General features: G+C 59.6%; 55 protein-coding genes and 1 pseudogene (1 of these 56 cut by a window edge). 28 read left to right on the forward strand and 28 right to left on the reverse strand.

All coding sequences use genetic code 11. The features are described from left to right. The coding region (locus HNQ95_RS27945) for a DUF2493 domain-containing protein (protein WP_182575706.1) at positions 1–356 on the forward strand (356 nt) is incomplete at its 5' end. A gap of 23 nt (positions 357–379) precedes the next feature. On the opposite strand, the gene HNQ95_RS27950 is transcribed toward HNQ95_RS27945, so the two are convergent. Then, positions 380–1,267: a hypothetical protein gene (locus HNQ95_RS27950; protein WP_182575707.1), complete on the reverse strand. Its 888-nt coding sequence runs from the start codon at positions 1,265–1,267 to the stop codon at positions 380–382. A gap of 709 nt (positions 1,268–1,976) precedes the next feature. Here HNQ95_RS27950 and HNQ95_RS27955 point away from each other — a divergent pair. Then, positions 1,977–2,303, forward strand: coding sequence for a DUF736 domain-containing protein (locus HNQ95_RS27955; protein ID WP_067965029.1), 327 nt, complete (start codon positions 1,977–1,979; stop codon positions 2,301–2,303). A gap of 111 nt (positions 2,304–2,414) precedes the next feature. On the opposite strand, the gene HNQ95_RS27960 is transcribed toward HNQ95_RS27955, so the two are convergent. The 4 genes from HNQ95_RS27960 to HNQ95_RS27975 all read right to left on the reverse strand — a co-directional run bounded on the left by HNQ95_RS27960 (position 2,415) and on the right by HNQ95_RS27975 (position 4,740). After that, on the reverse strand, positions 2,415–2,930 hold the full coding sequence (locus HNQ95_RS27960) for a GNAT family N-acetyltransferase (RefSeq protein ID WP_182575708.1): 516 nt from the start codon (positions 2,928–2,930) through the stop codon (positions 2,415–2,417). Then, positions 2,927–3,556, reverse strand: coding sequence for an acyl-homoserine-lactone synthase (locus HNQ95_RS27965; protein ID WP_182575709.1), 630 nt, complete (start codon positions 3,554–3,556; stop codon positions 2,927–2,929). Before HNQ95_RS27965 ends, HNQ95_RS27960 begins: the two co-directional genes overlap by 4 nt. Before the next feature lie 56 nt (positions 3,557–3,612). Beyond that, positions 3,613–4,341: a helix-turn-helix transcriptional regulator gene (locus HNQ95_RS27970; RefSeq protein WP_182575710.1), complete on the reverse strand. Its 729-nt coding sequence runs from the start codon at positions 4,339–4,341 to the stop codon at positions 3,613–3,615. Positions 4,342–4,509: 168 nt separating this feature from the next. Beyond that, positions 4,510–4,740, reverse strand: a complete 231-nt coding sequence (locus HNQ95_RS27975) for a helix-turn-helix domain-containing protein (RefSeq protein ID WP_182575711.1) — start codon at positions 4,738–4,740, stop codon at positions 4,510–4,512. Between the two features lie 231 nt (positions 4,741–4,971). On the opposite strand from HNQ95_RS27975, the gene HNQ95_RS27980 reads away from it, so the two are divergent. Continuing rightward, positions 4,972–6,243, forward strand: coding sequence for a threonine synthase (locus HNQ95_RS27980; protein ID WP_182575712.1), 1,272 nt, complete (start codon positions 4,972–4,974; stop codon positions 6,241–6,243). A 140-nt stretch (positions 6,244–6,383) separates the two neighbouring features. Here HNQ95_RS27980 and HNQ95_RS27985 read toward each other — a convergent pair whose 3' ends face one another. From HNQ95_RS27985 to HNQ95_RS27995, 3 genes are all read right to left on the reverse strand, one after another. After that, positions 6,384–6,617, reverse strand: coding sequence for a helix-turn-helix domain-containing protein (locus HNQ95_RS27985; RefSeq protein WP_182575713.1), 234 nt, complete (start codon positions 6,615–6,617; stop codon positions 6,384–6,386). A gap of 238 nt (positions 6,618–6,855) precedes the next feature. After that, positions 6,856–7,890, reverse strand: coding sequence for a PLP-dependent cysteine synthase family protein (locus HNQ95_RS27990; protein ID WP_182575714.1), 1,035 nt, complete (start codon positions 7,888–7,890; stop codon positions 6,856–6,858). Further along, the gene (locus tag HNQ95_RS27995; protein WP_182575715.1) at positions 7,880–8,821 is read right to left on the reverse strand and encodes a GHMP family kinase ATP-binding protein; all 942 of its coding nucleotides are present in this window, start codon (positions 8,819–8,821) and stop codon (positions 7,880–7,882) included. Before HNQ95_RS27995 ends, HNQ95_RS27990 begins: the two co-directional genes overlap by 11 nt. Before the next feature lie 1,348 nt (positions 8,822–10,169). Between HNQ95_RS27995 and HNQ95_RS28005 the strand changes: the two genes are divergently transcribed. Further along, positions 10,170–10,862 (forward strand): PAS domain-containing protein, encoded by a 693-nt coding sequence (locus HNQ95_RS28005; protein ID WP_182575716.1) that lies wholly within the window; start codon positions 10,170–10,172, stop codon positions 10,860–10,862. 406 nt (positions 10,863–11,268) lie between these two features. On the opposite strand, the gene HNQ95_RS28010 is transcribed toward HNQ95_RS28005, so the two are convergent. Beyond that, positions 11,269–11,919: a BON domain-containing protein gene (locus tag HNQ95_RS28010; protein WP_182575717.1), complete on the reverse strand. Its 651-nt coding sequence runs from the start codon at positions 11,917–11,919 to the stop codon at positions 11,269–11,271. An 82-nt stretch (positions 11,920–12,001) separates the two neighbouring features. Further along, positions 12,002–12,445, reverse strand: coding sequence for a CBS domain-containing protein (locus tag HNQ95_RS28015; RefSeq protein WP_182575718.1), 444 nt, complete (start codon positions 12,443–12,445; stop codon positions 12,002–12,004). A gap of 273 nt (positions 12,446–12,718) precedes the next feature. Here HNQ95_RS28015 and HNQ95_RS28020 point away from each other — a divergent pair, with 273 nt between their 5' ends. The 4 genes from HNQ95_RS28020 to HNQ95_RS28035 all read left to right on the forward strand — a co-directional run bounded on the left by HNQ95_RS28020 (position 12,719) and on the right by HNQ95_RS28035 (position 18,991). Further along, positions 12,719–13,906, forward strand: coding sequence for a DUF8173 domain-containing protein (locus HNQ95_RS28020; protein ID WP_182585843.1), 1,188 nt, complete (start codon positions 12,719–12,721; stop codon positions 13,904–13,906). 33 nt (positions 13,907–13,939) lie between these two features. Further along, a complete protein-coding gene (locus HNQ95_RS28025; RefSeq protein WP_182575720.1) occupies positions 13,940–14,638 on the forward strand; it encodes a VIT1/CCC1 transporter family protein in 699 nt (232 codons plus the stop codon). A 720-nt stretch (positions 14,639–15,358) separates the two neighbouring features. Beyond that, a complete protein-coding gene (locus tag HNQ95_RS28030) occupies positions 15,359–15,802 on the forward strand; it encodes a Ros/MucR family transcriptional regulator (RefSeq protein WP_154386815.1) in 444 nt (147 codons plus the stop codon). Between the two features lie 621 nt (positions 15,803–16,423). Continuing rightward, positions 16,424–18,991, forward strand: a complete 2,568-nt coding sequence (locus HNQ95_RS28035) for a cation-translocating P-type ATPase (protein ID WP_182575752.1) — start codon at positions 16,424–16,426, stop codon at positions 18,989–18,991. A 190-nt stretch (positions 18,992–19,181) separates the two neighbouring features. Here the strand turns inward: HNQ95_RS28035 and HNQ95_RS28040 are convergent, their stop codons facing one another. After that, positions 19,182–19,646 carry a CHRD domain-containing protein gene (locus tag HNQ95_RS28040; protein WP_154386830.1) on the reverse strand — a complete coding sequence of 155 codons (465 nt, stop codon included), beginning with the start codon at positions 19,644–19,646 and terminating at the stop codon, positions 19,182–19,184. 148 nt (positions 19,647–19,794) lie between these two features. Between HNQ95_RS28040 and HNQ95_RS34290 the strand changes: the two genes are divergently transcribed. Continuing rightward, positions 19,795–19,929 carry a sunset domain-containing protein gene (locus tag HNQ95_RS34290; protein WP_446680312.1) on the forward strand — a complete coding sequence of 45 codons (135 nt, stop codon included), beginning with the start codon at positions 19,795–19,797 and terminating at the stop codon, positions 19,927–19,929. Between the two features lie 333 nt (positions 19,930–20,262). Here HNQ95_RS34290 and HNQ95_RS28045 read toward each other — a convergent pair whose 3' ends face one another. Next, entirely contained in the window at positions 20,263–20,535 is a 273-nt protein-coding gene (locus tag HNQ95_RS28045) for a DUF6522 family protein (protein ID WP_154386816.1), read from the reverse strand. Positions 20,536–20,678: 143 nt separating this feature from the next. Between HNQ95_RS28045 and HNQ95_RS28050 the strand changes: the two genes are divergently transcribed. The 3 genes and pseudogenes from HNQ95_RS28050 to HNQ95_RS28060 form a co-directional block, all read left to right on the forward strand. Further along, a complete protein-coding gene (locus HNQ95_RS28050) occupies positions 20,679–21,143 on the forward strand; it encodes a group III truncated hemoglobin (protein ID WP_154386817.1) in 465 nt (154 codons plus the stop codon). A gap of 46 nt (positions 21,144–21,189) precedes the next feature. Further along, complete coding sequence (locus HNQ95_RS28055; RefSeq protein ID WP_154386818.1) at positions 21,190–21,621, forward strand: RrF2 family transcriptional regulator; 432 nt, start codon at positions 21,190–21,192, stop codon at positions 21,619–21,621. A 217-nt stretch (positions 21,622–21,838) separates the two neighbouring features. Beyond that, a pseudogene (locus HNQ95_RS28060) lies at positions 21,839–22,240 on the forward strand (IS91 family transposase); the annotation flags it as partial. A 348-nt stretch (positions 22,241–22,588) separates the two neighbouring features. Here the strand turns inward: HNQ95_RS28060 and HNQ95_RS28065 are convergent. Both HNQ95_RS28065 and HNQ95_RS28070 read right to left on the reverse strand, forming a co-directional pair. Next, complete coding sequence (locus HNQ95_RS28065; protein ID WP_182575721.1) at positions 22,589–24,238, reverse strand: ABC transporter substrate-binding protein; 1,650 nt, start codon at positions 24,236–24,238, stop codon at positions 22,589–22,591. A 58-nt stretch (positions 24,239–24,296) separates the two neighbouring features. Then, positions 24,297–25,085, reverse strand: a complete 789-nt coding sequence (locus HNQ95_RS28070; RefSeq protein ID WP_182575722.1) for a HalD/BesD family halogenase — start codon at positions 25,083–25,085, stop codon at positions 24,297–24,299. A gap of 102 nt (positions 25,086–25,187) precedes the next feature. Between HNQ95_RS28070 and HNQ95_RS28075 the strand changes: the two genes are divergently transcribed. The 3 genes from HNQ95_RS28075 (at position 25,188) to HNQ95_RS28085 (ending at position 28,197) form a co-directional block, all read left to right on the forward strand. Beyond that, the gene (locus tag HNQ95_RS28075) at positions 25,188–26,105 is read left to right on the forward strand and encodes a LysR substrate-binding domain-containing protein (RefSeq protein ID WP_154387619.1); all 918 of its coding nucleotides are present in this window, start codon (positions 25,188–25,190) and stop codon (positions 26,103–26,105) included. Positions 26,106–26,301: 196 nt separating this feature from the next. Then, positions 26,302–26,544, forward strand: a complete 243-nt coding sequence (locus HNQ95_RS28080) for a hypothetical protein (protein WP_182575723.1) — start codon at positions 26,302–26,304, stop codon at positions 26,542–26,544. Positions 26,545–26,709: 165 nt separating this feature from the next. Next, positions 26,710–28,197, forward strand: a complete 1,488-nt coding sequence (locus HNQ95_RS28085) for a gamma-glutamylcyclotransferase family protein (protein ID WP_154387578.1) — start codon at positions 26,710–26,712, stop codon at positions 28,195–28,197. A gap of 394 nt (positions 28,198–28,591) precedes the next feature. Here HNQ95_RS28085 and HNQ95_RS28090 read toward each other — a convergent pair whose 3' ends face one another. From HNQ95_RS28090 to HNQ95_RS28130, 9 genes are all read right to left on the reverse strand, one after another. Beyond that, entirely contained in the window at positions 28,592–28,993 is a 402-nt protein-coding gene (locus HNQ95_RS28090) for a RidA family protein (protein WP_154387577.1), read from the reverse strand. 99 nt (positions 28,994–29,092) lie between these two features. Then, the gene (locus HNQ95_RS28095) at positions 29,093–30,127 is read right to left on the reverse strand and encodes a trans-3-hydroxy-L-proline dehydratase (RefSeq protein WP_154387580.1); all 1,035 of its coding nucleotides are present in this window, start codon (positions 30,125–30,127) and stop codon (positions 29,093–29,095) included. Next, positions 30,127–31,158, reverse strand: coding sequence for a bifunctional Delta(1)-pyrroline-2-carboxylate/Delta(1)-piperideine-2-carboxylate reductase (gene lhpI / locus HNQ95_RS28100; protein WP_312871033.1), 1,032 nt, complete (start codon positions 31,156–31,158; stop codon positions 30,127–30,129). The genes HNQ95_RS28095 and lhpI overlap by 1 nt, the downstream gene beginning before the upstream one ends. Before the next feature lie 39 nt (positions 31,159–31,197). Continuing rightward, a complete protein-coding gene (locus HNQ95_RS28105; RefSeq protein ID WP_182575724.1) occupies positions 31,198–32,013 on the reverse strand; it encodes an amino acid ABC transporter ATP-binding protein in 816 nt (271 codons plus the stop codon). Positions 32,014–32,027: 14 nt separating this feature from the next. After that, the gene (gene ehuD, locus HNQ95_RS28110; RefSeq protein WP_210283869.1) at positions 32,028–32,702 is read right to left on the reverse strand and encodes an ectoine/hydroxyectoine ABC transporter permease subunit EhuD; all 675 of its coding nucleotides are present in this window, start codon (positions 32,700–32,702) and stop codon (positions 32,028–32,030) included. After that, positions 32,675–33,340, reverse strand: coding sequence for an amino acid ABC transporter permease (locus HNQ95_RS28115; protein WP_182575725.1), 666 nt, complete (start codon positions 33,338–33,340; stop codon positions 32,675–32,677). The genes ehuD and HNQ95_RS28115 overlap by 28 nt, the downstream gene beginning before the upstream one ends. 17 nt (positions 33,341–33,357) lie before the next feature. After that, entirely contained in the window at positions 33,358–34,245 is an 888-nt protein-coding gene (gene ehuB / locus HNQ95_RS28120; RefSeq protein ID WP_182575726.1) for an ectoine/hydroxyectoine ABC transporter substrate-binding protein EhuB, read from the reverse strand. Positions 34,246–34,274: 29 nt separating this feature from the next. Then, positions 34,275–35,216, reverse strand: coding sequence for an ectoine/hydroxyectoine ABC transporter substrate-binding protein EhuB (ehuB, locus tag HNQ95_RS28125; protein WP_182575727.1), 942 nt, complete (start codon positions 35,214–35,216; stop codon positions 34,275–34,277). Beyond that, positions 35,182–35,565 carry a RidA family protein gene (locus HNQ95_RS28130; RefSeq protein WP_182575728.1) on the reverse strand — a complete coding sequence of 128 codons (384 nt, stop codon included), beginning with the start codon at positions 35,563–35,565 and terminating at the stop codon, positions 35,182–35,184. The genes ehuB (HNQ95_RS28125) and HNQ95_RS28130 overlap by 35 nt, the downstream gene beginning before the upstream one ends. 123 nt (positions 35,566–35,688) lie before the next feature. Between HNQ95_RS28130 and HNQ95_RS28135 the strand changes: the two genes are divergently transcribed. Then, positions 35,689–36,339, forward strand: a complete 651-nt coding sequence (locus HNQ95_RS28135; RefSeq protein ID WP_182575729.1) for a GntR family transcriptional regulator — start codon at positions 35,689–35,691, stop codon at positions 36,337–36,339. Between the two features lie 27 nt (positions 36,340–36,366). Here the strand turns inward: HNQ95_RS28135 and HNQ95_RS28140 are convergent, their stop codons facing one another. The 4 genes from HNQ95_RS28140 to ehuB (HNQ95_RS28155) all read right to left on the reverse strand — a co-directional run bounded on the left by HNQ95_RS28140 (position 36,367) and on the right by ehuB (HNQ95_RS28155) (position 40,012). Then, positions 36,367–37,119: an SDR family oxidoreductase gene (locus HNQ95_RS28140; protein WP_182575730.1), complete on the reverse strand. Its 753-nt coding sequence runs from the start codon at positions 37,117–37,119 to the stop codon at positions 36,367–36,369. A gap of 2 nt (positions 37,120–37,121) precedes the next feature. Then, on the reverse strand, positions 37,122–38,321 hold the full coding sequence (locus tag HNQ95_RS28145; protein ID WP_182575731.1) for a peptidase dimerization domain-containing protein: 1,200 nt from the start codon (positions 38,319–38,321) through the stop codon (positions 37,122–37,124). A gap of 144 nt (positions 38,322–38,465) precedes the next feature. Continuing rightward, a complete protein-coding gene (locus HNQ95_RS28150; RefSeq protein WP_182575732.1) occupies positions 38,466–39,146 on the reverse strand; it encodes a GntR family transcriptional regulator in 681 nt (226 codons plus the stop codon). 32 nt (positions 39,147–39,178) lie between these two features. Further along, a complete protein-coding gene (gene ehuB / locus HNQ95_RS28155) occupies positions 39,179–40,012 on the reverse strand; it encodes an ectoine/hydroxyectoine ABC transporter substrate-binding protein EhuB (RefSeq protein ID WP_182575733.1) in 834 nt (277 codons plus the stop codon). 387 nt (positions 40,013–40,399) lie between these two features. Here ehuB (HNQ95_RS28155) and HNQ95_RS28160 point away from each other — a divergent pair, with 387 nt between their 5' ends. The 3 genes from HNQ95_RS28160 (at position 40,400) to HNQ95_RS34015 (ending at position 43,075) form a co-directional block, all read left to right on the forward strand. Beyond that, positions 40,400–41,131, forward strand: a complete 732-nt coding sequence (locus HNQ95_RS28160; protein WP_182575734.1) for a hypothetical protein — start codon at positions 40,400–40,402, stop codon at positions 41,129–41,131. 317 nt (positions 41,132–41,448) lie between these two features. Next, positions 41,449–42,768: a hypothetical protein gene (locus tag HNQ95_RS28165; RefSeq protein ID WP_182575735.1), complete on the forward strand. Its 1,320-nt coding sequence runs from the start codon at positions 41,449–41,451 to the stop codon at positions 42,766–42,768. 184 nt (positions 42,769–42,952) lie between these two features. Then, positions 42,953–43,075 (forward strand): hypothetical protein, encoded by a 123-nt coding sequence (locus HNQ95_RS34015; RefSeq protein ID WP_281381315.1) that lies wholly within the window; start codon positions 42,953–42,955, stop codon positions 43,073–43,075. Positions 43,076–43,219: 144 nt separating this feature from the next. Here HNQ95_RS34015 and HNQ95_RS28170 read toward each other — a convergent pair whose 3' ends face one another. Next, a complete protein-coding gene (locus tag HNQ95_RS28170; protein ID WP_210289174.1) occupies positions 43,220–48,541 on the reverse strand; it encodes an ATP-binding protein in 5,322 nt (1,773 codons plus the stop codon). Positions 48,542–48,838: 297 nt separating this feature from the next. Between HNQ95_RS28170 and HNQ95_RS28175 the strand changes: the two genes are divergently transcribed. The 9 genes from HNQ95_RS28175 to HNQ95_RS28215 form a co-directional block, all read left to right on the forward strand. After that, entirely contained in the window at positions 48,839–49,288 is a 450-nt protein-coding gene (locus HNQ95_RS28175; RefSeq protein WP_182575737.1) for a Ros/MucR family transcriptional regulator, read from the forward strand. 787 nt (positions 49,289–50,075) lie between these two features. Next, positions 50,076–50,726 (forward strand): hypothetical protein, encoded by a 651-nt coding sequence (locus HNQ95_RS28180; RefSeq protein ID WP_182575738.1) that lies wholly within the window; start codon positions 50,076–50,078, stop codon positions 50,724–50,726. A gap of 108 nt (positions 50,727–50,834) precedes the next feature. Continuing rightward, a complete protein-coding gene (locus HNQ95_RS28185) occupies positions 50,835–51,722 on the forward strand; it encodes a transporter substrate-binding domain-containing protein (RefSeq protein WP_182575739.1) in 888 nt (295 codons plus the stop codon). Continuing rightward, entirely contained in the window at positions 51,719–52,378 is a 660-nt protein-coding gene (locus HNQ95_RS28190; protein ID WP_182575740.1) for an amino acid ABC transporter permease, read from the forward strand. Before HNQ95_RS28185 ends, HNQ95_RS28190 begins: the two co-directional genes overlap by 4 nt. Next, on the forward strand, positions 52,368–53,027 hold the full coding sequence (locus tag HNQ95_RS28195) for an amino acid ABC transporter permease (protein ID WP_182575741.1): 660 nt from the start codon (positions 52,368–52,370) through the stop codon (positions 53,025–53,027). The genes HNQ95_RS28190 and HNQ95_RS28195 overlap by 11 nt, the downstream gene beginning before the upstream one ends. An 89-nt stretch (positions 53,028–53,116) precedes the next feature. Next, positions 53,117–53,866 carry an amino acid ABC transporter ATP-binding protein gene (locus tag HNQ95_RS28200; RefSeq protein WP_182575742.1) on the forward strand — a complete coding sequence of 250 codons (750 nt, stop codon included), beginning with the start codon at positions 53,117–53,119 and terminating at the stop codon, positions 53,864–53,866. A gap of 1 nt (position 53,867) precedes the next feature. After that, the gene (locus tag HNQ95_RS28205; RefSeq protein WP_182575743.1) at positions 53,868–54,893 is read left to right on the forward strand and encodes a succinylglutamate desuccinylase/aspartoacylase family protein; all 1,026 of its coding nucleotides are present in this window, start codon (positions 53,868–53,870) and stop codon (positions 54,891–54,893) included. 181 nt (positions 54,894–55,074) lie between these two features. Continuing rightward, positions 55,075–55,287 (forward strand): transcriptional regulator domain-containing protein, encoded by a 213-nt coding sequence (locus HNQ95_RS28210; RefSeq protein ID WP_182575744.1) that lies wholly within the window; start codon positions 55,075–55,077, stop codon positions 55,285–55,287. A gap of 40 nt (positions 55,288–55,327) precedes the next feature. Further along, on the forward strand, positions 55,328–55,561 hold the 5' end (the start) of the coding sequence (locus HNQ95_RS28215; RefSeq protein ID WP_310329972.1) for a DUF2285 domain-containing protein. Its footprint extends 288 nt past the window's final position; the window shows 234 of its 522 coding nt (coding positions 1–234); it begins with the start codon at positions 55,328–55,330; the stop codon falls past the right edge of the window.

Genomic DNA, 55,561 nt, shown 5'->3' on the forward strand with positions numbered 1-55,561 from the left:
CCGGACCCAAAATTGCCTTCACTGGCGGGGTCGACTTCAACGACCACCGCTTGATCTGGGCCAAGCTTGACCAGGTCCATGCCAAACACCCTGACATGGTGCTATTGCACGGCGGCAGCCCTAAAGGCGCCGAGCTCATTGCCGCCAAATGGGCAAGCCATCGCAAGGTTCCGCAGATCGCCTTCAAGCCCGACTGGACCAAACATGCCAAGGCCGCGCCGTTTAGACGCAACGACGCAATGCTCGAGCCGATGCCGATCGGCGTGATCTGGTTCCCCGGCACGGGAATTCAGGACAATCTCGCTGACAAGGCGCGCAAGCTCGGCATCCCGGTCATGAGATCCGGCGGCACATGAGCCGCCGGGTCTTGGCTTCCCGGCTACAAGACAAGTCCCATCTTTTTAGCCGCTTGCGTGGCCAGCTTCTTGGCGCCGCCATCATTTGGATGAATCTCATCATGCCAAAGTCGGCCGATGGTGTTGCGGAAATCCACGACCAGCGCGCGCCCTCCACTGCCTTTGGCGACGCTTAGTAGCGCATCGTAGAAGCGGTCAACGAGGACTTTGACTATTTCGCGGGGCAAACGAGTGCCGGTGTCAAACCCCAACTGTTCAAACCTTCGCCCCAGATACTGCCCCCCAGGTTTTGGGATGGAGTAATCGTATCCATGCATGACAAGCTTGGTACGCTTCGGCGCACTCCACGTTATCGTCTCGCGAAGAACGGTGCGATAATCGCGGGCTACTCCTCGGAGAAAGTAATCGAACTCATCCTTCACATACGTCTTGGCGTCCTTTGAGCCGTCTCCTTCGTTAAACGGGCGCACAAAATTCTTCATGGCGTCACCGCCGAAGAAGTCGACACCGCCACCCGAAAAGACAAAGAAATCGAACGTTCCCGCGCTCAACGGCTGCTTGTACTGCTTAGCCCCAAACGTCTCGCGGAACGTGTCTCCAGGCCAGCCAATATTGTTCACATAGTACTTTTTGGCGATCACATCGACGAAAGTGTCAGGCTGCCCTGGGATATCTGTGAATATGTTCACCCATGAATCTCCCTCAGCCAAGATCTTCTTCTTGGTCGAATACGCGCGATCAGGTTTTTCGCTGAACGCCCGTTCGAAAATGGCTTGATCAGAGGCGTCTTGATGCTCTTTTCTAACATCCTTCTTGCGTCGGATGGTCAACATGAATGCGCGATCTGGATCTGGAACTACCTCGATCCCTGATGCGATTATCTTCGCACGCTCTTCGTCGTAAGCAGCCATTGTGTATCCCCCAAATTGTGAAATTCACGGCAAGTATATTGTCTCCAAATATTTGAGATGTGAAGCACCCACCAGGAGCCAGACTGCACGTTGCTGAGCAGCATCACCGGTTCATCGGCACGAAGTCCAAAACGCTCTCGATGAGAAGTCACATCCTTCATCGTCACCGGTTTACGCAAGGAGCAACACAGAATTCCTGCCATCAGCAACGGCTCCAGGCGGGGTCGCATCCCACCAGGCGTTATCGGCCATTTTCGAGCGATGAAGCAGCGGCAGGCACAATTCCCGCAGACTCTAGTAATGTTGGCACGTGGCGCGAAAGCGTTTGACGAGGTTTGATACGGCCAGACTTGCAGAATTTCGGGCGATGCGCACGGCGCGCAGTGTTGGCGGCGAGAGATCAGGATGGCACGAGGCTTCCAGAGGTACCCTCTTGATCCGTCACACTGACGCACACCAAAGCGGTCTCATCGATGAGTGCTTTTTGCCTGGGGTCGGCTTCGCCTGATCGCCTTCGGCGCAATGGCTTATCGCCACTTTCTTCCCCTACCGCTGCGCGCCATTCCTCGCGGGCAACAAAGTCGCGCCAGCGCCATCCTCCGCTTACGCTTCAGCCCATGGGTGCGCCGTCGATCACCTCCAGACTGTCGATCACCATCGAGACCGCAATGGTGCGGGCTCGAGACAGACTGGATCAAGGAGAACTACCATGGCTACCATCGGCACCTTCAAGAAGTCCGCCAACAACGAGTTCACCGGCGAAATCGTCACCCTCAGCGTTCAGGCCCGTAGCGTCCGTATCGTCCCCGAAACCCGCGCCACCGGCGACAACGCTCCCAGCCACCGGGTCTTCGTCGGCCGCGCCGACATCGGCGCCGCCTGGACCAAGCGCTCCAATGAGGGTCGCGACTACCTGAGCCTCAAGCTCGATGACCCGAGCTTCAATGCTCCCATCTTCGCCAACCTCTTCGACGATGAGGACGGTGACGGATACAGCCTCATCTGGTCTCGCCCAGGTCGCCGTAAAGGCGAATAACGCCCCCTCTCAAGCCCGCCCGGATAATCCGGGCGGGTACTTTCCGCTTAAAACAGCCAATGGCCAAACATTCGCCTGGCCTCGAAGAAGCGAGTGCCGGCAAATTCCCCGCTACGGATCAGCAACATACTTTTTCAGAAGTTCGGACACGCCACAGGATAGGACGATTTCCGCCCCCAACCGCCCGGCGAAAGAGCAACCAGAACTTTGAAAACCGCAGCGGCGGTAAAGCCGGAGCGCGCTGGAATTTTCCTCGTTTACGCTCAACGTCAAGGCGGAGCTCCCTGGACGATGCACAGCGATCCAAACCGCCGCTAGCGCCAGAGCCGCGGTGCCAAAGCCCCTCCCCTGTGCCTTTCGGCTGATGCGGAAGTTGTGCAGGCTGATTGAACCAGGGTTTGCCCAGTACGGCAGCGCTGATCCCTCTCGCAGCATCAGGAACCCCACTGTCGCGCAGTCCACCGTCACGAGGAATGGATGGCACAAACTTGGTTCGGGCCGCCGCCTCAGCCTCTTGTAGATCGTTGCCATGCTGCCGCCAGCGAGATCTTCGTCGTGCTCATCCAGTTCGATGCCCGTCACCGAAGCAACCTCATCGATCTGGAGCAGTTTGAGAGCGATCTTCATGCGCCTGCACCGGCCAGCGCGCTCGTGTTCCCAAGCCCGTAGGCAACGCGAGTGGACTGCAGTGCGCCTCCGTCGACATCGATCAGAAGAGCAACGATCCTGCCGTGAGGATGATCAAGGACCTCGCCAAGGCGGGTAACCGACCAGCCAAGCTGCTCCAGTCGTGCCGGCCAAAAGTCCTCACACACGACACTCAGCTTGCCTATCCCTAACCTCAGGCATGCTTCGAGAAGCCCGCACAATACGAGGCCAGCTGCTTGTGACGATCCACCCGTCATTCGCAAGGATGGAACGACAAAAAATCTAGTCCACTCATAGAGATCGGCGTCTCTCGGCGGCGCACCTCTGGCAAGCATTGGGAAAACATCCGAAAGCAAATGCGGTTTCGTCGTCGGCACCAGACGAGACCCAGCGACTATGTTTCCACTGCCGGCAATTCCAAGCAGATAGATCGCGTCCCTGGTATCGAACGCGTCGATCTCCAATGGAACCGGCCTGTCGATTTCCTGCCAGTTTCGGCCAATGACGTAGATTTCATATCGAATGCGAAAATAGCGTTCGAGATGATCTTGATACGTCTGACGGTTTGACCAATCGACGATATGCAGTTTGAACGGGGTACGCACATGACGACGCGTAGCCTAGGCTGGCAAGGCCCGACTATTCCGGTTTTCTGGTATTGTCAGGGATAGATTTCCCCTCGCCGCACGGCTTCCATTGCCGCCTGGATCGTATTCACCGCGTCGCACTTATCTCTGACGTTGCTCAGATGTCGCTCGACCGTGAACCGCGAAATCCCAAGAATGCAAGCTACGTCCTCAGCTGCCTTGCCGGCTGCGATCCATGTCAGAACTTCTCGCTCTCGATCGGTCAGGGTGATCTGACGTGATTGCTCAACTTGGTCACGCAGCCGGCGAAGCGCTCGGTAGGCATGCACGCACACCGTTTCAAGGATTGGAATGTCTTCGGGCAAAACCTCGATATGTTCGCCCGCAGCGGTCACGACCGAAGGAGCTCTTCGAGGCTCATGGACAGGAACACACAAGCCATTCCTCAGTCCGAATTCTGCGGCCTCGCCCATGACCCGCAGTTGTCCAGCGGTCATCTCTTTGGGCAACAGGTCATGCCAGACAAAGGGCTGGCCGACCAAGCGGCTGCGTGAGGCGCACGGATCCTGGGTGAAATGCTCGCTGGCAAGGTAATGCTTGAGCCATTCTATTGGCCAGCCGTCATAGAGGATTTCGCGCTGCCACGGCCCACGCTGCGGCGGAGGCAGGCCTGTTATGAGCAGATGACGAAAGCCGAAAGGCCGCAAGATGCTGAGCAGTTCTTTCAAAACGTCCGCTGGCGTAACTGCGGCATCAATTCTCGCGAGCGCGCCTGTAAGCATTGCGAACATACTGGGGTTCATCACCCGCGCTCCAAAACCGCCGACTATGCGACCAGCCCGCATCGATGATGGCAGGGCCGGTCAGCCTAGTCAGGCGGATTCGGCGTTTCGCATGCAGATTGCTAACTGTAGTTTTCATTTGTCAGCGCTTTGAAAGCATTTCGCCTAAATGCCCGCCTGAGGACCGCGCTATCTCGGTTCCGACCTGGTTTCCGGATCCTTCAGAAGCTCCGCAGGCTCCACCTCCAGCACCGTGGCCAGCGCCTCCAACATGTCGAGCGTCGCATTGCGGCGCCCCGCTTCAGCACCGCTGAGGTAGGCACGGGCGCATCCGGCGAGGTGAGCCAGTTGCTCTTGCGACAACCGCCGTTCCCGGCGTAGCCGTTGCAGATTCAGACCGAATATCTTGCGAAGGTTCATCGCGTGATCTTGCCGAATGTGCACTATAATGCAACGCAGTATAGTGCACATTTTCATTGACACGCGCGGTATATGCTGTTTGATCGGCTGCGGAAACCAGACCCGAGACAAGGACCCGAAGGCGTCCGGATAGTCGCTAGCAGCCTGATGCCACAAGCAGCATTCGGAAGGCCTTCTCTACAATCATGCCGTTCGACAGACCAATATTGCGTAGACGGAGCTTTCGACCACATGGCGACTATTTCCGGATACAGCTGCATCCGATGTGGCTCCGAACATGCAAGCGACATCAGGATAGATTCCAGAGGCTGTCCCAGGTGCGTTGAACAAGCCCCGGCAAACCTCCAGCCGATCTATACGCGCGGTGCAGATGCGGTTGACGACCAGGCCGATGGGGGCGTTCTCCGCAGTTCCCTTTGGCGTTACGGATCATTTCTGCCGCGCCCGAGTGGTCCGGTGGTGTCCTTGGGAGAAGGTTTGACCCCACTGCTGCCAGCAGAGCGCCTTGGGGAAGTTTTGGGCGTCCCTCAGCTCTTTATCAAGGATGAGGGGCGCAATCCGACCGGATCTCACAAGGATCGATTTTCCACAGTCGCGGTGTCGATGGCGCGCGGTCAAGGGGGTCGGGTGCTGGCGACAGCGTCATCAGGCAATGCAGGCGCATCGCTGGCAGCCTACGCGGCCAAGTCTGGGCTCGGCTGTGTAGTCGCGACATTTGCCGGAGCCGCTGGTCCGATGTTGTCGCAGATTCATGCCTATGGGGCTTCCGTTATCCCGATGGCCGACAAGAGCGACAGGTGGAAACTTCTTGAGAAGGCTGCCGATCGTCTCGGTTGGTTTGTTACCTCCCCCTATCAGCACCCCGTCGTCGGCAGTCACCCGCTTGGCATCGAAGGTTACAAAACGATCGCCTATGAGATTGCGGAGCAGGCGGACGGTCATCTGCCTGACTGGTGTGTGCTTCCAGTCTGCTATGGGGACGCCCTCGCAGGAGTAGCGGCAGGCTTCCACGACCTGCATAGGAGGGGAACGATCGCACGAGTACCAAGGCTGGTTGCTGCCGAAGTGCATGGCTCGCTTTCAAAAGCCCTCGAGAATGGCTTTGACCGTATCGAGGAGCAGGAACCTTCCTTCGAAACAATTGCTCTCTCGATCGGCACGACGCGCAGCACATACCAGGCGGTGAAGGCACTGCGCGACACCGGGGGCCATGCTGTCTGCGTATCCAACGAGAAGCTCATCCGCATGCAAAAGGCGTTGGCTGCCAGAGAAGGTCTCTTCGTAGAACTGGCTTCGGTCGCGCCTCTGGTCGCAATCCAGGATTTGCGCGATCGGCAGATCATAGCGCCGGGGGATCGGGTGGTGGCAGTTGTGACTGCCACCGGCCTGAAGGACCTCGACATTTCAGCAAATCCGACCGCCACCCCAGCTCCATTTGAGAGTGTCGAGGCCGCGTGGCAATGGGCAACCGGGAGACACGGTGCAGAACCGGCTGCTGCCTGAGACTTGATGGACTTCCGATTTCAAATGTTCAGGCGCACCTGAGTGGCGGTGGCGCCACGTCGCCCAGCAATTTCCTGGACCAGTCGAACCGCGTCCGTTTCCATTCCGCAGAAGGATGGATCATGACATCGGCGCAACAACTATCTCGTTTCCCGTCCAGGTGTTGTGGGATCCTTCAGCAAGTCCGCAGGTACGACCTCGAGCACCGTTGCCAGCGCCTCCACCATGTCGAGAGTTGCATTGCGGCGCCCAGCTTCTGCGCCGCTGAGATAGGCCCGAGCACAACCGGCAAGACGAGCCAGCTGCTCTTGAGACAATCCGCGTTTGCGACGCAGTCGCTGCAGGTTCAAACCAAATGCATTACGAAGGTTCATCGCGGGAATTTGCCGAACGTGCATTGAGTGGGGATGGCAACAGATAGCTCGCCGGCAATATTCTTCAGTCCACTACATACGGCTTCCGGAGGACTTCAACTGCGCCCTCGGCGATTGCTTCATCCAGCAAGACTGCCACCAAGCTCCAGTTGTTGGCGTAGAAGCTGGATGGCAGTGGCTAACTGGAACTGCCGTGCAGAGCACGGCCTGGGACTTGCCCGCTTTCAGTTGCCCTGATTTAGCTTATCCCTACCGGCCGCGGAACATCTTCCAGCAACCTCCTCGACCACTCAAACCTCGTCCATTCCCATTCGTCGCGCGGCTCGATCGCAACAAGAATTTCGGGTTCGCAAACGGGGGCACAGGGCCAACCTGGGAGCGCGGCCAACCATCTGTCGTCGTAAACCGTGTTGGCATGACGATGTCCTTCGTCGGGCATGATGACCGCGACGACTGAACCTGGGTTGGTTCGGCCGATCCATTCGCCGACGAGAGCCGCAGCCCCGCTCGTCGGCCCCATGAAAATCCCCTGATTGCGAAAGAGCGAATGGGCCGAATGATAGGCGGCATAGGCACCGACCCAGTGCACTTCGTCGACCAGATGATGCCGGACATTTGCTGGAAGGACGCTATTGCCCAGCCCGCGCAGCATTCGCTTGCCCAAGGGCTGCCCGAACAGCACGCTGCGATGTGTGTCGACAGCGGCAATCTGCAGATGCGGATAAACCTGGCGCAGGAAAGTGCCGGTCCCGCAAAGCGAGCCACCGGTGCCAATGCAACCGACAAGCCAATCAACCTGGCCCATCGACCGAACGAACAGTTCGGCAAGGCGGGCATAAGATTGCCAGTTGCCCGGACTGTCGTACTGGCGTGTCCAGAAAGCGTCCGGCTCATTCTCCATGACCGCCCTGAGGTGTGCCAATCTGCCAGTCTGGTTCCCATCGCCACGCTTGTCCGCAAGTGCGACGACCTTCGCGCCCAATCGTTCCAGCCTTTCCTGATACGTCTGATCGATCAGGCTCGCCGCGGTCACCAGCGTCAGCCGAAAACCTCGGGCTGCCGCTAGGAGGGCTACGGCCATGCCGAACGTGCCCGAAGTTGTCTCGACAATGTGGGCGCCGACCTTCAGCTCTCCCGACTTCTCGGCCTGATCGAGGATGAAGCGAGCTGGCATCAGTTTCATCAAGGGGAACGCCGCCGCAACGACGTTTGGGCCAAGCCGGGCAAGACGCGGTGTTTCCAGCGCCCTGAAATAATCGACGTCAAAGGACATGAGTTCGCTCCTCCACGTTGATTGGGAAGATGCCGATGTCATGAAACCTTCGGCCCTCCAATGCAGCGATGATTGGATGAATTTTCTCGCGACTGGCTGACTGGGCATCCAGCATAAGCCCGAAAAGGGATCCGCTATGCGCCACCTGGATCCCAAGGGCTTGATAGTGAGATGCGATATCGACGACGACATCGAAATATGGCTTGGGGAGGTGTCGCTGGCTAATACGGGCGCTCATTGTCGCCGCTTGACCAAGCAAACGTGTATCCTGGTAGCGCACGGCGCGTGCAACCATTCCTCGAAGAACGCGGAAGAGCTGGATTTCCTCGCTGCTGTACCTTGCCGGAACCAGTTCCAGCGTATCGATCCCTGCAGCAGCCTCGCCTTTGAAACCCACAAGGACAAATGGCGGCAACGAACCGCCGAAATGTTCAAGCACCACCCCTTCCCGCTGAGCGAACAGCAACGCCTCAGTTTCAAACGCGATAGCATCTGAAGCGACTTCCGCAGCAACCGCCAACCGACTACTCGTCGAAGGCAGCAACCTCGCGCCCAGGGCGGCTGCCACCGCCCGCATCGAGGCAACGACGTCGGCCGTGGACGAGCCGTAGCCATGCCCCACCGGAATATCACTCTCGACCTTGAGACGCCCCCCGAGGGAAGGATAACCGAGATGAGCCAGCGCTAGCTGCGCAGCACGTAATGCCTTGTCTCGGCCGCGCGGCTCGACGTCGATATCGCCGCTCTCGTCGACTGCGAACCATGCCGTGGACCGAAGGCTATCAATTGGGAGGGTGACCAGGCCCCGATGCAAGTGTCCATGTTCGTCCTCAAATACGCCCTGAACGAGCTCGCCGTGGTGGCCAAATGCCTGACCTCTAGCGGGCTTGGCCAGCATCGTACGCTTTAGATCGTTGGCGATAAGGGGCATGGACCCAACTCCGAACGACTTGGTGCGGTTCGGATGATGGGGCTATGCTGTCGGGACGTCACTTCCTAGAAACAGGTATTGACCTTACAGGCGGCCGCTTTCCGCCCAAGGGAATAGGCCGCCATAGTGGGGACACGGACAGCAGTGCGCCCTCATGCAGCGCCTTGAATTCGGACGTTCAGGCGAACTTTGCATTCCCGGAATAGCGGACGTTGCGGACGAGCCGCCACGACCCCTGCCATGCACTCTATTCTGGTCTTGTTTGCCTCCGAAACTATCCGCAAATGAACGTCACCAGGATTGCCACAGCCTGCTATCGCGTCACTTTGGCTATGGATTGCCTAGCGCGTGGCTGGGCGCCGCGGTCCGGCGAAACGCTAACTTAACTGACGTGAGCCGCGGACACCTGTGGTCCCGAATCTCTCCAGTCCCATGCGGCAAGGCTCCGCGGCTCCGTCCATCACGCGTCATCGAATAGCAGGTCTCGGTGTAATCCCGTTACGCCTTTCGGCGCTTCACGATCTTCCTTTTCCAGCTCGTCTCTTCGTAACGGCACATAAATTTTGCGCCGGCAGCGGGCGCTCGGCATTGACGTGCGTCAATGGCGGCAGCGGGCATGGCATGGTGAAGCGTTCATGCCCATCAAAGCTCTCGGACTACCTTTAGACTAGCCTGCACATTCATGTTTCAGCAGGGAACGCACATTAATGAGCAGCATTGGCAAGACTGGCTGATCGCCGTCGTTGGCGCCTGGCTCGTCGCTTCAAACTGAGCGCTGAGCTACGCTCTTCCTGAAGCAGCGCCGGGCGCCCTCGACGCGACCACCTTCTGGAACACATTGCTAACCGGTGCCGCCGCAATTCTTCTTGGCGCATGGCTATCGCGGCGTTCACGCTCTGGCAAGAATGGGCGGACATCGCGATAGGTTGTGGCTTGGTGTCGCCCTGGATCCTGGGCTTCTTCGATCTCAGCTGGCGTCCTCAGCGGCGTGGTGATCATCCTTTCGGCAGCGTGGACCTGTACGACGCCCGCGAGAGCGGCCACGCATAGTCGTCTCATCGACTTGCCCGGGCTGATGAAACGCCGCTCGGGCGTTAAGATGACGAGCAGTCTGGCGGCGCAGAAGCGAGCGAGGACATCATGCAGAAGGGCGAGCGGGGCAATCGCCGGATCGTGAAATCAGTTGCCTGAACCGCCATACTTGGCAGATTGCACGGGTCTCACTGCGAACGCGTGGTTGGCGCGTCAGGCGCGACCTCACGATCGCTATGGCCACGAATCCAGATCAACGGTATAATTATATTGTATGGATCCCCCCACGCGGCGAGAGCGGATTGGCTGGTGGCTGATGGACCAGCGTGTCTTCATTGCGCAGCTCAACATCGAGCACTATCGTCGGCGACTTGATGGTAATCAGGACGATGGGCAGCGACGCATAGTCGAACAGTTGCTCGCCGAGGAAGAAGCGAAGCTGTCGTCGCTGAGAGCTGCGAGCGCGGAGGGTATCCTCTCCGATCTGCTCGATCTATTGGCCTCTTGGGCATCCCGTTTCCTGGATGGCCGGGACCATCTTACTCTGAACCTGCGGTGGGCCGAGCTGGCTGCCATTTTCGACCAGATGCCTTGCGCCATGTCCCTGATCGATGGCTCCGGGAAAATTGTGCTGGCCAACACCGCAATGCGCGGTTTCATTGGCGATGGCGGCTGTTCGGCCCAGATGGCGGCGTCCTTGATCCGACGCAGTGGCCCGGGGCACAGGCGTTGCTCGGCAAGTCCACAAATCCCGGCCTCACGGCATTCCATGTTGGCGACGATGGCCAGGAAACGGCACTGTGCATTGCCGCCGTGCCCATCACAAGACCCGACGGTTCGATCGAGGGCGCGATCGGAGCGGCATACGAGCTTTCGGCTCTGGAGCGTCAGGACGTCCACGACCTACTCCAACGTATGCTGCTCGACGAGCAGTTCAGTTCCCGACGCCGTGGTCGGGAACGCAGCAAGCGCTAGTTCGCGCGCCATTCCCGCCAGTGGGAAGGCATAAGCCGCATCATTACTTCTTTGGTCAGTGCATTCATCCCCCCCCAAGAACTCGGCGGCACGGGAACACCAGGGCGTGGATTCCGTCGTCGTCGATGACCGCAAGCTCCAGATCGCGATCGAACGGCGCGGTGGACGCCAGCTCCCAGCTGCCATCGTCCTGAGGCGAAGAATGTAAAGACCGCGACATGAAGCGCTCCCTGCTGAGGCAAGAGCGCGATCGGTCTCCCAAGCGCCGGAGGCCAATGAATGAGCCGACGATGGGGTATTCTTTATCATCGGAGGCTTCTGCGCCAGCGAGAAGTCGAGTTGCCTCTTAAGCAGACGCGATCCTCGCTGCCATCGCCAAAGAACGTCGGGGATGGGCGGACGATCCGTCCTCATTGCTGAAGTTCATTTCCTCCGATGCGTCAGCCGATCGCGATCCGATCCTCGACGGTGGTGACGCCCGGAGCCGACCACGCCGCGCGCTCGGCAGCGCTGCGTTCCGACCAGGCGTGAACCTTTCCTTGCAGCCTCACCTTGCCCCCGTCGAGCACGTCGACCCGGATTGCCTGCGCCTCTACCTCCGCGTTGCGTTTCAACGCGTCTTCGATCCGCTTCTTCACGTCGGTGGCGGATGCGTGCTGTCTGATCTCGATCTGGTTTGTGACACCGACCACGCCGGCCAGATCACGGACGGCGTTCGCGGCGGCGTTCCTCTGGTAGAACCATTCGACCTTGCCAGTCAGCGTCACCCAGCCCATCTGCACCTTCACCTGAACCGTGCCGGTGGGAATGGATGTGTTCCAGTTCAGCGTATTGACCGCGCGCTTGGCGATCTCGTCGTCGGCGGTACGATTGCTGCCGACCGGGCGTACCTCGATTTCCTCGGCTATGCCCTTAACGCCCTTCACCCTTCGCACGACATCCTCGACGGTCATCTTCTGCGAATAGGTCGGCACATGGCCCGTGAGTGTGACAATACTTTTTTCGACAACGACGCCGATGTTCGCCGCCTCCATGCTCGGCTCGAAGTCGAGTTCGTCGATGATGTCCTGTCTCAATGAACTGTCGGTCATAGTTCCTTCTCCACGTGATGGTTCGAGCCGAGCTCGTGGCGTCGCATTCAATCGCACCGTAAAGTCAGGGTACTGACCGCCGTCAAAGCTTTGCTTGAGCGCCGGCTCGTTCATGCGGCGACGCGACGGCGTGCATCAGCTCGCCCGAGAGCTTCCGGCTTGCATGATGCGACACGTCGCCCAGCGACAGCATGCCCACCAGCCGCTTCTTGTCGTTGATCACCGGCAACCGTCGGATCTTCCTGTCCTCCATAAGGTGGATGGCATCCTCGATGCTCTGGTCCGTGCGGCAGTAGACGATACCCCTCGTCATTACGTCACGCGCCTTCAACGCCTTTGGATCAGCTCCATCAGGCAGCGCACGCAGGACAAGATCCCGGTCGGTGATCATGCCGACGAGGCGGTCACCATCTCCCACCGGGACCGAGCCGATGTCGTCCTTCCTCATGAGTGCGGCGACTTCGCTAACCGGGGTGTCGGGCGAGACCCACTTCGCACCCTTGTGCATGGCTTTCTCGATGTTCATGGCGCGCTCCTTTCAAAGCCAATGGAAGTACGGTCCAGACGCGGCCTGGCATGTCTCTTTCATATTCTCCGGACTACGGGATGACGATGAACAGCATCACGCATCAGCTGCAGTAGGAGGTTTCGTCCAAGCCGAGACGCTATGGACGAGCATTGATCGCCGAGGAGGTCTGGGTCATTGACGCGCATCAAGGCGCGTTGAATTCCGCAGTGGAATGCTGTTGTCTCAATCCCGCTGACGAGGATGGCCGTGAGACCTTGTGCCCCGCGCTTGATGCTGTTGATGTCGATCTTGCTGTCCGGCCTCACCTTGGCTCCCGCACTGGCGCAGGACGGTGTCGTCAACCTGGGCGGAGATACTTTTGCTTCGGGGTCCTCCCTCGATCTTTCCACGGCAAGCCCGCGTGACCTCTTTGCCGCAGCCTTTTCGGCAGAGCTGGGCGGGAGGGTCGAAGGAGACCTGCACGCCACGGGATTCGACGTCGAGATCGAAAGCCAGATCGGCGCCGATCTCTATGCTGCGGGTTTCTCCGTCCACGTCGACGGACCGGTGGGGTCCGACCTCAATGTTACGGCGGGCGATTTCAGCCTCAAGGAGGGTGCATCTGTGGCCGGCAATGCGAGGATTTTCGCTGGCGCCGCCACTTTGGATGCTCCCATCGCGGGCGCCCTCATGGCAAAGGCCGGCTCGCTGAAACTGAACGGGACTGTCGCCGGCGACGCGGAACTGACAGCCGGGCATATCACCTTCGGCCCCGATGCCCGGATCGGCGGGACGCTGACCTATCTCGCGCGCGAACCCATCGACATTCCCTCGACCGTCGCGCCGGCGGAACGCATCCGCTTCCAGAAGGTTGAGCCGGGCCAAATGTTTGACGGCATCCGCAACCATTTGGAGCGACCGTTTCGGAGCTTCTGGCCGTCCGTCTTCGGGATACTCTCCTTCTTCGTAGTGACGATCGCGTTCCTCGTCTTCGTTGCCGCTGTGGCGCACGCATTCGCGCCAATCACGACCCAACAGCTAAGGGCGCAAGCGGTCGAACACTCGTTTCGTTCGATCCTGCTCGGCGGACTGGGGCTGTCGATGCTTGTCGGCCTCGTTCCCGTGAGTGCTCTCACCCTTATCGGCATCCCGCTGATACCGATCGTCATCCTTCTGATCGTCGTCGTCTGGATTGCAGGCTACCTCATTGGCGTCTACGCGGTCGCCTGGCGGGTCAGCACCGCGTTCTCCTCGACACCCGCCGGCCTGACCGGCCAACTCGTGGTGCTGACCGTCGGGCTCATCCTGTTTGCGCTGCTCAATTTCATTCCCTTCCTGGGATGGCTAGCAAACCTAGTGGTAATCTTCCTCGGTCTCGGGGCACTCCTTCAGCGCGGGGCGACCCTCGTCAGCGATCGACCCGGGACGCGGGAACCACTCGCTGAGCCCCCATCGGCTGAACCTCGACCGGATGCCTGATCGGCATCGATGACAGAGACTTCCGGATAGCTCATGTCGCGTCTCCACCGGGAATCCCACCTCGTCCAGCGCATCGGCTGGCTCCGGGCAGCAGTGCTCGGCGCGAATGATGGCATCGTCTCGACTGCCAGCCTTATCATCGGCGTTGCTGCCGCGTCCGCCTCGTTTTCCGAGGTACTGGTCGCCGGCGTCGCAGGTCTCGTAGCGGGCGCGATGTCGATGGCAGCGGGGGAATACGTATCTGTCAGTTCGCAATCGGACACGGAACAGGCCGATCTCGCCCGCGAGCGGGCCGAGCTGGCAGCGCAGCCCGAATTGGAGCGTCTCGAGCTGGAGCAAATCTACGTCGATCGCGGGCTCACGCCCGATCTTGCGCGTCGGGTGGCCGAGCAACTGCTGGCGAAGGACCCGCTTGGTGCCCACGCGCGCGACGAGCTCGGCCTTTCGGAAGTTACGACCGCAAGACCGATCCAGGCAGCCTTGACCTCGGCGGCCACCTTCGCTGGAGGTGCGGCATTGCCGCTTGCGATGGTGTGCCTGCTGCCGTCGTCGGCGCTGATCGCGGGCGTGTCGGCCGCGTCGCTGCTGTTTCTCGCCCTGCTCGGGGCCCTCGGCGCGCGCACCGGCGGAGCCAACCTCGCCAGAGCCACGTTGCGCGTCACGTTCTGGGGCGCGCTGGCGATGGTTTTAACGGCCGGGATCGGCGCCGCGTTCGGAACGGTCTCCCGATGACGTCGAGACATCTCATTCGTATGGGCGACCGGGCGACCAATGCAATGGTCGGCGTCGCGGCTGAAACAGTCCCAGCACGTTTCATAGGCACCCATCCCTCCGGTTTAAAATAGATTAAAAATAGAGAATATTAGATGGCTGTCGTCAAGACAACAGGCAGGCGTCGAAAGGCTACGCCAAACAGAGCCACAGCTGTTCGGGAAAATTAAATCGCCAAGGGTGGCGATACATCGCTGGACTACATGCTCAAGGTTATCTAATGGCTCACAAGGCAGGCGCAGTTGCTTTGACCAAGCCAACATATGTGGACCATTCTTCGGAGGTGATCACCCCGGTTCCCGCTGCGCGGCGCTATGCTGAACCTCCTTAGGTCACCTTGTTAACCGAGCGAATGGACGCGAATTTGCTCCGACCTCGTCCCGGACGGTCCGGGGGTCTTTGCTTTATGCGCTGCTTTTTATGAGTCCGTTGTGAAGCAGGCGTATCCGGCCGCACCGCCGTCCATTCATTGGCTGCCATCCAGGAACGCCCAACCTCGGCCAGCCGTTTGTGAGCCGCGCGGCCTTGTCAGATCGGCCGCCTGGCCGCGCTCTGGTTGCCCCCTACCCTGCAAGAACTGGTCATAGTTCCTCGCCGGTTGTTTTGGGACATTTGTGTTTCGTTGCTGCCAAAAGTCCGCTACCTAAATGACATCGCTGTTTAGCCGCCGGAGATGATGTGATGACTGAAGTATTGCTAAAGCCCAATAATCAGCTGATTGAGCTCACTGCCGATATCGTTGCGGCCTATGTTTCGAACAACCCCGTCCCGGCCGGAGAACTGCCTGGCTTGATTGCCCAAATCCATTCCAGCATCAGCAATCTTGGCGGACCGGCAGCGCCGGTGGAAGAAGCGTTGAAGCCGAGGATGCCGATCAAGAAAACGATAACCCCTGAATATTTGATCAGCCTCGAGGATGGCAAGCATTACAGAACGCTCAGGCGGCATCTTTCGATTCGTGGCCTTACGCCAGATGAGTATCGAGCCAAGTGGGGGCTGCCCAGTGACTATCCAATGGTCGCGCCCAGCTATTCGGCCCATCGATCGCAGATGGCCAAGAGCCTCGGTCTTGGCCGCAAGCCTGCCGAGAAAAAGCCTGCAAAGCGAGGAAAGACAAAGTCGTAGCTGCGCCTGCCGCGTGGTGTGGCTTCGTCAGGCAGGTCAGTGTGGCCGTTGCCGAACTCAGGATCAGCTAGGAACTGCTCCTGCTTGGCGTGCTTTTGCATCCTATGGTTCTGGTCAAAAGGTAGAGTACCACAGGGGTTTGAACGACAGCTTCGCGCCTCCACGCCAGACGTTCCGAAGAGGTTTAAGGCTTCCCCGAAGCAGTCATTCGATAACGTTGCGAAGATCGGCTACTCCCGCCCCGAGCCATTCTCGGGCGGGATCAAGAGAGCCGGTCACCTCCAGCAAGATATGAGAGAACCTGAGCAGAAGCCGACTACGCTACGGCTTCGTTGGTCTAACGCTAGCGCGATGGGCAAAAGGCAATGATCGGAGCCTCGATCTGACGGTTTGCGGTGAATCAAAGCCTGGCCTGTCCATTGGGTTAAAAACGCTTGCGGCCATTTGGCCGCTGTTTGGACAGAAGCGAAATCCGATGAAACTCATGACACGTCGCTCGCTGACTACGCAGCCGAGGGTGTTCTCACGGATCTGCGGCTCCCTATCCTCCTGTCGCACTGAAATAGCGTCCTGTGAGAGCTGGCCATGACATTGGCTGACAGTCCGCCAGAAAGAGTTGACATGCCCCCGCCTATCGCGACGGCCGATCCATTTCCCGGCCTTTCAGAGGCCGAGGCACAAGCCCGGCTCATTGCCGAAGGGTTCAACGAACTGCCGAGGTCCACCCAGCGCACACCGGTGCGGATTGCATTCGAGGTCATTCGCGAGCCGATGCTTGCGCTCCTGTTTGGCGGCGGCGTTGTCTATCTGCTTCTGGGCAATCTGGAGGAAGCGCTGATCCTGCTGGCCTTCGCCACGATGTCGATCGGCATAACCATAATACAGGAGACACGCACCGAGCGTGTCCTGGAGGCGCTGCGTGATCTCACCAGTCCTCGCGCCCTGGTCATACGCGCTGGTGAACGCAAGCGCATCGCGGGTCGAGAAGTTGTCCGGGGCGATGTCGTCGTGCTTGGCGAGGGCGACCGGGTGCCTGCCGATGCCACGCTACTGCAGAGCCAGGACCTTCAGAGCGACGAATCGCTTTTGACTGGTGAGTCCGTGCCGGTTCGGAAGATTGCCGTCGACAGCGCCTCACCATTGACCGAACGTCGTCCAGGCGGCGACGACCTGCCTTTCATATTCTCGGGTTCACTGATCGTTCGCGGTTCGGGTATAGGAGAAGTCTCGGCGACGGGGCCACGAAGCGAGATCGGCAAGATCGGCCACTCGCTGAGTTCAATGGAGACAGAACCACCGCGATTGCAGGTACAAATGCGGCGCGTTGTCCGTATTTTCGCAATGGTCGGCGGCGCGGTCAGCGTCGTCGCGGTCCTGCTTTACGGGCTTCTGCGGGGCGGATGGCTTGACGCCGTGCTGGCAGGCATCGCGCTCGGCATGTCGATGCTGCCGGAAGAGTTTCCCGTCGTGCTGACGATCTTCATGGCCATGGGTGCGTGGCGCATATCGCAGGCGCGCGTCCTGACCCGCAGGGCCGCCGCGATCGAAACCCTTGGTTCGGCGACGATCCTTTGCACCGACAAGACAGGCACGCTCACCGAGAACCGGATGACGATTGCCGAGCTTCGGACGGCGGATGGAAAGTCGTTTCGGATTGCGGACAAGCCGGTCGCCGATCTGCCGGCGGCATTCGCCGATCTGGCAGAAACTGGTGTGCTTGCCAGTACCGAGATTCCTTTCGACCCCATGGAGATCGCATTTCACAAACTCGGCAAGGAACGACTGTCCAAACGCAAGATTCTCGACAATCTGGATTGGCAACTGGTCTGCGCCTATCCGCTTCGACCCGGTCTACTGGCGATGTCCAATGTCTGGCAATCGACAGGCGGCAAGGACAAGTCGCTGATTGCGGCAAAAGGAGCGCCGGAGACGATCGGGGCGCTATGCCATCTGAACGCAAAGGATCTGAAGGCCTTGCAGGGTTCGGTCGAAGCCATGGCGGCCGAGGGGTTACGTGTGCTGGGCGTGGCCCGTGTGTTTCATCGCAGCGACGCCTTGCCAGAGACGCAACACGATTTCAAATTTGAGTTTCTCGGACTGGTCGGCCTGACTGATCCACTGCGCGCGAGTGTCCCCGATGCCGTAAACGACTGCCGTTCGGCCGGCATCAGGGTGATGATGATCACCGGCGACTACCCGGCAACCGCCGAGGTGATCGCGCGCCAGGCCGGCCTCGACACCGAAAGCGTGGTGACCGGCAGCGAGATGCAGTCGCTCAACGACGAAGAGCTGGCGCTGCGTGTCAAAACCGCAACCGTGTTCGCGCGCATCATGCCCGAACAGAAGCTTCGTATCGTCACCGCGCTGAAGTCGAATGGTGATATCGTCGCCATGACTGGCGATGGGGTCAACGACGCGCCGTCGCTGAAGGCAGCCAATATCGGCATTGCCATGGGTGGCCGTGGTACCGACGTTGCGCGCGAAGCGTCGGCGATCGTCCTGCTCGACGACGATTTCGGTTCGATCGTCAAAGCCGTTCGGCTTGGCCGCCGTATATTCGACAATCTGCGCAAGGCCATGGGGTTCATCATCGCCGTCCACGTGCCGATTGCCGGTCTCTCGCTGCTGCCATTGCTGTTTGGCCTGCCAATCCTGTTCGGGCCGATACATATCGCCTTTCTGGAGATGGTGATCGATCCGGTGTGCTCGCTGGTCTTCGAGGCCGAAACCGAGGAAGACGATGTGATGCGCCGTCCGCCTCGCAACCCGGACGCTCCATTGTTTTCCGGCGCCTTGATCGGATGGGGACTTGTTCAGGGGACGCTGGCCTTCGCATTTCTCGCGGGCATATATCTTGTCGCCCTGAAGCAGGGCATGGCCGAGAACGAAATCCGGGCGCTTACGTTTTTCTCGCTGGTGCTGACAATCGTGGGGCTGATTTTTGTCAACCGCTCCTTCAGCGCATCCCTTATGACCGCGATCATCAGGCCCAATCGATCGCTCATTTTTGTTGTCGTGGTCGTCGCTTCAACGCTGGGCGGCACACTTCTGTGGCCGTTCGCCACCAGTCTCTTTCGCTTCGGGCCGCTGCATCTCAACGATCTGGCGGTGACGTTTGCAGCGGGATTTGCCGTGTTGGCATGCCTGGAGTTGCTGAAGCCACTCTGGCGCAGGCACCTGAAGGCCTAGAAGCAGATTCCATCAGCCGACACCAGTAGCCCCCTTCCACCCTCATGGTCGTTGCGATAACAGCCATTACCTAACCTTCGGAGACGCTCTTTGGGCGAGCAGCGCGTCCTCCCGCCGCGATCTCGTGCGCGGATGCTCGGCGCTCCAGCAAGGTCAGCGACTGGAGCAATAGGCGGGCACCGACCCTGCTTTAACTAATCGTCCGCCGGGCCCAACATCTGATCGGAGGCTGCGGTGCCTTTTCCACCTGCCCCCTGATTTCCCCATCGGGGAACTTCTGGGTATGGATGTTCAGGTACCATTTGCCCGCCTGCAGATCGGCCAGTTGCTGATCCGTTATGTCCGCCGTCCCACTGGCAACGGCCGCTGAAATATCGACTACGGGATCCGCATTTTCACCCGCTGCCGCAGGGCCGTGGAAATGCGCAGCTGTTGCGTCCCCGGTCAAACCGCTCGAGGTAACCGTCAATGACAGTTTCTTGGTAGTTGTATCCACCGTGACGTCTGCCGAGCCAGTCCCACTGCTGTCGGCCGGCGGAACTTCGCTGGCGGCCTTCAGATCAGCCTTGAATTTCAATGTTTCCGCATACATAGGGCTGCTCAAGAATGCCGTTCCAAGCATCAATGCGACCGTGGTTGTCTTGAAAGGCGACATCATTTCCTCCCTAAGAGCGGCTCAACCTTAGAGCTCGCTTGTTCGGTAGAAACACGAAGCGCGGCCGGCAGTTCCGGAGGTCTTATGCTTTGGCCCTCGTTGGTGAGCAGAACATTTGAAGCAGAGCGATTCCGTCACGCCGAGACGGGTGGCAACGCGCATATTTCACGTGCCCGGCCAAGAATACTACGACGAGAGTATCATCCGACCTGAGTTTGCCGAGCAATGGTTCTGCTCGGAAAGCGAAGCTCGCTCAGCTGGTTGGCGAAAATCCAAGTCTTGAGACCACTCACCCCGCCCGCTTCCTTTGATCCAGAAGTCCAGGAGGTGCCGGGGCTTGGCATCGGCGGCGGGCCAGCGATTGGCGTACGTCACCGAAGATATCTGTCCTGGGGCCGACAGGAGACCGACAGCTTCGGCGCTTAGATGTCAGATAGTGGGCCTTTCCGATGGGGTTCACACGAACATCATGATCACCGCATAGCCCACGGTCACCAGCACCAGGCCAGCGACCAGCATTGGCAAAAGAGTACTGCCAGAATCTTGATCGTTCATAACTTCATTTCCTGCTTCTAGGTGAACGGACTTTGATTGTCCGCGGATGAGATTGGTGGTGTCAGTTTGCCACCGCCGAAGCTTGTCCCAATTCGAAGGACTCCTCACTGACGATGCGGTTGTCAGCATCGACGATTGCACGCCAGACCGAGTTTCGATTGCGCACGGTCAGGCGCTTTCGGCCCTTGTCGCCGTCGATACCGAATTCCACCCTGCTGGTTACGAGGCCGAGGCGCATTCGTCGTTGAAGTTCGTTCTCTTCAATGGAAAGCCGCTGCGCCAGGAACCTTGGCTCCAGGACATAGTCTCCGCTCTGGTCAGGCTCGAGCTTCATCCGTTTTCCTTCATCGCGGCGACGCTGTGCGACATAAACATACATTGACGATATATGTTTTAATCTGCATCGTGAAGCCTGAACGGACGTCAAAAACGAACGACAAAGGGCCGCACCAGGCTCGCTGACGGCGGGAGCCCGGCATGAGCGAAGACACAAGACGTGAAACAACGATCGTCATCGACGGTCGCGTGCTGCCCAGACAGCTGGATGAGCAGATGATCCGCGACGTGGTTCATGGTTTCTACGCCAAGATCCAGAGGGATGCCCTGCTCGCACCGCTGTTCAACAAGTCGATTGCGCCGCATGACTGGCCACCACACCTGACAAAAATGTGTGACTTCTGGTCATCCTTGATGCTTCGCACCGGCCGTTACGACGGCCGCCCGCTCCCACCACACCTGACCCTTCCTGGCCTTGGCGAACAGCATTTCCGGCGATGGCTTTTTCTGTTTCGCGCAACCGTCAACAATCTGTGTCCGCCGGAGATCGCGGCGCTGTTCATGGAGCGGGCTTTGCGTATCGCGCATTCCTTCCGCCTTGCGCTGGCCCACAATCGCGGTGAAAGCACCTTGACCGTAGAGCCGATCACGGCCGAAAGCCTGTAAGCTGCCGGACATCCGGCAAGCAGGCATGCGGTGAGATTGGATCGAAATGCGACTGACGAATTTTTCCGACTACACGCTCAGAATGCTTATGTTTGCGGCGTCCGCGGGGCATCAGCTGTTCACCATCGAAGAGACAGCGCGCGCCTTCGGTGTGTCGAAAGCGCATCTCAACAAGGTGGCCAACACGCTGACCCGCGCTGGCTATCTTGTCGCGGTTCGCGGCCGGTCTGGTGGGTTGAAACTCGGTCGCCGGCCAGAAGACATCCGGATCGGCGACGTCATCCGGTTGACCGAGCCGGATTTCGCACTGGTCGAGTGCTTCGCTACCGGGAACCAGTGCACAATCACACGGTGCTGCAAACTTTCCACCATGCTGCACGACGCGCTGTTGTCGTTCCAGAGCACCCTTGATCGATACACGCTCGCCGACATCGCGCTGAAGCCCACCGATTTCCTGGGGGACACATCCCGCGCCTAGCGACGTGCCGACATGGGCAGTGCCAGTGATGGCGGAGCCCGGTGTTGGCCGTTGCGACCGGCGGCGGTACGCCCGATTTTTCGCTGCACGCCGAGCACGAGACCGACGGCGACCCTGCCCCTCACTGCGTTTGGCCCGAGGAGGACCCGTGACCGGGCGGTCTCTGCGTGAGGCTCAGCCCTGCAGGAGGCCATTTGTCCCTAGACTTTCGGGCGCCACCCGGCTGGTCGCGCTGCACGAAGCCGGACGGCTCGCCTTCTTCGGATCGCCGGCGCACCTAGCCGAGCGGCGAGCATTCCTGCGCCACCTGTCGCCGGTCCGGAAGAAGCCATGGGTGGTCTACGCCAAGGCGCCCTTCGCCGGGCCGGAGGCGGTGCTCGCCTATCTCTCCCGCTACACCCACCAGGTCGCCATCTCGAACCGCCGGCTGATCGCCTTCGACGAGGCCAACGTCACCTTCCGCTACAAGGACTATCGCCGTGATAGCGCCGAGCGGCAGCAGATGATGACGCTCGCCATCGACGAGTTCATCCGTCGCTTCCTGCGCCATGTCCTGCCGCGTGGCTTCCACCGCATCCGCCATTACGGTCTGCTCGCCGGCTCCTCGCGCAAGGCCAATCGTGTCGGCTTGGCTGTGGTGTTCGCGCTCGCCAAGCGCATCAACAAGGAGTGGGATGAGGAGGCTATGGGTAAGGCACTTCAGCCCGAGAGCCTTAGCCTGGCAGCGGACAACTACTTCAAGTCCCTGTAAGATGCGCGGCGAATGCTCGGCAAGAAGCTCAAACTGAAGCGAACGGACGGTGAGGAGGAAGATCAGGAGAATGCAATGGCCTAATATGGGATGGCTGAAGGGCGGGACCACAACCCGCTCCAATCCGACGCTTCATACAAAGCTATCTGATGACCGCTGCGTTATCCTTCAAGAGTTCCGCTTTGGAGCGAACCCAATTCGCGCCGGAGCCGCCGCCTATGCGTCGAGCCAGACCTTTTCCAGGAACATGCAGAATGTCGGGTGCATGGCCATGCCTTTCACCTGCGGCGCCGTGTGGTGGTAGAGCTTGCGCCAGAACGGCTGGATGATGATGCCTGAAGACTGGAGGATCGCTTCGATCTCCGCCATCAGGACGCGGCGCTTGTCCGGATCGGGAATTGCCAGTGCTTCGGCGAGCCTGTCGTCGAATGTCTTGTCGGCGAAAGCCGTCTCGTTCCACGTTCCATCCGACTTGTAGGCCAGGCTCAACACCTGAACCGCCAGCGGCCGCATCGCCCAGTTGGTCAGGGAGTAGGGGTATTTTGTCCAGTCGTTCCAGAAGGTCGACCCGGGCAGGACGGTCCGGTTCACCTTGAAGCCGGCCTCGCGAAGCTGCGCGGCTATCGCATCGCCGGTGTTCTTCTCCCACTCTTCGTCGACGGTGATGAGCTCGTGCTCGAAATCGAGATGGCCGGCCTCCGCCATCAGCGCCTTCGCCTTTGCGACGTCCCGACCGATCGCCGGCAGCTTGGCATATTCCGGATGGATCGGGCAGACATGGTGGTTCTCCGCCGGCGTGCCGAGGTCGCCATAGCCGAGTTTGAGCACTGCCGCGTTGTCGACCGCAAGCTGGAGCGCGTTGCGCACACGCCTGTCGTCATAAGGCTTGGTCGACAGATTGGTGCGGGCAACGATCGTGCCGGCGGTGACGACCTCGGATCTGACCAGCTGCAGTTGATCCAGGATCGCGACGTAGTCTCCCGAGGTCTCGTAGTTGGCATGCACTTCGCCCGCCTCGAAGGCACTGGCCGTGGCTGCCGGATCGGTGCCGTAGTCGATGAACTCGACGCCGTCGAGCAATGCCTCGCCGCCCCACCAGCTGCCGTTGGCGCGCCGCCGCAACACGGCGCGCTCGCCGACAGCGTAGGAGACGAGCTCGAAAGCGCCGGTGCCGATGGGGTTTGCGGTGAGGTCGCCGCCGGATTCGTCGAATGTGCGATGAACCAGAAGCGCGGAATACTCGGCCAGCCCCGCCACGATGGAGATGTCCGGCCTGGCCAGCACAAGCCGGACCGTGTGGTCGTCCACCTTCACGATCGATCCGGCCCGCGCCTTGCGGGTGGCAGGGTCGATCAGCGACGCCATGTGCGTGGCCATCGAGTTGCCTTCGACACTGCCGTCGCACCAGCGGCCGAGATTGAAGATCACGTCATCCGCATCGAAAGCGTCGCCATTGTTCCAGGTCACGCCTTTGCGGACATGAAGCACATATTCGGTTGCGTCGTCATTGGCCTCCCAGCCATCGAGCAGCACGGGCTCGAAGGTGAAGTCGTGCGTGTAGCGCACCAGTGGTTCGATGACCTGCCGGGCGACATTCGACATTTCGGACCAGTCGAAAAGCCGTGGATCCTTCAGCGGCTTGACGAACATCGCGACCTTCAGCGTTCCGCCCTTCTTCGGCGCAGGCTGCCCGGCGCGTGCCGGCGCGGGCAGGCCGAGCATCGCGTAGGCAACCGCCGTGGAGGCACCGACAGCGCTTGCGATGGCGAGGAATTCCCGCCGGTCATACAGCCCCGAGCGGACCGCCACGGCGAGCCTGTCGATCGAAGCCGGCACCGGCGTGCCGTTGCGTTTGAAAAATGTCATGCTCGTCTCCCCGGATTCACCTGGCTATGCAATGGCAGTGGACGCCGCAGGCGGCCCGTCAGGCAGCCCGCCCGTAGAAGCCGAGCCGCTCTTCGGCACTGAAAACGACGCCTGGCCGCTCGTAATAGGAGAAGACGGCGACCATGCGCTCGCGGCTGCCGGCGACGGGCGTGACCCGGTGGGCGGTGTTCTTGCCCCTGAAGACATTCAGTGTTCCCGGCTTGAGGCGCTTTGCCTGCACCTGCGGATCGTTGCCCTCGAGCAGCCGCGAGACGCCATCGTAGTTGGGATTGTCGTCGGATCGCAGGTCGGTGCGATACTCGAACACGCCGCCCTGGTCCGGAGCCTGAAGCAGCAGGGTGGTGGTGAATTCGGACCTGTCGAAATGCCAGTTGAGTGCCTCTCCGCTGCGGTAGGCCATCACATTGGTCCGCGCCAGCGGGTCTGCCATCATATGAAGATCCGGCTTGCCCATCGTCGCTGCGAGGAACCGTGCCAGTGGCGCATATTCGTAGATCGAGAGCAGGATGCTGTCGGGTATCTGGTCCGCGCAGATCGTGTGGCCGATCGTCTCGACTTTCCGCAGCGCCGGATGCTCGGCCGGAAGCTCGGGGATCTCAGGCTTGAAGTAGATGTTGTGAACGCGCCGATGCTCATGCGAGCGGCTGTCCATGACCGGCTTGATTTCGGCGGTCGCGCGCTCGGCGACACCGGGCAGCAGAAAGCCCTCGAGGTCGTACATGCCGTCGGCCGCAAGGGCTGCCCGCGATCGTTCGACAAGTGCCGTCCAATCGGCACTTCCCTCGCGATCGAGCGGGAAACGGTCGAAATCGATGATGTTTTTCACGTGCTGTCCTCCTGGGTTGCGGTCTCATGTGGCGGCAAAAAAACCTTTCGCTCAACGTGGAAAATTGTTATTTGCCCGAAAGAAAAACTTCTGGAGGCTGTGATGGAAAGGCTTCCGCCGCTCAATGCGCTCAAGGCATTCGAGGTCGCCGCACGCACCGGCAACTTCACGCTGGCGGCGCGTGAACTGGGGGTCTCGTCTGCTGCGGTCAGCCAGCAGGTGCGCAATCTTGAAGCCTATTTCGGCAAGCAACTGTTTTTGCGCATAGGCAATCGCATCACGCTCACCGATGCCGGCCATGCCATCTATCCGCAGACGGCACGCGCCCTAGGAGACATCGCCACGGTGACGTCCCGCATCCTTGAAGGCGAAGTGCGCACGCGGCTGGTGGTCAGCGTTCCTTTCTCCCTGGCCGAGCACTGGCTGACGCCCCGTCTCGGCATGCTGCTTGCGGAGCAGCCGCGCATGGCGATCGACATTCGTGTCGAGGACGACCCGATCGACATGGCGCGCCATGGCACGGATGTGCGCATCAGCTATGGCGACTATCACTATCCCGAACTGGTCAGGGTGAGCCTGCTGCACGACGACGTCCTGCCGGTCTGTTCACCGGAGTTCCGGCGCCGTCTTGATATCGACACCGGCGATATCGCCGAAGTGCACGACAGCGTCTTCATCCACACCAATTGGGGACCCAATTACGCTTCCCATCCGACCTGGTCGGAGTGGTTTGCGGCACAGGGAAGCGCGCTGCGCCCCGACCCGTCGCGGGGACGGCGTGTCGGCCTGTCCAGCCTCGCCATCTCGGCGGCGCGTCTTGGCCTGGGCATCGCGCTCGGCCAGCGCGTTCTTGCCCGCGCCGACATCGAGGCCGGACGCCTCATGGCGCTGTCTTCCGCCTCGATCAGGCTCGGGCAGCCCTATTGCGCCTTCGTACCACCGGCCAAAAGACAACGCAGCGATGTCGTCGGCCTGATCGAGCTGTTGAAAGCGGATACTCCGGACACGCCCTTTGGGTGATGTTCCGAGACGTCAGCTGCCGGCGACCGCGACGTGCGGAAGCTCGCCGGCAGCGTCTGCTTTCAGGCGGTGGCAACCTCCATGGCCGGCGCGCGGGCGCGAAGCTGTCCCTCGGTGTCGTACACAAACGGCAACGGCGAATCCAAGGACATCGAAGCTGTCTTGATGTGGTGGCGCAAGGCAGCGGATCAGGGCCATGCTGTCGCCCCTTACAATCTCGGTACGGTTTTTTTACAACGGCATTGATTTGGCAAGGGACTACGAAGAGGCGGCGCGCTGGTTCAGCAAGGCTGCGGCCCAAGGTGATGCGGACGCCCAGGCACGTTTGAATTCGATGAGGGAGCTGATCCGTCGCAGGATACGCTGTAGTTTTTGTTGCGTGTTTTCCATTCGGGCCGATCCGGCGGCTTTGGGGCCGGTTGCGGTCTGGCAGCTTTAGGCGTCCAAAATGCGAAAACGGACATTCAGCCCCGAGTGACTCATAGGCTCCCAACCTGGACATCCCGCTTTGCCGCGCCGGTTTGAAAGCTAAGCGACATCGGCCTACTGATGAGGTTTTCGCAAACCTTTGCACGGTGCGACTAGCCCGTCGCGGGAGTAGATCATGTTGAAAGCTACCGAAGAGGAAGTCGAGGAAGTCCGGGAATATTTTGAATGGCAGGCGCCCGACCTCGAAGTGACTTTCATGCAGAAGGTTTACTCGGAAACCGTTCTCAACACCTGCCACGACGTGTGGGACATCCACACCAACAAGGATCGCTGGTGGGTCATCACGGGCGGCACAAACCTCTACTCTCAGGAGCAATTCCCCAATATGGACCTTGCTCTGACCTTCCATATTGGCCTGATGTTCCGCATCCCGCGTACGGAAAAACAACAGGAAGGCGATCTTCGAATCCTTCCGTTCGGTCCTGTCTTCGAGAAGATAGAAGAAGCTGGCACCGCCGTGACACAAGCGCGAAACCTCTCGGACTATCAGGCCGTCGGCGTTCGCTGCCGCGAGGCGCTACTCGAGCTGATCGGCGTCGCGCAGGACGCGGCAATGTGGTCAGACACACCGCCACAGCGTGCGAACTTCCGAGCGTGGACGGAGATCATCTGCAACGGTCTTTTGCCGGGCGACACCAATAAAGAGCGTCGCGGGGCCCTCAAGAGCGCGCTCGAGTCTGCATGGACGGTTTCAAACTGGCTGACGCATTCAAAGTCGGCCACGTGGATTGATGCCGACATGGCGCAATCGCTGATCCAACACGCCATCGGCATGGCGACATCATTGATCATTCGCGAGTTGCGCGGGGTGCCTTCCGAATGCCCGAACTGCGGCTCGCCCCATCTCGAACCCGACCACGGCGAAAATACTGAGGCACCGGGCATACTTTGGGAACGGCCACTCTGCGCCGATTGCGGATGGGCCGGCAGGCCCGTTCCAATCCTCGACCTTGAGGATGGGCAGCCCATCATCACACGCGAAGGCAAAGAAACCGTCGAGTGCAGCATAATGACAGTACCGCTGCGCACGATTCTGAAGCCGGGAAATCCCACCATCGAGCCGCTGAAGACAGAAACCGGACCACCGGAGCACGTCGTCTATTTTGCCTATGGGTCCAATATGTCGACCGCCCGGCTGCGCGAGCGCATGCCGAGTTGCAAACCACTCGGCATCGCTACCTTGCCGGGTCATGCGCTCCGTTTTCATAAGCGCAGCACGGATAAGTCCGGGAAGTGCAACGCATTTGCCAGTGAAGGCGATAGGAGTGTGATCGGGGTCCTATTCAGCTTCGATCCTGCCGAGCGTGCCAAACTGGACAAGGCCGAAGGCGTTGGTAACGGCTACGAGCACGCGACGGTCACGGTCATTAATGAAAAGGGTCGCAGGCAAAAGGTCCTTACCTATCTCGCCACCCCCGACTACATCGACGACAACCTCAAACCCTATGGCTGGTACAAGGATTTTGTGCTTGCAGGTGGCAAGGAACACGGTTTGCCCTCGGAGTATATTACTGAATACATTCAGTCGGTTGAGGCGATCGAAGATCCAAACAAGAGCCGGGACAATCGGCAGCGGACCACGCTCCGAAGTCCCGGGCAGTGAGACTGCGGTGTCGGAGTAGTCTGCGGACACTTCTGGGGCGAGGAAGGGGCCGGGAGCAGTCGGTCCGCTGTCGGGGCGAGCTCGGCGGATAGCTGACATTCGCCAACGCCTCGGCGGCCGGGACATGGCCGCGCTCAACCTAGACGTCCGACCTGACTTGTCAGCCAAAAGAAGAAGTGCTGGTTTGTGGTGGAGGGCGTACTCACTTCCGGTAGCACGATGTCATCCGAGGTTGATAACGACCCGAAGCTCGCCGGATTTCAACTCCTGCTCGATCAGGTGCCGTGAGAGCAGTGTATTACCCATGCTGGCAAGCGCCGCCTCGATGATTATCGAGATTGATCGAAGCGGTGCGCCAATCCCTGCGGGCCAGCTAGGTTGCAGACCTCGGTCGTTAGTCGTCGATCACCGCCATGGCGTCCAGTTCGACTAGGCAACGAGGATCGTGCAGCACTGCTTGCACGCGTGAGCGCACCGGCCAATTCGCCTTGAAATGCCGGGCATAGACCTCGTTGAATACGTTGCCGTGGCGGCAGTCGGCGTCGCCGTTGCGGGCATCCGACAGAAATGCCGTCAACTGTACGACATCGTCGAGGCTCGCACCGCCTGCCTCCAGCGTCCGGCGCAGGTTGGCAATGGCTCTGTCGAGCTGTTCGGCGAAACTTCCGCTCCAGTTGCCGTCGTCGCCGCGCCCCGCCTGCGCCGACACGAAGACGAACGTGCCTTCCGTTTTGACGATGTCGGAAAAGTAGGGATATTTGGCCGGATGATCGGGAAGAGTGATCGCTTGTTTCATGTATATGTCCCCGAATAATGCCTTTGCGAGCGAATGCTCTGTTTGGCGATAAAGCGTTGCTGCGTTGCGCGTGATGAAGGCGGCCGTGATCTCACGCCTTCAGAAGCTTTTCGTTACCGGCCACGTGTCGGAGAGCCGGTATCCGGTGGGAAACGGATCGCACGGGTCGAGCATGTGCTGGTGCGTGCCGGTTATCCAAGCGCGGCCTGAGATGATCGGAGAGATTGCAGGCCGGCCGGCGAGATCAACTTCGCGGTCGATGACACAATCGAACTCCGTGCCGACGATCGAAATGCCCCTAAATCGGTCGCCGACCTGCATTTCTCCCCTGGCGTGCATCACCGCCATGCGAGCCGAACAACCGGTGCCGCAAGGCGAGCGATCGATCTTTCCCGGCTGGATTGCAACGGCACTGGCACCGCTGAGCACGCCCTCTCGGTAATGGACGGGCTCCGTTACCTGGCAGAACGATATGTGGTTCCACCCGTTAACCGGATGCGAGAAGCCGATTTGCTCGTTCGCGGCGTTCGTCAGACGAACCCCCACTTCGGCGATGTCGCGCGCCTGGTTGGGCTTGATCTCAAGCCCAAGAAGGGATGCATCGACGATAACGAAGCTGTCGCCGCCCCAGGCGGTGTCAACCTTGATGGTGCCAATACCAGCAACTTCCAGCATAACGTCCAGCCTGTCGGCGAACGACGGGTGGTTGCGGACACGGATGCGCTCGGCCTTGCCATTGCGGCAGTCTGCCTCCACTTCGATCAGGCCGCCGGGGGGCTCGAGTACCAGCCGCGTGATCGGCTCCTGCATCGGAACGATGCCGCATTCCAGCAGCACTGTCGAAACGCACATTGAATTCGAGCCGGACATCGGCGGCGTGTCGGCCGGCTCCATGATGATCCATCCCATGTGCGCACGCGGATCTTTCGGCGGCACCAGCAGATTCACGTGACGAAAAACACCACCCCTCGGCTCGTTCAGGACGAAATTGCGAAGGCTCTCGTCTTTCGCAATGAACTGCGCCTGTTCCCAGATTGAAGCTCCAGGCGGCGGCGCCACGCCACCGATGATAACGTCTCCTGCCTCGCCCTCGGCATGGCTGCTGACGATCTGAACAAGCCGATCGGAACGCATCAAGTCACCTCATCAATAGCTGGCCTGTCCGCACACAATCCGTGCGTTGGCGACACGACCGGAGTTTCATATGGCAATGAATGATAGATCAGCCGCGCAGTGATCAGATCGGCGAGCGAACTCCCGACCGCCTTGAAGAGCGTTATGTCCCGGTCATTGCTTCGGCCGACGACCGTACCGCGGCACAGGTCGGCAATGGTGCCCCTTATGTGATTGGCATCGATTGCTCCCGCCTCGATTGGCTGGATCAAGTCGCCGGTTTCATGAAGGGCGTCGAGCGTGTCGACATATAGGGCTGCCTTGGCGATGAGCCTATCGTCGGCCTCTCGCATCTTCGGCGTGAATGAGCCGATGAGATCGACATGCGTCCCAGGTCGAACCCAATCCCCGTCGAACAGCGGCTCGGTAGCGAGCGTGGCCGCCGAAACAATGTCTGCGGACGCCACGGCTGCTTGGACGTCGTCGACAATCGATGTCTCGAAACCCTGGCGCTTGAGTTCGCCAGCGAGGCTCGCCGCGCTATCGCGCCGGATATCCCAGATCATCACCCGCTCGATCGGACGGACGGTCCGCATTGCCTCGGGCACAAGGCTGGCGACCCTTCCGGCACCAAATAGGAGCAGCGTGCCCGCATCGACCCGCGATAGGAAACGCGCACCCAATGCGGCCGTCGCCGCGGTGCGCCTGGCGGTAATCACATTGCCGTCGATCAGCGCGACCTCTTGCCCGGTATCGGCATCGAAGAGCAGGTAGGTGGATGCCAAGCCGGGAAGTCTTTTGGCAGTGTTGCCGGGATAAACGGTCACCAGCTTGACACCGAGCAGCCGGCCAGGTCCCGCGACGCTGTCCCAGGCTGGCATGAGCAGCAACGTTGAGTCCGGCTGCCCCGGACTTGCAATGACGTGGTGGTGTCTAAGCGGCGCCTCGCAGCCGACGGGGAAGCCAGCCGCCAAAGCGTCGACCAGTTCGCGGAAGCCGAGGCCCGCTTTCGACTGAGCTTCGTCGATGAACCGTATGTTCTTCACATTCACTACCTGAGTTTCAAGATAATCGGATCAGCGGCCGCGACATCAACGTTTGACGGCGTTGAGGAAGGCTTTCGTGCGCACATTGTCCGGCGAGGCGAATAGCTTGGCCGGCTTGCCCTCCTCCACGATCCTTCCCTTCTCCATGAAGATCACACGGTCGGCGATATCGCGGGCAAAACCCATCTCGTGGGTGACGACCAGCATGGCCATCTTTGTCTCGTGCGCCAGGCTGTGGACCACATCGAGCACTTCTCCGATAACTTCCGGATCGAGCGCCGACGTGATCTCGTCAAAAAGCATGATCTGCGGCTTCATCGCCAGCGCCCTGGCGATGGCCACGCGCTGCTGTTGGCCGCCCGACAGCTCTGAAGGGTAGGATGCGCCCTTTTCCTTCAACCCAACCCGTTCGAGTAGGCTTTCGGCCAGCGCCTTGGCGTCGGGCTTCGGCATCCGCAAGACCTGGACCGGCGCCTCCATGACGTTGGCAAGCGCTGTCATGTGCGGGAAAAGATTGAACTGCTGGAAAACCATGCCGATTTTGGCGCGCAGCGGTGCGACATCGCTTTCGCGCAATCCGCGCCCGCCGGCACTGAGAGCGCCGCCGAAAACCTTGATTGTCCCTTCGCTGGGCTTCTCCAGCGTCATCAGAAGCCGCAGGATGGTTGTCTTGCCAGATCCGCTCGGACCGATCAGCGACACCCGTTCCGAACGCCCTATCCTCAGGCTTAGATTGTCAATGACGCGCAGCGCGCCGAACGATTTGGATACCTCTACGAATTCGACCGCAGGCAGCTCGGATGCAGGGCTTTCAAGCTTGTCCAACACATGACCTCCCTTGGGGATGACGGCAATGCCCATGACCATACCTTTCCTCAGTACGCCAGTTTAAGTTCGATATATTTGATTAGTCTTGAGAAGATATAGCCAATTATGAAATATATAACGCCTACAATTGTGAGAACCTCAAGATACCTGAATGTCTCCCCTGCATAGTTTAAAGCAGCGCCAAGCAATTCTACAACTGTGATCGTCGCAAGCAGCGATGCGTGCTTGTACATTGAGATCATATAATTTCCGATCTGTGGAAGAACGATCCGGAACGCCTGCGGAAGTATGATCCGGTACCAGGTTTTTGCTCGGGGCATCTGAAGGGCAACGGACGCCTCCCACTGGCCCTTCGGAACGGCGTCGATACCGGCCCTGAAAACTTCCGAGAGGTAGCTGCTGTAGTGGACGCCGAGTCCCAAGACGCCGGTGACGAGCGGGCTCAGGGAAGGTCCGTAGAGCGGCAGCACGTAAAACAGCAGATAAAGCTGGATCAGCAGCGGCGTGCTGCGGATCACGGTAACGAACAGGTCGATGACCATGACGATCGCGCGGTTGCTGCCGCGCCGCGCGATCGCAAGGACAAGACCGAGTGCGAGCGCCAGCAGGAATCCGGCCGCGGTGGCCTGCAGCGTGACCACGGTTCCCCGCAGCAAGGCTGGAAGCACGTCCAACATGGTTTGCAGACTGAAGGTCATGTCGTTGGCACCCTTGTCTTCCATTTGCCACCCGCCCGCTTTTCGAGATTGCGGTTGAGGACAATGAAGGGGATGGCGAGGATCAGGTAGATGACGAAGATCGACAGGTAGATTTCCGTCGGGTGACCGTAGAACTGTACGAGCTGGGCTCCGGAGAAAGTGAGTTCAGTAATGGTAATCAGGGATACCAGCGACGTCGCCTTCAGCATTTCCAGGGCGTAGTTGCCAAACGCGGGAAGCATCACCGGAATTGCCTGCGGAATGATGATGCGGCGATAGCGAAGCAGAACCGGCATATTGAGAGCGACCGCCGCGTGGTACTGACCCTTGTCAACCGACAGGATCGCAGAGCGGACAACTTCGGAGAGATAAGCTCCGAAGTTCAGCGCGAGCACGGCGCAACCTGTCGTGAATGCCTCAAACCTTATCCCTACCAGTGGCAGCACGAAGAAAAAGTAGAAGATCTGCACTAGCGAGGAGGTGTTTCTGAACACCTCGACGTAAATCGTGAGCGGGACGGACACCCAACGCGACGGAATAAGCCGGGCGAGTCCGACGGCGAAGCCCACCGCCAGCGCGGCGGCGCCTGACATCACCGTGAGCAGCACGGTGACGAGCGCGCCGCGCAGCAACGCGGGATAGATCTGGAGCACGAAATCCATGTTGATACGGACCTCGCCTATTTCGGTTCACAAAGTTCGGCGGTTGTAACGTCTTCGGTCGCAAGGTCGTCCTTGGTGAAGCCGAAAGGCTCGAGCAGCTTTAGCAATTCGCCTGATTGCTTCGCCTGCTTCAACCATCCGTTCCACGCGGCAAGGAGTTCGGGATCCGACTTGCGAAAACCGATCGCCCCGTATCCGACGACAGGTGCCCCGTTCTTGTCTACCGGCGGCTTGGACATAGCGACATATTGTAGTTCGGGATGCTCTCCATTCGCCAGCAATCCGCGCCCCGTGATCGACGTAAACATCAGGACGTCGACGCGTTCCGCCTTGAGCCCGGCGGTTGCTGTCGGCAGGTCAGGGAAGATGACCGTTTGCGCATCAGGAACTCCGTTGATGCTTGCATATTCCCTTTCAGTGCCGCCACCGACAACGCCAAGGCGCATCTTGGGATCGGCGATTATGTCGTCGAGGCTCTTGAGGTTCGAAGGATTGCCGGCGCGCGTCAGGAATGCCTGAGTGCTTTTCCACTCCGGTTCGCCGAACGCGATCTGTTCGCAGCGTGCCGGTCTGATCTGCATTCCCGCAGCGATGAAGTCGAACCGCTCGGCCTCCAGCGCCGGGATCATGGATACGAACTGGGTCAACACGCCGTCCATCCCCTCGACGCCAACAGAATTCAGAAAGGCCCTTACGACGGCGGGTTCAACTCCGGATAGCTCGCCAGCATCCGACACGTAGCCCCACGGCTTGAAGTTCGAGAACCCCACCCGCGCGAAGCCATTTTGTTTGATCTTGGTGAGCGTGGTGATGCTTTCAGACTGCGCGAGTGACAAGCCAGGCGAGAAGACTGTTGTCGTCGCGACGATCGCAGCGAGTATGCTGCGGCGTGAGATGCCTTTCATAACGTCGCTCCTTCTAGCTTTGTTTCTTGTCATTTCTCGGCGCAGGCGTCGTCAGCGGTGATGCCTTCGGGCGGAAGTGTCTCGGCACCGAAACCGAAGGGCTCGATGATCTTCGCGACCCTGCCGGTCTTGAGGTTTTCCGCTAGCCAGGCGTTCCATGCCTCTCGCAGCGCCTTGTCCTCCTTGCGGAAGGCCATTCCTCCGTATCCGACGACGGGTTTGCCTGTTTCGTCAGCTGGCTGCTCGGTCAGCGTTGCGAATTCCAACTGTGCGTCGTTCGCGCGCGCCAGTGCCTGGCGGATCGTCACTGTGGATGCGACCACCGCATCAACCCGGTCAGCCTGCAATCCGGCAACTGCTGCAGACAGGTCCGGGAATAGAACCTGCCTGTCCTTGGGAATACCAACGAGTTCCGCCAGGTGCAGTTCGCCTGCGCCGGTTAGCATACCCAGCTTGGCGGCCGGGTTCTTGGCGAGCGCGACGAAGCTGGTAAGCCCCTTCGGGTTGCCAGCTCTCACAGCGAAGGCCCGATTCATCTGGTATTCCGGATTGCCGAAAGCGACGATCTTGCAACGCTCCGGCTGGATGAGCATGCCGGTGCTGACGATATCGAAACGTTGAGCGACAAGTCCGCCGATCAACGTGCCAAAGTCGGTGATGACCGGCTCTATGTCGGCGATGCCCATGTCCGCGAAGAAAGCCTTGGTCAGTTCGGGAGACTGGCCGGTAATCTTGCCATCTGGCCCGACGTAGCCGTAGGGGTTGATGTTGGCGAAGCCGATCTTGACCTTCCCGGCTGCCTGGATTCTGGCGAGGCTGTCGTCCTGGGCCAGAGATGTGCCGATCGACAGGGAAATCGCGCCCAGAAAGCAACCACTAATGAGCACTCGCCGCGATATGCGGGATAGCGAATTCGGGCTCATACCCACCTCCATCTTATGCGTTCGATGACGCAACCACTGCGATGACATCTATCTCGACCAAACATTCGCGAGCCAGCAAGCCTGTCTGGATGCGCGTCCGTACAGGGCGATCAGAACGGAAATATCGTGCGTAGATTTCATTGAAGACATCGCCGTATCGGGCGTCTGCCAGATAAACGGTGACCTTCGCCACTTGCTCGAGTGATGCGCCAGCAGCCGCGAGTGCCACCTTCATGTTGTCGAGAGCAAGCTCGGTCTGGATTTCGAAGCTCTCCCCCCAGGAGCCGTCGCTTCTCCACCCCACCTGCCCGGCGAGAAACACGAGCGTCCCCTTCGCTTTGACAACATCCGAATAAAGCTTCGCCGGCTGTCCCGGCAACGTTATCGCTTGGCGCATTGAACTCTCCTCCGTTGATATATTATATGTAACATATTACGTGTTCCCGTCAACGCTTTTCTCTCGACCGCTAATCCGCTACCCTTTAAGAAGCTGCCGACAAATACGTTGAAGGGGAGCCACATGGACAACATCGCGATCACCCAAGCGCCGAGCTTGCGCGAACGTGTCAGGCAAATCCTGCTTGCTCAGATCATGTCGGGTGAACTGATGCCCGGAGAGGTATATTCGGTGGGTCAGTTTGCGGCGATGCTTAAGGTCTCGCCAACCCCTATCAGGGAGGCGGTGCTCGATCTCGCACGGAGTAACTATCTCGAGATCCACAAGAACGTGGGCTTTTCCATCCCTGAGGTCACGCCGGAGGAACTCGAGGAACTGCATAAGATTCGCATGCTGCTCGAGGTACCAGCGACCGTCGAAGCCGGCATGCTGATGGACCAAGGGCACATAAAGCATTTGACAGCCATTGCCGAAGCAACAGTCGAAGCAGCGCACTCGAGCGACGTGGTTGCCTACATTGACGTCGACCGCAGGTTTCACTCGACCTTTCTGGAGCCATTGAGGATGCCGCACCTCAGCGAACTCATTATCAATTACAAAGACCGCGCGCGACTGCGCGGGCTCCGCGCGAAGCTCGGCTCGCGTGAGATCGTCGCAGCGGCAACTCAGCATCTCGAGCTGGTTACCGCCGCGTCGCGCAGGGACGAGAATGCGTTGAAGAGAATAATCACCGATCATATCGAATCGACGCGCTCCAGATGGCAGGGCGCTTGAGGCTCTAAAGTTGCCAGGCGAGAAGTTTTATCCTCGCCCCACGAACGGCATCTTCGTTGCCATTACGGTCATGAACAGCACGTTGGAATCCAGCGGCAAACTTGCCATGTGGATGATCGAGCTTGCGACGTGCTCGACGTCCATAACCGGCTCTTCGCTCGCATAGGCGCCCCCTACCCTCGAACGCTTGATCATTTCACGCGCTATTTCGGTGAGCGCATTGCCGACGTCGATCTGTCCGCAGGCGATATCGTATTTGCGACCATCGATGGAGGTCGTTTTCGTCAACCCCGTGATGGCATGCTTTGTTGCCGTATATGGAGCTGATTCCGGACGCGGCACTTGCGCCGACAATGACCCGTTGTTGATTATCCTGCCGCCACGCGGCACCTGGCTCTTCATCAGGCGAAACGCCGCCTGCGTGCACAGGAAAGGACCTGTCAGATTCGTCGCCACTGTGGCGGTCCAGTCATCGAAAGAAATTTCTTCTATCGATCCTCCGCGCGTGACACCTGCATTGTTGAAAAGGACATCGAGCCGTCCGAACCGTTCTCGGCAGCGCTCAAAGAGCCTGCCGACCGATTCAGGACTGGTGACATCGCAGGAGACCACCAATACCTGGGCGGACTTCGCCCCGGAAATCGCCGCAGTCTCCTCCAACGGTTCGATCCGGCGGCCGGCCAAAACGACTTTGTAGCCAGCCTTCAGGAACGCAATCGCCGTAGCGCGACCGATACCCGAACCCGCTCCTGTTACCAATGCAACATTTGACTTCGGCATGACTATTCCCCCTGCGGGGACGACGCGTTCGCCGTCGAGGAGCGATTGACATAGTCATGAATCGTCAACGCCAAGATTCCGATCGTAGCTGCGAGCTCGTCGTCGGTGACCGTGCGTTCGCTTCCGGTTACATGGACGTTTCCATGGTCAACTGTACCGGGTGCATAGGCAATTGCAGCGCTGTCCCAGGCGGCCGAAAAATAATGTAGACCTAGATAGTGCGACCATATGAGTGATCGGGGCTCGCGCCCAATGGTGGCCCTGAGGTTTCGCCGCAACGTGGCATGGAGCGGATCTTCTGGCGGCGTGTAGGTGGGCTCCACCTTATGCGGAAAATGAATATTGATCGAGCAGCCCGCCTCACGGGCCGCCTCGGCGACAAGATTCTCAAGATCTCGCATCGTCCGGCTCAGCGTCTCACCCGGGTTTAGCCGGCGGTCGATGCCGAGCGAGCATCTGTCCGGGATGAAGGTCGCCTCGAGGTTGGCCTCGATGCGGCACATGGCAATGGTAGGAGCATTGGCATGTTCGGGGACTATGGGAAGAGGCGTGACGTTTGTCGCGAGCTCTGCCGCCAGGCGTTTGATCTTCTCCTGGACCACCATCATGGCGTCGATGGCATTCTTCCCCTCCATCGGACGGGAGCCGTGTGTTGATTTCCCGTGGGTTGTGATTTTCGCCCAAAAATGACCCTTGTAGCCCGCCGTAATTATGTCGGGTCCCCCGAGGCTGCCTGCCAGAACCGCCTTTGCGCGGCCGATGTCATGCGCCACGAGGTAGCCTGCACCGCTTTCCCCGCCAATGTAGGCATCCGGCGTTGCCGACAAGAAGACCGATCGGTTTAGGCTAACCCCGCTCAATGTCAGGGCCTTGAGCGCCAGAATTTGTGCGACGGTTGCAGCACGTTCCTTACGCGCGCCCCAGTAAAGGTCGTAATTGTTGGTCAGGTGGAGGCCGATCTCGTTGCTCGCGCCGGCTGCCGTTGCAGTCACGATCGTTCTTGGGGCAAATTGCGAGACGGGAAGGTACTCCCGGGCCAAAGCCAGATCTTTCCCCCATAACGCTTCCAGATAGCTTTCTGGGACATCGATCTTCTCGGCGCGCGTAAATTTTGAAAGCGCCGTCGCAATGTAATCGACCGTTTCGGGGTAGCCTTCGCCAGTCGTTCCGTCTGCCGGAATGGCTGTCATCTCGGCAAGCATCCTCAGGGCTTCCCCGCGCAAGGACATTGCCGCCTCTGCGACTTTAGCGCGATTTCGGTCATTCGACATAGCTGCTTACCTTGTTCACTGTGTTGGAATGCGTTGAAGTGGGCCTGAGCTCAGTCAGCCCGCCATTGGGAGGCACTAGGATTGAAGAGTTGGATTGCTCTTCGCTCCGACCGACCAGATGCCGCGAGTGTGAAGCAAGTGCTTTCGCATCAAGCGCTTAGCGCCGAACACTTGCCCTTCTTCAATCAGATCTAGCAGCTGACGATGCTCTCTGGCGGTCGCCAGCAGATCGCGGGAACCACGAAGATGGACAAGGCCGTAGAGACGCGTCTGGTCCCTCAGCGCTCCGACCATTCTGACCAACCGCTGGTTCCCCAAATTTGACAAAAGCAGCGCGTGAAACTCCCTGTCGGAAGCCAGGAAATCGGCCATGTCGCCAGCTTCGGCCGCAACCTCCGTCCGCCCGGCCAGCGACCTGAGCTCTTCGAGATTCTTCAGCCTGCCGCCGCGCGCAAGCTTTCCCGCCATCGGCACCTCAAGCATAAGGCGGCATTCAACCAGCTCGTCGAGATCGTGAGCGTCAAACTCGCGTACCGAGAACCCTCGATTGCGTACCATCCGGACCAACCCCTCGTCGGCGAGATGCAGCAGCGCCTCGCGCACGGGGGTCGGTGAGACCTTCAACCAATCAGCAACTTCGCCGATCGAATAGAGCCGACCTGCCACGAGGGCTCCGATCAGGATTTGCGCCCGCAACACACTTATAGCCTGGTTGCGCAAGCTGATCGGAGACAGACTTTCGATGTGGCTACCCATTGTAAGCAAAAGCTGTGGCGATCGTGATGGGTTCAGGGGCAGATCGAGGCTGCGGTGACGTCAAGGCCGGGAATATCACTTTCTGCTATTCCAAATGGGGTCACGATCTTCAGCGCCTCTCCGCTCTGCCGAGCCTGATGGAACCAGGCGTTCCAAGCTTCGCGCAGGTCATTGTCGGCTTTGCGGAAACCCATTCCTGCAACGGCGATTACCGGCTTGCCGTTCTCGTCCGACGGCTGCACCTCGAGCTCAACGAATTCGACATCCGGCTGGCCGAGCGTCTGGACAATATGTTTCAACGCGATGCCGGCCCCCGTCACCGCTTCAACCCTTCCAGCCTGAAGGCCGGCCACCGCCTTCTCGAAATCGGGAAATAAAACCTGTTGGTCTTTGCCAATCCCCGCGAGGTCCGCGAACCGGATTTGCCCGGCCCCGGTAAGCAGCCCCAGGCGTGCGTCCGGGTTGGCCGCGATATCCTTGAAACTCCGCAGATCGAACGGATTGCCTGTTTTCACGACAAAACCCTGCAGAAACTGCAGCTCGGGATTGCCAAACGCGATCTGTTCGCAGCGCTTGGGCTGAATCTGCATTGCGACGGCGATCAAATCGAACCGTCCCGCCTCGAGCCCTCCAATAAGCGAGCCAAATTCGCCGACAACGCCTTCGACGTTGTCCGCGCCAAGGCTTTTGAGAAACGCCTTCGCGAGTTCAGGGGACACGCCTGTAACCTCTCCGTCAGCGCCAACAAATGACGTCGGCGCGAAATTCGACAGTCCAATTCGCGCCGTTTTCTGAGCCTTGATCCGCTCAAGGGTTTCTTGCGCACGAGTGGGACTTACGGCGGCGCCTGAAACCAGCGCGACCAATCCCCCAACCAGCAACGATTTCCAGGCACTCCGAAGCCGAGTCACAACATTCCTCCATGCCGAAGCAAAACGCTAAGCGCAGTAATATGTTACGCGTAACGCAAAATGGGCGCATTGGTCAAGATATTGTTTTGCAGCTCACCGCAAGCGCGATCCCAGGGGCGACGCTGCGTCTCTTGATGCCATATGGCAGAAGCAGGGGCTGTCATCCCAGCTTTCGGGGTATGTTAGCAAGCTGGCCGTGCGGGTGAATGATGTTCTCAGGGACGATGCGGGCGCCCGTCAGGTATCGGAATGGGCCAAGAAGGACGAATGCTGGGACAGCCTGAAAGCATCGTCATTACCGCCCCTTCCCGCAGACGTGCCGGAAATCTTGCGTAGTCACCTATGACAGGTGGTGTGCTCTCACCTTTGTTCAGTGGTGCTGTGTTCAAGCGATTGAGTGCAGTCGAGACGGACATCACGCGCTCTAACCAGCACGAGTTCAACGGGTCAAAGCCACTGATCGGATTGTTCGGGAAGGACCACCCGCAAAAGATACCGACAGACTTTATCCGGATGTCAGACGACGGCGGCGTCTTGGCCGATACCGGGATGCTTACCTGGTACGACGCCCGGGCGCGGCATCCGACACGATCTGAGTATAGGCTCTACTATTACGACAACGCAGTCACCGCGAAGGCACGTGAAAACGATATTCTCCTTATCGGTAAGAGGCACGATGGTTCAACGCTGGTCCTGATGGCTCCGGGTTCGGGATTAGCTGCTGCCAGAGTTGCCTGGTTGTTCGGGATCGAAGTTGAGCCAGGAGCTGCGTTTGCAGCTCTGGACCTCGATGATGACGAGCGCTCGGCGCTTAGTCATGGGTTTAGAATTACGCTTGATACAGGATCGTTCTGGGAAAGCGAGACCGATCCAGTCCTGGCGAATGATGGAAAAGACGGGTTACCGGCGGTCCGGGCAGTACAACAGCTTGTCGGCAAGGAAAGAGAATGGAAAAGTGACGGTGACTGGCCGCCCGCGATGAATATTTCGGGCACCGAAGATGGCTCGTCGTCATCGCTCAATAAGGTTGCACGTCTGCTGGGCGGATCCGGCTTGGTGAAGTCGTCAAGCTAGCGCAATTCCGGACGCCTCACCGCCCTACAGGGGGCCGAAAGCGGAATGGCAGCTTCCAGTGTGACATGTAAGTGAGCGGACATTCAGCTCGGCGCAGGGCCTGTCCTCACCTGACCGGTTCAAGACCTCCCCACGACGAGGCGCAAAAGGCGGGCCTAACCCAACCCCGAACACGGTTTCCTTGCCCACGGTGAGGCCACCAAAGGACGCGACGAGAACCAAAGCCTCTTGCTACGAGTAAGGAGTCCTTGCACGTTCCGAACCGGCAGAGGGTCAAGTAGAAACATCCGCGCGAACGAGCAGCTTATGGAAGTGTGATGAACTCGGCACAGATGCGTGAAATTATACTGGGGCTGCTTGCCGCAACCTACAACACCGTTGGCGAAGACGGCCTTGCCAGCGCATTCATCCTTGGCCGACGCGATAGGCATCCCGCCTTGGGCGGCATTTCTGTCACGCTTTTCTTCCGTCGAAAGAAGCTGATGCCTGCGGTGATGAAGCTGAGATCCCTCGGGCCACCACATCTCCGTTATCTTCCATTGGGCCATTCCTTTGAAAAGCTGCGGTCTTTCCTCACGGACCGGTACCACCTAGTCGCGGGTAACAACATTTTCAGCCGCGCTGAAACCTCACTATTGGAGCGGCTTTCGAAGGAGCAAGTTGACTTGCTTGTTGACCAGTTCGCAACGAGCGATATCCTCATTCCGCCTCAAGAAACTTGCCTCTTTCCGCTGGTCACAATCCAGATGAAAGATGTGTTTGAGGGGGCGGTATTCTCGCTCTCGACAGCGTCTGGTCTTGCCGCACAGATGCCACTGGCGAACCTGCCACGGGGCTACGTCAATGGTCAGCAATTCCCGCCATTCAGCGACTGGAAGCACAAGACCCAATCCCCGACGAGCTGGCTCCTTGTCACCGCGCCATCGCCTGAGGTTGCAAAGAAGTATCGAGCATCGATCTTGGGGGCGATCTCCCTCACCGTCATGCATCGCTACCGACACCAGTTTACTGGCAGGAAGGTTTTCGGCGGAGTAGTGAGCGTTCGCGATGGCTGGTCCCTTTCCGACAGTTCGCCGCATACGCCGGCACTCGGGGAGGACGTTGTGCTGGGGAGCGAGGATGGTGCCTGGCTTGATGTGATCGACAGAGCTCTCGCTTCCAGCAGCGAGGCCGATATCAAGCAGCTGAAATCGCTGCAGTACTTCTACAGAGCTTGGTTTTTACCGGACAGCGAGCGGTTTCCAATAGACTGCATCACGATCGACTCGATGTTTGGGGATGCAAATGGCGCAACGGAGGCTGTTGCGCGAGGGGTGGATGACCTGTTCGGGGGAAAGCTCGATCGTGCTCGTGTGCTTCTGTTGATGCGATTGCGTAACTCGGTAATCCACGGCGGAGCGCCGGATGTCTACGATTCATCGAAATACGCGAGGTACTACCGAGACTATGGCGACGATCCGATCGCTGACATGAGCTCCCTTGTCGCCGAGTGCCTCCGACGAAAGGTTTTCGACGGGCAGCTTCGAGAGCAACCTGACCCGTACGCTGAAGTGATCGGGCAGGCTGTCGCAGCGGGTAGGTTTCCTGCGAGACAGCCAGCGGGAATTCTTGCTCCCTTGGCCCCGGCAGCGACGTGACCACTTGCGCAGTCCACAACAGAATTAGTGGCGATCGGATGCAGCTCTGCGTGCTTTCCCGGTGCTTCCCGAGGGTTTCAAGGGAATCTTCCGGAGAGACGAATGCTTGTTAAGCCATTGAAATCGTTGGTGCTGTTTTAGGTTGCAGCAAAGGCATCCTCAACGGCCAACATGAGGCGCTTGCATGTCGAAGGTCGTTCATCAGGTGAAGGGCAGCTTTCCCGAAGTCGTCCGTTCCCACTTTCTTTCCAGCGTTCCAGGCTGCACGCTGGCGGCTGGCATCATCGAATTGAGATGGCCCATGTGAGTTCTCCTCGGCCTTGATTGGCCACCGGAGATACGGGATCGACAGCATCACAGCTTCGGGGCCGCAAGGAGACTTTCTGCTGACGGGTCGACTTGCCGGAGGGGACCTTCGCACGCCACCTTCGTTCATGCAGGCTAGCGCGTCCTAAAGTAAGCTCTTCAGCCGATCCTGAATGGCCAAGGCCGCCGACAATTGTTTCGACACCGCCAAGCCAACGAGGTCAATCAGCGCCTGCCTAGTTTCGGGCTGTGCAACAGTGGTCGGCCCGTTTTCGGTGATCACAGTGGTCAAGAATTCGACAAACGCTGCGGAGGTTCGGTCGCGATACAAAGGCCGATCCGCAACAGGGCCCTGGCCGGCGAGCCGTGCGAGCGCGGAAGCGCCCTGAATGGAGTTGGCGATCCACACGAGCCCCTCCAGACGGAGCGACTGACCTGCTTTCGTAGACAAAAATCCGCAAAGCCCAGCGAGGTTGTCTTCATCGTTTGGCAACCGCTTAAGGGCCCACGCGCGATATAGATCGCGCATCGGTTCGATCAACCTTGATGAAGTCGAAGGCCGAGCTAGCGCGTCCGACCGTGCAAAGCCTAACGCGTGCCTTTCCAGACTTTGCTGGTGATACCATGGCCCGCCTTCCCACCCTCGCCCTACCATGATGGCCTCGATCATGGGTCGCCAGCGCGCAGCGAAAAGTGCCTGATCGGTGTCCTCCTCGAGGTGGCTGAAGAAGCACGTGAAGAAGTGAGCGATGGCGTAGTGCCCCTTGGGGCCAATATCGAAAATCGGTTGCCACAGCAAGGATGACTCGGCAGCGTCGGTCACCAGGACCATGCCCGCCATGGCTTCCAGCAATTTGTAACCGAACTGGCTCATCGGGGCGTAGTCACCGGACGTTTCGCTCTCGCTCCCGACCAGCAGCCACCCGGTGTGAGCCCAGAAGGCATTGAGCAACTGCCGCCGCTGGTTCAGCTCCGTCACCCCCGCAGACAAATTCTTGTCGATCAGCAGCCACGCAAACGCAACTTGGAGGAAATGCGTCTCCAATGCGCCAGACATCCGGCGCGATCGATCTCGGGTGAAGGTTCGGCCGTCATGGCGATATTCTTCCTCCCATTGGCGAGCCTCAAACTCCTCGATCCGCTTAGCCACATCGAGGGGACGGATGTCATCGACGGTGCATGGTACACCCGATACTCGACGCGTGAGCAACCAACGCGCACGCCGCAGCCAACGGCTCTGATCAGGTCCATCTTCCTGACCGAAGCGTGGCTTGAGGATGATCAAGCCCGACCAAAGAAGCGCCAAGTACTGAAGCCGCCACCATCTGTCGCCCAAGGCAGCACTGTGAGCGTACGCCATATCGGCAATTACGCCGGCGGCGCGGTCGTCGCCGCTCGTCAGGATGCGGAGGAGCGCACTATCGGTGTCCCGCGATGGGGCCGCGAGCCATTCGTGAAAGACTAGATAAGCGACGAACTCCAGGTAGCTCGGTGTCATGGAATAGTGAAAGCGGGAACGGTCCTTATCGAGAGCGGTTTCCTCCATCGCAGCGTGCACGATCGCTTGCGCGCGATCATGCACACTTTCGTTCGAGGCCAGCCATTCCTTGGCACCCAAGAGAAGCACGACCGCCGCCGTGACGCGCGCAGGCCGAAGCATCTCCTCCTCAAGCCCCACATCCTCGTCGCCATCTGCCGCCCCCATTAGGTCGGCGATGGCCGTGATCTGATCGACCGGCAACGGCGCAGGCGCGGCAAGAAACCGCCGGCAATTCTCGGGGAAAGCAAGTATCTGCCGCGCCCGACCCCTGCTCTGCTCAAATCCGGAAATTACAGCAGCAAGCTCGGCAGGCCATACGAATTCCGCCTGGTGTTCCTCCCCCGCGCCAACGGCTCGGTAATTGCGGTAGTCGAGTTCCGCGACCCTGATCTGAAATTCCATCCGCTCCTTGTCGCCATCTGGCGGCGTCCACTGGGCTGCGGCAGCGTTGACGAAGTCGCCGAGCGCATGGTCCTTGCGGCACAGCTCACTGACGATGGCTGTGAGCTTCCTATGACGGTAAGGCGCAGCGTACCAGTCGCGCGCCATTTCGAAGACCATCTCGCCGCTTCGGACCCATGTCATGGCGTCGAAGCTATACTCGCTGTCCCGGATGCGTCTTTCGTCCCACTCGTAGAATGGCGCGACCGTGAGCAATGGCTTTAGCACGGCGCTAAAAAGCTCCGGCAACCGCTTGCCGACATTGATAATTACGCCGAGTATGGCGACGCTATCCGCATGCCGCATCAACGTATTGATGTGGCTGCTGACATCGGCCCCCTGGTCAACAAGGCCACACAGCCATTTCTCCAACGCCGCAAGCGATGAATAAAGCTGCCCGTTGGAATGATCGCTTGTCTGCGACCACGCGAAGGCGTTGTAGCGCCCTCGAAACTGCCGCTCGGTGCCGTCGTTCAAGCGTACTGGTATCGGCGCGGGCGAGCGGCCCCCATGACTCGTAACGTCATGTTCCCAACGGTCCATGCAAAAGGAGAGAAGCCGCAGAAGTGTATCGATTGCCGTGGCCGGGTCGACATGCAGAAATGAGAAAAACGGACTCTTCCAGTAGGCCGTGGGGTAGCCTTCGTTGTCATAGGCAAGCCCCAATTCCTCGCGGTAGCGCCCGCGCGAGCCGTAGCTCTCTTCCGGGGAGTCTTCGATCAAGACAGCCATCAGCACTTCGGCTGCCTCCGCAGGCCGAGCGCGCATGAGGCTTTGAAACGTTCGCGACCGAACCGCCTTTTCAAACGCCCTGTCCACTCGACCTTGAGGACCTAGCGGCCAAGGTGGCAGCTTCCTCCCCGACGACATCACGGAAATGCTCCGCTTCCGGCCGTGACGCTCGCGGTACTCGGCATCGCTCTCCATTCGGCGGCTGTGCTCGGCAGCCTTTTCCCTATGATGCTGGTTCAACTGCGCCTGAAGGTCGGCACGCATCGGACGACGGTGCGCCATCTCCAGCGCCCAGGTTGCCACGTCATCGGGGAGATCTTGCGCACCGGCGAAGGCCGCCTCGAAGAGGCTGTCGTCGTCGCCGAGGTACATGACTCCTTTCGCGACATCGAGTTGACGGGCGCGCGCGGTGGCAAGCGCCAACTCCGCAAACTCCTGCCGATAGGGAACCAGCGTTCCGTCCGATAATGTGAGCGGCATGCTGGTGAGCCAGCGCTCGCAAAGAATAGAAACGCGCGGAAGGACAAGGTCTGCTACGCGCTGGTGATGATGGCCGAGAAACACTGCGAGGGCGGGCCATCTCCCGACAATCGGCGTGCGGAATTTCGCCTCAAGATATACGCCATAGTCCTTCAGCGGCCCCGCGTTAACAAGTGAAACGCCGGACACGCTTCCGACATGCTCGAACCTCGCCAGCAAGCGCTGGAGATGCTTCGCGTTGTTTGCGAAGAGCATATCGGCGCGCGCTTCCAAGAAGGTGATCGCCTCAGGGTCGAGGAACAGCGCATCAAGCAAGATATCATCAGCGAGCGGAAGGGTACCTTGCGCCGCCTGCACTTGATCAAAGGCGTCGTCCCATGCCGTTCGCGAGCCTGACGGCTGGCGCAAAAGTAACTGGCCCAGCATGCGCAGCGCGCCATTCCAAAGCGGATTTTCCGCGTAAGCCGCCCACTGCGCCGTGTCGGAAGCGATCTCTTTCAGCCTCTGGAAGCGCGCCCAGTCAGCCGCGAGATCATGCTCAAATTGCACGTGATTGTTGGCGGGATTTCGCCTAACCGGGCACTGCGGCGGCCGGCCGTCGAACGCAGTCGCGTCCGCCGCTTCGAGGGTGCTGACAGGAACGCTATGCTCGAAGGCCGCATCGCGCAGGGCCAGCCGTATCAAGAATCCTTCGAGTGCCGTACGACCTAACGTCCAGTGCGCCCAAAGCTTCTCGGCAATAGCCACCATAGACGTGGGGGCCGCACCGCTGTCATCCTGAAACACCCCTGCCGCTTGAACGACCCATGCGAGCGTTCTCAGGTTTGTCAGGGCCATGAGGGCGTCGTGGTGAGATGCAAGCCACTCAAGCCCGGTGCTGGCACGCAGTACGGCCGCGACATCGCCTGCGGATCGGGCCCGAACCTCCCATCGCGCCAAGGACGGAGTGCCTGCAATCTTCGACAGCTCGCCGCTTGCCCAAAACTCGGTTTGCCCAATGAGGATCACGCGCCACGCAAGCGGAGGTTCTGAGCCAGTCACTTCGAGCAGTTGTTTGACCAACTGTTGGGCCTTGAGCCGTGACGCAGGCGAAAGGCGTTCCGCTGAATCGATGATAAGAAAATTCTCAGCCGTTACGGCAGCGTCGAGGACGCTGATAAGGGGATGGGCGAGTCCGAAGCGCGCGCGCTCTGCTTCGTTCAGAGCTAGCTCAAGATGTTCCGGTGCAAGCCATACCCGCGTTGCACTAGGAAAGTGCGTATCGAGGAAAGCCTTTACCAATGCGGACTTACCGGTCCCCGACTCTCCATAGACCGCAACGCACGGCTTTTCTCCGAGCTGCGTCAGAAGCAGGTCGCATTCGGACCTGAAGTCGAGGCGTGCCCCTGAAGGTAAAGCCGTTTGGACGAGGCTCTCTGTCTCCGCGCTCAGCGCCCGAAGGCGAGCCCAGCTCGGCTCGTAGTCCGGAAAATCCCGTAGCGCGAAGCGGGGCCGCAGCCACCGCCTCAAAGCCGCCATATCCAGCGTGCCGCTTCCCAAGCGCGTTTCTTTCGCGCGGCCGACGATCTCACCCCAAAGGTCGGTGGCGTCCTGCGCAGTACCACCCGCCAGAAGCGAGCGCGCAACGGCGATGGCGTCGGCTTCGTCCTTCGAAGGCAACCGCTGGAAATCGAACGGCAAAACATCAAGGCAGCCGATGAGGCCAAGAACGTCGGCGTTCGTGACGGCCGTTGCCGCCGCCTTTAGACTGTCGAAAATTCTCTTGTAGCGTGGATTGGCCTCGATCTGCGCCAAAGCCAGGGCCGCATCGGCACCAGCCGCAAACTTCTTGATGTCGCTCCATGCACTCTGGAAATCGTCGTGCGTCCCTTGGGTGGCAAGCGCCAGGCGGTCCGTCGACCTATCGAACGGGCTGTCCGTCTTGGTCCAGAGTCGCCAAGCCAGGTCAGCAAACGATGCCGGCAGGCCATTTGCCGAAACCTGCACATTGCCCTTGCACGAGACGGCTAGTCGCCGCGCCACCGCCTTGTCCTGCGCAACTACGAGCAGGTCATCGATATCCCATTGCAGCGTGCCAGTCTGCATCTGGAGACTCTGTACATCGCCCTCGACCGGGAGGCTGCGCCCAGCAAGCGACGACAATACAAAGTGCGCGGCTACGCGATCCTCGAAGTCAAAACCCGTTCCGCCGGTCGACCGTCTGGTAGGGGACACTTCTTTTTTCTTGGCCGTTCGTTTCTCTGCCGAGGATTTCGCCTTCTGCCTTGCTGTCACCGTACCCGGCCCCGTGGAAACCCAATGTGAAAATCTGCCTTACCACAAAATCGACAAATGAATCCCCTGGGCGAGCGAGAGCGGCACGACAACGCCAGTACGATCAACAACGAGTGCAGGAAAGCCGCGTGTCTGTTTCCAGGATGCCACACGTAGAACACGAACGGCTGGTATGAGGGCGCAAAGCGGACGTCCAACGGCGGTTGAACTCGTACCTTTTGGGAACCCCCGGGTTTCGTTGTGAGCAAAATTCCGCTACCGGAGCTTGGTAGCCGAGTACTCTCCAGAGGTATTGTGATGACTGAAGTATTGCTAAACTCCAATAGTCAGCTGATTGAGCTCACTGCCGATATCGTGGCCGCCTATGTTTCGAACAATCCAGTCCCGGCCGGAGATCTGCCTGGCTTGATTTCCCAAATCCATTCCAGCATCAGCATGCTCGGCACTCCGGCGACGCCGGTGGAAGAGCGGCCAACACCCCGGATGCCTATTAAGAAGACTGTCACGGACGGTTACATCATCAGCCTGGAAGACGGGAAGAAGTATCAAACCCTGAAGCGGCATCTTGGTATTTTGGGGCTCACTCCTGAAGAATATCGTTCCAAGTGGTCCCTGCCCTCTGACTACCCCATTGTAGCTCCTGGGTATTCGGCAAGGCGCTCAGCACTGGCGAAGCAGCTCGGCCTCGGTCGAAAGCCTGGCGACAAGAAGCCTGTGAAAAAAGCTGGAAGGAAGACCAAGGCGTAGTCAGACCGCCAAGATACCACTCTGGTTCCAGTGGCGGTACCAGCCGGAAATTTACGACCGAAAGTTTGGTTCGAGTACAGATTTGCGAGCAGCGGCCGGTCAAGATTTAGCAGGGCTGAAAGACCAGGCAATTCGCAAGTTGCGCTAACTGCTTCCCGGACACGCTAGCGTTGCTTGACGTTGCGTTAGCTGCGTCTAACCTGCGGTCAGGCTCCTGCCGCCTCCCCAAGGCAACACATGAGCTTAGCGCCAGCTGCAGCTCAACCCCACTCCCACCCGCCCGGCTTCAGTTGGCGCGCTCTCCTGACGAAGTTCACCCGTAACATGACACAACCCTGTGCTCGGACTAATCCGATTATAGGTAACTTGCTGTCACCTTGGCCTTCAGACCGTCGACCGGCGGAGAAGACGTACGCCAGCTCCACCGCCGTTCTCGGGAATGAATTTGATGCCGGCTTTCACGAGAGCATTGATTATCTTTGAGATGGTCTCAGGGCGACCACCAAAAACACCATCCTCTGCCTCCAAACGCGCAATAGTCGGCTCGGAAACCGCAGAATGGTAGGCAAGATCTGTCTGAGACCATCCGAGGAGTGCCCTCGCCGCCTTCACCTGCCGAGTAGTGATTGATAGATTTTCTATTGACATTCAAATGGGCTTGTTGATATTTTTTCTATCAATTCTCTGAGGCCGAGTCGGTGTCGAACCGGCTACTCAGAGCGGCTGACCGTGATGCGCGAACATCTTGGTCAGCCTGACCAAACCCAAGCTGGTTGGAGCTCGGATCATGGCTGATTCCGACAATACCACAGCTTTGCCTTTCGTCACCCAAGGGGGACGAAGGAAGAGCTGTGCTGTGGATGACGACGCGGAAGGTGACATCTCGGTTGGCGTAAGACCGGCCGAGAAGATCGCCGCGCGTTTGCTTGCGCCCGTCGACCCATGCGTGGTCCTGCTGCAGGAGTGGGAGCAGGCACATCACATGGCCGTGGTTTTGTGCCGGCTGCAGCAGCGTCTGGAGATAAGGATCAGGAATGCCCTGAGGGCTTCTGAACCGAGCGGTGGAGCTGAGAACGACCAGCAGAGCGCACCGCAGCCAGCAGATCAGCAGACACGTTGGGACGAGCTCGACCAGAAGGTTGGATACTCACGAGCCCGTGCCGCCGAGGCACAGGCCATCGAGGCTGAAGAAGAGATCCTCGATGCTATTGCCACCACTCGCGCTCAATCACTCGCCGGGGTGATCGCCAAGCTGAAGATCATTGCTGCCGGTGGCGAGGCCATGGGCGACACATCGGCATTCCCCTGGCCGCAAATTCAGTCGGTCCTGGCGGACCTCCAGGCATTGGGCGAAAGCGGCCTGAACGCTGGAACCAATAGCCGCCCAACCGCATCGGACAGCAACACAGCATCCGAAAACTATCTCAGGCGTAGCTGAACTAGGGCCTTTGCCGGATCGCGGGAGGCGAGACTGCGCGGTCCCGCACGTCCAGACATCCGTCCATCGGCCGCGGAGCCAACCTTTTACAACAATGGGAGAGAGAGAATGACCTTCAGAAGTTCTGTACGCCTGCGGCTTGCAGTCATGTGGTGCGTTTTGCTCGCGCTGATCGTTGCCTTGCCAGGTGGTCCGGCCTTTGCCGAGACGGCCAAGGAGCGCATCCTGCGCGAAGGCAAGATCGTCATCGGCATTCACAACCGGACGCCATGGGGCTTTCGTGACGAAGCCACCGGCGAGGCCAAGGGATGGCATCCGGACCTGTTGCGGGCTGCCTTTGCCGAACTTGGCGTCAAGGAGATCGACATCAGGGTCACCGAGTTCGGGGCGCTCATCCCGGGGCTGCTGGCCGGCCGCTTCGATGCGGTGGCCTCTGGTCTGTCCATCACGCCGGAGCGCTGCCGGCAGGTTGCCTTCGGAACACCCGATCTCAAGGTCCATGACGCGGCAATCGTGCTCACTGGTAATCCAAAACAGATCCATGGCTTTGAGGATATCGTCAGCCAGAAGATCATCATGGGTGCCGGCCGCGGCAGCGTGTCGGTCAGGAATGCGACTGTCGCCGGCGTGCCGGAAGGTAACATGCTGCTGTTTCCCGACATCGAGGCAAACATCTCGGCCCTGCGCTCTGGCCGCATCGATGTGACGGTACTGTCATCGCCGACCGTGATCGGGCTGCTTGCCAGCGGCAAGCTGAAGGGACTGGAAAGTGCCGACCCCTTCGTGACGACAGACGAACAGGCAACTTATGCGGCTGTCGCCTTCCGCAGCGAAGACGGGGATTTGCGGGCACTGTGGGATGAACGGCTTCTGGCGCTGACCAAGGACGGCACGGTTGGCAAGGTCATGGCCAGATATGGCTTTGGCGAGACCGAGGTCGTGCCTGATACCGTCACCGTCGAGAAGCTCTGTGGCACGGCTGGTGCCGACAAATGAGCATGCTCGAGATCTGGCTCGGCATCCTGCAGGGCTTTCGCGTCACCGCTTTGGTGACGCTCTATGGCCTTGTCTTTGCCATCCCCTTCGGCCTCATCTTTGGCGTTGCCCAATACCTGACCACAGGCCCGGCGCGGTTCGTGGTGACGTCGGTCATCGAGTTCTGGCGCAGCTCCGCCGTCATCATCCTGCTGTTCGTGTTCTATTACGCCCTGCCCCTGGCCGGACTGGCGCTGTCGGCAATGACCGTCAGCGCCATGGTGCTTGGGCTCAACATTGGCGGCTATGCCAGCCAGGCCGTGAGAGCCGGCCTGCAGGCACTCGATCGTGGCCAGAAGGAAGCTGGCCACGCGCTTGGGCTGTCGCGTGCCACCATCCTGTTGCGCATCGAACTGCCGCAAGCACTCGTCGCCATGAGCCCGACCTTCATCAACCAGCTGATCCAGCTGGTGAAGGCGACATCGCTTGTCTCGCTGGTGACGCTGACCGACATGACCTTCCGCGCCAAGGAGATCTCCCAGATCGAATATGACCCGGTGCCGATCTACAGCTCGCTGCTGCTCGCCTATTTCATCGTCTGCTATCCGGTCGCACTGTTCGGCCGCTGGGTGGAACGACGCATCAACCCGGCAAGGGAGGCGCGTCGTGCAGTTTGATGTGGCCTTTGCGCTGTCGACGGTGCCGACCATCCTTGGCGCCATCGGCATGACCTTGCTGGTGGCAGCAGTCAGCTGCGTTGGCGCCTCGGCAATAGGCTTCGGCCTCGAACTCATCCGCCGCTCCGGTGGGCTGGGCGGGCTGTTCGTCCGCTTCCTGATCGACTTCATCAGGGCAACGCCAGTGCTGGTCTGGCTCTACTGCCTGTATTTCATCCTGCCCTTTTACGGCATTCGCCTTGGCGCGCTTGCCACAGGCATGATCGGGCTCAGCCTCTATTACAGCGGTTATCTCGCCGAGGTGTTCAAGGCCGGCATCGATGCCATCCCCAACGGTCAGGCGGAAGCCGCAAGGGCGCTTGGGATCGGTAGGATGGATATCACCATCTTTGTCATCGCGCCGCAGATGCTGCGCAACATCGCTGCACCCATGGGCAACTACTTCGTCTCGATCCTCAAGGCGACGCCCTATCTGGCGGTGCTTGCAGTGCCGGAAATGCTGGGACGCGCCTTCGATATTGCCTCCGAGACCTACCGCTATGCCGAGCCGCTGACGGTTGCCGGCCTCATCTTCCTCGGTCTCGCACTCCTCATTTCGCACGCCATCAAACGGCTCGAGATCCGACTGCTTGGGCCGACCGCCAGATAACTGACCGGCCGGTAGCCCAGCGGCTGATCGCGTCCTTACAAAACCAGACACTGAGATCGCTGCCTTCAAGCGAACTGTAGAGAGACTCCATGACCCAGACAGACGACAAACCTGCCGTCCAGATCACCTCGCTCAACAAGTGGTATGGCGCCTTCCATGTGTTGAAGGAGGTCAACCTCACCATTCCAAGCGGATCCCGCTTTGTGATCTGCGGACCGTCCGGTTCGGGAAAATCCACTCTGATCCGCTGCCTGAACGGGCTTGAAGCCTACCAGCAGGGAACGGTCACACTTGGCACGATCAGGCTGGGCGACAATGCCAGGGAGACGGCACTGGCCCGCCGGCAGACCGGCATGGTGTTCCAGAGCTTCAACCTGTTTCCACATCTGACTGTGTTGTCGAACTGCACGCTTGCGCTGCGCCGGGTTCCTTCCATGCCGCGCAAGGAGGCCGAGAGCCTGGCGCGGCATTTTCTGGAAAAGGTCCGCATTCCCGAACAGGCCGACAAATACCCTGCACAATTGTCAGGTGGACAGCAGCAGCGGGTGGCGATTGCGCGCGCGCTCTGCATGAACCCGCGCCTGATGCTGTTTGACGAACCGACATCGGCCCTCGATCCGGAGATGGTCAAGGAGGTGCTCGATGTCATGACGGGACTTGCTCATGACGGCATGACGATGATCTGCGTCACCCATGAGATGGGCTTTGCCCGCGAGGTCGCCGACCAGGTGGTGTTCATGGATCAGGGCAGCATTGTCGAACAGGCGTCGCCATCGGCCTTCTTTGCTACTCCCAATCATCCCCGTGCGCGCTCGTTCCTCAACACGCTGCTGCACTGACATGAAGATGTCGCCGGCGGGCGAGACGCGCATCTGGACAACTCTTGACTTCGACCGGGACGGGAAGCAGCACGATTGGCTGCGACTACCCTTTTCGACCGACCAGTCCGCCTATGGCGTCATCCCGATCCCGATCACCTGCATCAGGAATGGCGAGGGGCCGACGGCACTGCTGTTTGCCGGCAATCACGGCGATGAATATGAGGGCCAGGTCGTTTTGAGCAAACTGGCTCGTCAGCTCGAACCCCGCGATGTGCGGGGCCGTATCCTCATTCTGCCTGCGCTCAATTATCCCGCCGTGGTTGCGGGGCGACGCCTCTCCCCGCTCGACGAAGGCAATCTCAACCGGCTGTTCCCTGGCGAGGCAAACGGCACCCCGACCCAGATGATCGCCCATTTTGTCAGCTCGGTACTGCTTACGATGGCCGACATCGTCATTGACCTGCATTCAGGCGGCAGATCCCTGTCGTATCTTCCCTGCTGCCTGATACGCGTTGCTAACTCGGGAGCCGAAACCGCAAGGCTCATGGAACTCATGCAGGTCTTCGGCGCTCCCATCGGATCCATCAGCGACGGCACCGGTGGCGGAGGGGCAACCACTCTTTCTGCGGTAGCCCAGGCTCTTGGCGTTCCAACCCTCACAACCGAGCTGGGCGGGGGCGGCACCTTCTCAACCACTGGCGAGGCCATCGCCAGGCAAGGTATCTGCCGCGTCCTCAACCACATCGGCGTATTGCCCAATGCCGAAATCAATCCGCCGACGCCAGTCCGGCTGATGCGGGTCGACGGGAGGGGCGCGTTCGCATATGCCCCCATTCACGGCATCTTTGAACCTGCTGTCGAACTCGGCGACACTGTAGAAGCTGGCCAATCCGGAGGCTTCCTTTTTCCAGTCGAAGGTCCCCCCAAGCCGCCCGAAGAAATCCGTTTCGCGCAGTCCGGCCTCGTCGCCTGCCGCCGCGCACCGGCCCTCGCCGCTCCCGGTGACTGCCTGTTCAAGCTTGTGACCGATGTCGGGGCTATATGATTGGCAGCACATGACAAAGCATCAATGAAGACACGGTAGTCGTGGTCGGGCGCCGCCCCCATTCCACGGCCTGAGTAAGCGCTCAGCCCATCAATCGCTTCCGGTCAATCCCGGTTTTTTGGGATTCTGTCTGCTGTTCCACTGCATTACGGGAATGGTCCGCAAATTTGCAGGAGGATGCATGAAGCCGGATTCGTCTGAGTGGCGCAGCTCGCAGGCCTACGATTTCATAAGCAACGTCACTCCGGATGCCCTCGCCTGGGAATTTCTGCGCCGCAATCCAACCTACCAGCGCGAATTTGCAGACATGCAGCAAATCAACTCCACGCCTGATGCCATGTCCCCGAACGCGCTGCGATCGCAGTGGGGGCTTCGATTTTCCAGCAAATCCTGATCGCCCGGCAACCAAGCAGCCGGTTTACTGGACACCCGAGGTGGATCCGGCTGTTATCCTGCTCATCAACACGCCGCCACTGCTGGCTGACGACGCGGACGTCGTCGCCGCTTTGCCGCCAGCTGTTTCAAAACGTGACGAGTTGGGTGAGCATTTGCGTGCCGTCTCGGCGGCAAATAGCTGCCAGATTGCTCTGCTTTACGGCACCGACTGCGCGCGTCCCCTGGCTGCCATAGTACCTCTCGACGCCAAGGCCCCCGAACGACTGTCATCC

Origin of the sequence: Aminobacter ciceronei (assembly GCF_014138625.1) — a bacterium.
GTDB lineage: Bacteria > Pseudomonadota > Alphaproteobacteria > Rhizobiales > Rhizobiaceae > Aminobacter > Aminobacter ciceronei.

Bases quoted from the DNA above. Each gene is read 5' to 3' on its own strand.
- HNQ95_RS27950 (WP_182575707.1), bottom strand. From the start codon at position 1,267: ATGGCTGCTTACGACGAAGAGCGTGCGAAGATAATCGCATCAGGGATC.
- HNQ95_RS27955 (WP_067965029.1), top strand. From the start codon at position 1,977: ATGGCTACCATCGGCACCTTCAAGAAGTCCGCCAACAACGAGTTCACC.
- HNQ95_RS27960 (WP_182575708.1), bottom strand. From the start codon at position 2,930: ATGAAGATCGCTCTCAAACTGCTCCAGATCGATGAGGTTGCTTCGGTG.
- HNQ95_RS27970 (WP_182575710.1), bottom strand. From the start codon at position 4,341: ATGAACCCCAGTATGTTCGCAATGCTTACAGGCGCGCTCGCGAGAATT.
- HNQ95_RS27975 (WP_182575711.1), bottom strand. From the start codon at position 4,740: ATGAACCTTCGCAAGATATTCGGTCTGAATCTGCAACGGCTACGCCGG.
- HNQ95_RS27980 (WP_182575712.1), top strand. From the start codon at position 4,972: ATGGCGACTATTTCCGGATACAGCTGCATCCGATGTGGCTCCGAACAT.
- HNQ95_RS27985 (WP_182575713.1), bottom strand. From the start codon at position 6,617: ATGAACCTTCGTAATGCATTTGGTTTGAACCTGCAGCGACTGCGTCGC.
- HNQ95_RS27990 (WP_182575714.1), bottom strand. From the start codon at position 7,890: ATGTCCTTTGACGTCGATTATTTCAGGGCGCTGGAAACACCGCGTCTT.
- HNQ95_RS27995 (WP_182575715.1), bottom strand. From the start codon at position 8,821: ATGCCCCTTATCGCCAACGATCTAAAGCGTACGATGCTGGCCAAGCCC.
- HNQ95_RS28005 (WP_182575716.1), top strand. From the start codon at position 10,170: ATGGACCAGCGTGTCTTCATTGCGCAGCTCAACATCGAGCACTATCGT.
- HNQ95_RS28010 (WP_182575717.1), bottom strand. From the start codon at position 11,919: ATGACCGACAGTTCATTGAGACAGGACATCATCGACGAACTCGACTTC.
- HNQ95_RS28015 (WP_182575718.1), bottom strand. From the start codon at position 12,445: ATGAACATCGAGAAAGCCATGCACAAGGGTGCGAAGTGGGTCTCGCCC.
- HNQ95_RS28020 (WP_182585843.1), top strand. From the start codon at position 12,719: ATGCTGTTGATGTCGATCTTGCTGTCCGGCCTCACCTTGGCTCCCGCA.
- HNQ95_RS28025 (WP_182575720.1), top strand. From the start codon at position 13,940: ATGTCGCGTCTCCACCGGGAATCCCACCTCGTCCAGCGCATCGGCTGG.
- HNQ95_RS28030 (WP_154386815.1), top strand. From the start codon at position 15,359: ATGACTGAAGTATTGCTAAAGCCCAATAATCAGCTGATTGAGCTCACT.
- HNQ95_RS28035 (WP_182575752.1), top strand. From the start codon at position 16,424: ATGCCCCCGCCTATCGCGACGGCCGATCCATTTCCCGGCCTTTCAGAG.
- HNQ95_RS28040 (WP_154386830.1), bottom strand. From the start codon at position 19,646: ATGTCGCCTTTCAAGACAACCACGGTCGCATTGATGCTTGGAACGGCA.
- HNQ95_RS28045 (WP_154386816.1), bottom strand. From the start codon at position 20,535: ATGAAGCTCGAGCCTGACCAGAGCGGAGACTATGTCCTGGAGCCAAGG.
- HNQ95_RS28050 (WP_154386817.1), top strand. From the start codon at position 20,679: ATGAGCGAAGACACAAGACGTGAAACAACGATCGTCATCGACGGTCGC.
- HNQ95_RS28055 (WP_154386818.1), top strand. From the start codon at position 21,190: ATGCGACTGACGAATTTTTCCGACTACACGCTCAGAATGCTTATGTTT.
- HNQ95_RS28065 (WP_182575721.1), bottom strand. From the start codon at position 24,238: ATGACATTTTTCAAACGCAACGGCACGCCGGTGCCGGCTTCGATCGAC.
- HNQ95_RS28075 (WP_154387619.1), top strand. From the start codon at position 25,188: ATGGAAAGGCTTCCGCCGCTCAATGCGCTCAAGGCATTCGAGGTCGCC.
- HNQ95_RS28080 (WP_182575723.1), top strand. From the start codon at position 26,302: ATGCTGTCGCCCCTTACAATCTCGGTACGGTTTTTTTACAACGGCATT.
- HNQ95_RS28085 (WP_154387578.1), top strand. From the start codon at position 26,710: ATGTTGAAAGCTACCGAAGAGGAAGTCGAGGAAGTCCGGGAATATTTT.
- HNQ95_RS28090 (WP_154387577.1), bottom strand. From the start codon at position 28,993: ATGAAACAAGCGATCACTCTTCCCGATCATCCGGCCAAATATCCCTAC.
- HNQ95_RS28095 (WP_154387580.1), bottom strand. From the start codon at position 30,127: ATGCGTTCCGATCGGCTTGTTCAGATCGTCAGCAGCCATGCCGAGGGC.
- HNQ95_RS28105 (WP_182575724.1), bottom strand. From the start codon at position 32,013: ATGGGCATTGCCGTCATCCCCAAGGGAGGTCATGTGTTGGACAAGCTT.
- ehuD (WP_210283869.1), bottom strand. From the start codon at position 32,702: ATGGAAGACAAGGGTGCCAACGACATGACCTTCAGTCTGCAAACCATG.
- HNQ95_RS28115 (WP_182575725.1), bottom strand. From the start codon at position 33,340: ATGGATTTCGTGCTCCAGATCTATCCCGCGTTGCTGCGCGGCGCGCTC.
- ehuB (WP_182575726.1), bottom strand. From the start codon at position 34,245: ATGAAAGGCATCTCACGCCGCAGCATACTCGCTGCGATCGTCGCGACG.
- ehuB (WP_182575727.1), bottom strand. From the start codon at position 35,216: ATGTCATCGCAGTGGTTGCGTCATCGAACGCATAAGATGGAGGTGGGT.
- HNQ95_RS28130 (WP_182575728.1), bottom strand. From the start codon at position 35,565: ATGCGCCAAGCGATAACGTTGCCGGGACAGCCGGCGAAGCTTTATTCG.
- HNQ95_RS28135 (WP_182575729.1), top strand. From the start codon at position 35,689: ATGGACAACATCGCGATCACCCAAGCGCCGAGCTTGCGCGAACGTGTC.
- HNQ95_RS28140 (WP_182575730.1), bottom strand. From the start codon at position 37,119: ATGCCGAAGTCAAATGTTGCATTGGTAACAGGAGCGGGTTCGGGTATC.
- HNQ95_RS28145 (WP_182575731.1), bottom strand. From the start codon at position 38,321: ATGCTTGCCGAGATGACAGCCATTCCGGCAGACGGAACGACTGGCGAA.
- HNQ95_RS28150 (WP_182575732.1), bottom strand. From the start codon at position 39,146: ATGGGTAGCCACATCGAAAGTCTGTCTCCGATCAGCTTGCGCAACCAG.
- HNQ95_RS28160 (WP_182575734.1), top strand. From the start codon at position 40,400: ATGACAGGTGGTGTGCTCTCACCTTTGTTCAGTGGTGCTGTGTTCAAG.
- HNQ95_RS28165 (WP_182575735.1), top strand. From the start codon at position 41,449: ATGAACTCGGCACAGATGCGTGAAATTATACTGGGGCTGCTTGCCGCA.
- HNQ95_RS34015 (WP_281381315.1), top strand. From the start codon at position 42,953: ATGTCGAAGGTCGTTCATCAGGTGAAGGGCAGCTTTCCCGAAGTCGTC.
- HNQ95_RS28175 (WP_182575737.1), top strand. From the start codon at position 48,839: ATGACTGAAGTATTGCTAAACTCCAATAGTCAGCTGATTGAGCTCACT.
- HNQ95_RS28180 (WP_182575738.1), top strand. From the start codon at position 50,076: ATGGCTGATTCCGACAATACCACAGCTTTGCCTTTCGTCACCCAAGGG.
- HNQ95_RS28185 (WP_182575739.1), top strand. From the start codon at position 50,835: ATGACCTTCAGAAGTTCTGTACGCCTGCGGCTTGCAGTCATGTGGTGC.
- HNQ95_RS28190 (WP_182575740.1), top strand. From the start codon at position 51,719: ATGAGCATGCTCGAGATCTGGCTCGGCATCCTGCAGGGCTTTCGCGTC.
- HNQ95_RS28200 (WP_182575742.1), top strand. From the start codon at position 53,117: ATGACCCAGACAGACGACAAACCTGCCGTCCAGATCACCTCGCTCAAC.
- HNQ95_RS28205 (WP_182575743.1), top strand. From the start codon at position 53,868: ATGAAGATGTCGCCGGCGGGCGAGACGCGCATCTGGACAACTCTTGAC.
- HNQ95_RS28210 (WP_182575744.1), top strand. From the start codon at position 55,075: ATGAAGCCGGATTCGTCTGAGTGGCGCAGCTCGCAGGCCTACGATTTC.